The organism is Rhodopseudomonas sp. NSM, assembly GCF_052445935.1.
Lineage (GTDB): Bacteria > Pseudomonadota > Alphaproteobacteria > Rhizobiales > Xanthobacteraceae > Rhodopseudomonas.
On record NZ_JBQTCH010000012.1, the window covers coordinates 55,831 to 109,018 of the forward strand.

General features: G+C 65.6%; 38 protein-coding genes (1 of these 38 cut by a window edge). 18 read left to right on the forward strand and 20 right to left on the reverse strand.

The window, feature by feature from the left end:
- Positions 1–60 carry the 3' end of a hypothetical protein gene (locus ACTZWT_RS23570; RefSeq protein WP_444772114.1) on the forward strand. It extends 249 nt beyond the left edge of the window, so only the last 60 of its 309 coding nucleotides appear in the window; its start codon lies off the left edge, out of view; its stop codon occupies positions 58–60.
- An 8-nt stretch (positions 61–68) separates the two neighbouring features.
- Here ACTZWT_RS23570 and ACTZWT_RS23575 read toward each other — a convergent pair whose 3' ends face one another.
- Both ACTZWT_RS23575 and ACTZWT_RS23580 read right to left on the reverse strand, forming a co-directional pair.
- Entirely contained in the window at positions 69–1,256 is a 1,188-nt protein-coding gene (locus tag ACTZWT_RS23575; protein ID WP_444772115.1) for a polysaccharide biosynthesis/export family protein, read from the reverse strand.
- Positions 1,257–1,558: 302 nt separating this feature from the next.
- Positions 1,559–1,771, reverse strand: coding sequence for a hypothetical protein (locus tag ACTZWT_RS23580; protein WP_444772116.1), 213 nt, complete (start codon positions 1,769–1,771; stop codon positions 1,559–1,561).
- A gap of 166 nt (positions 1,772–1,937) precedes the next feature.
- On the opposite strand from ACTZWT_RS23580, the gene ACTZWT_RS23585 reads away from it, so the two are divergent.
- From ACTZWT_RS23585 to ACTZWT_RS23605, 5 genes are all read left to right on the forward strand, one after another.
- The gene (locus tag ACTZWT_RS23585) at positions 1,938–2,225 is read left to right on the forward strand and encodes a hypothetical protein (protein WP_444772117.1); all 288 of its coding nucleotides are present in this window, start codon (positions 1,938–1,940) and stop codon (positions 2,223–2,225) included.
- Positions 2,226–2,394: 169 nt separating this feature from the next.
- Positions 2,395–3,594: an O-antigen ligase family protein gene (locus ACTZWT_RS23590; protein WP_444772118.1), complete on the forward strand. Its 1,200-nt coding sequence runs from the start codon at positions 2,395–2,397 to the stop codon at positions 3,592–3,594.
- Positions 3,595–3,726: 132 nt separating this feature from the next.
- Positions 3,727–4,839 (forward strand): glycosyltransferase, encoded by a 1,113-nt coding sequence (locus tag ACTZWT_RS23595; protein ID WP_444772119.1) that lies wholly within the window; start codon positions 3,727–3,729, stop codon positions 4,837–4,839.
- 5 nt (positions 4,840–4,844) lie between these two features.
- Positions 4,845–5,762 (forward strand): glycosyltransferase family 2 protein, encoded by a 918-nt coding sequence (locus ACTZWT_RS23600; protein ID WP_444772120.1) that lies wholly within the window; start codon positions 4,845–4,847, stop codon positions 5,760–5,762.
- Between the two features lie 172 nt (positions 5,763–5,934).
- The gene (locus ACTZWT_RS23605) at positions 5,935–6,717 is read left to right on the forward strand and encodes a class I SAM-dependent methyltransferase (RefSeq protein ID WP_444772121.1); all 783 of its coding nucleotides are present in this window, start codon (positions 5,935–5,937) and stop codon (positions 6,715–6,717) included.
- Between the two features lie 67 nt (positions 6,718–6,784).
- On the opposite strand, the gene ACTZWT_RS23610 is transcribed toward ACTZWT_RS23605, so the two are convergent.
- The 3 genes from ACTZWT_RS23610 to ACTZWT_RS23620 form a co-directional block, all read right to left on the reverse strand.
- Complete coding sequence (locus ACTZWT_RS23610) at positions 6,785–7,729, reverse strand: hypothetical protein (RefSeq protein ID WP_444772122.1); 945 nt, start codon at positions 7,727–7,729, stop codon at positions 6,785–6,787.
- A gap of 231 nt (positions 7,730–7,960) precedes the next feature.
- Entirely contained in the window at positions 7,961–9,526 is a 1,566-nt protein-coding gene (locus ACTZWT_RS23615) for a substrate-binding domain-containing protein (protein WP_444772123.1), read from the reverse strand.
- A gap of 581 nt (positions 9,527–10,107) precedes the next feature.
- Complete coding sequence (locus tag ACTZWT_RS23620; RefSeq protein ID WP_444772124.1) at positions 10,108–11,037, reverse strand: peptidylprolyl isomerase; 930 nt, start codon at positions 11,035–11,037, stop codon at positions 10,108–10,110.
- A 228-nt stretch (positions 11,038–11,265) separates the two neighbouring features.
- On the opposite strand from ACTZWT_RS23620, the gene ACTZWT_RS23625 reads away from it, so the two are divergent.
- The 5 genes from ACTZWT_RS23625 (at position 11,266) to ACTZWT_RS23645 (ending at position 17,207) form a co-directional block, all read left to right on the forward strand.
- Positions 11,266–13,455 (forward strand): glycosyl hydrolase family 28-related protein, encoded by a 2,190-nt coding sequence (locus tag ACTZWT_RS23625; protein WP_444772125.1) that lies wholly within the window; start codon positions 11,266–11,268, stop codon positions 13,453–13,455.
- 254 nt (positions 13,456–13,709) lie between these two features.
- On the forward strand, positions 13,710–14,765 hold the full coding sequence (locus ACTZWT_RS23630) for a hypothetical protein (protein ID WP_444772126.1): 1,056 nt from the start codon (positions 13,710–13,712) through the stop codon (positions 14,763–14,765).
- Entirely contained in the window at positions 14,762–15,196 is a 435-nt protein-coding gene (locus tag ACTZWT_RS23635; protein WP_444772127.1) for an SxtJ family membrane protein, read from the forward strand. The genes ACTZWT_RS23630 and ACTZWT_RS23635 overlap by 4 nt, the downstream gene beginning before the upstream one ends.
- Positions 15,197–15,203: 7 nt before the next feature.
- Positions 15,204–15,356, forward strand: coding sequence for a DUF5989 family protein (locus ACTZWT_RS23640; RefSeq protein WP_444772128.1), 153 nt, complete (start codon positions 15,204–15,206; stop codon positions 15,354–15,356).
- Between the two features lie 9 nt (positions 15,357–15,365).
- The gene (locus ACTZWT_RS23645) at positions 15,366–17,207 is read left to right on the forward strand and encodes a carbamoyltransferase family protein (RefSeq protein ID WP_444772152.1); all 1,842 of its coding nucleotides are present in this window, start codon (positions 15,366–15,368) and stop codon (positions 17,205–17,207) included.
- 210 nt (positions 17,208–17,417) lie between these two features.
- On the opposite strand, the gene ACTZWT_RS23650 is transcribed toward ACTZWT_RS23645, so the two are convergent.
- Together ACTZWT_RS23650 and ACTZWT_RS23655 are read right to left on the reverse strand one after the other, a co-directional pair.
- Entirely contained in the window at positions 17,418–18,164 is a 747-nt protein-coding gene (locus ACTZWT_RS23650) for a class I SAM-dependent methyltransferase (protein ID WP_444772129.1), read from the reverse strand.
- Complete coding sequence (locus tag ACTZWT_RS23655; protein WP_444772130.1) at positions 18,140–19,759, reverse strand: hypothetical protein; 1,620 nt, start codon at positions 19,757–19,759, stop codon at positions 18,140–18,142. Before ACTZWT_RS23655 ends, ACTZWT_RS23650 begins: the two co-directional genes overlap by 25 nt.
- A 109-nt stretch (positions 19,760–19,868) precedes the next feature.
- Here ACTZWT_RS23655 and ACTZWT_RS23660 point away from each other — a divergent pair, with 109 nt between their 5' ends.
- From ACTZWT_RS23660 to ACTZWT_RS23675, 4 genes are all read left to right on the forward strand, one after another.
- Entirely contained in the window at positions 19,869–20,855 is a 987-nt protein-coding gene (locus ACTZWT_RS23660) for an NAD-dependent epimerase/dehydratase family protein (protein WP_444772131.1), read from the forward strand.
- 37 nt (positions 20,856–20,892) lie between these two features.
- Positions 20,893–22,155 carry a glycosyltransferase family 4 protein gene (locus ACTZWT_RS23665; RefSeq protein WP_444772132.1) on the forward strand — a complete coding sequence of 421 codons (1,263 nt, stop codon included), beginning with the start codon at positions 20,893–20,895 and terminating at the stop codon, positions 22,153–22,155.
- Between the two features lie 49 nt (positions 22,156–22,204).
- Positions 22,205–23,536, forward strand: coding sequence for an acyltransferase family protein (locus tag ACTZWT_RS23670; RefSeq protein ID WP_444772133.1), 1,332 nt, complete (start codon positions 22,205–22,207; stop codon positions 23,534–23,536).
- Between the two features lie 93 nt (positions 23,537–23,629).
- A complete protein-coding gene (locus ACTZWT_RS23675; RefSeq protein WP_444772134.1) occupies positions 23,630–24,406 on the forward strand; it encodes an FkbM family methyltransferase in 777 nt (258 codons plus the stop codon).
- 184 nt (positions 24,407–24,590) lie between these two features.
- Here the strand turns inward: ACTZWT_RS23675 and ACTZWT_RS23680 are convergent, their stop codons facing one another.
- From ACTZWT_RS23680 to ACTZWT_RS23730, 11 genes are all read right to left on the reverse strand, one after another.
- On the reverse strand, positions 24,591–37,856 hold the full coding sequence (locus ACTZWT_RS23680; RefSeq protein ID WP_444772135.1) for a filamentous haemagglutinin family protein: 13,266 nt from the start codon (positions 37,854–37,856) through the stop codon (positions 24,591–24,593).
- A gap of 249 nt (positions 37,857–38,105) precedes the next feature.
- Positions 38,106–38,903 carry a hypothetical protein gene (locus tag ACTZWT_RS23685; RefSeq protein ID WP_444772136.1) on the reverse strand — a complete coding sequence of 266 codons (798 nt, stop codon included), beginning with the start codon at positions 38,901–38,903 and terminating at the stop codon, positions 38,106–38,108.
- Positions 38,900–39,457, reverse strand: coding sequence for a type II secretion system protein GspM (gene gspM / locus ACTZWT_RS23690; RefSeq protein WP_444772137.1), 558 nt, complete (start codon positions 39,455–39,457; stop codon positions 38,900–38,902). Before gspM ends, ACTZWT_RS23685 begins: the two co-directional genes overlap by 4 nt.
- On the reverse strand, positions 39,454–40,533 hold the full coding sequence (locus ACTZWT_RS23695) for a PilN domain-containing protein (protein WP_444772138.1): 1,080 nt from the start codon (positions 40,531–40,533) through the stop codon (positions 39,454–39,456). Before ACTZWT_RS23695 ends, gspM begins: the two co-directional genes overlap by 4 nt.
- Positions 40,530–41,465, reverse strand: coding sequence for a general secretion pathway protein GspK (locus ACTZWT_RS23700; protein WP_444772139.1), 936 nt, complete (start codon positions 41,463–41,465; stop codon positions 40,530–40,532). Before ACTZWT_RS23700 ends, ACTZWT_RS23695 begins: the two co-directional genes overlap by 4 nt.
- A 1-nt stretch (position 41,466) precedes the next feature.
- A complete protein-coding gene (locus ACTZWT_RS23705; protein ID WP_444772140.1) occupies positions 41,467–42,171 on the reverse strand; it encodes a PulJ/GspJ family protein in 705 nt (234 codons plus the stop codon).
- Positions 42,171–42,521 carry a hypothetical protein gene (locus tag ACTZWT_RS23710; protein ID WP_444772141.1) on the reverse strand — a complete coding sequence of 117 codons (351 nt, stop codon included), beginning with the start codon at positions 42,519–42,521 and terminating at the stop codon, positions 42,171–42,173. The genes ACTZWT_RS23705 and ACTZWT_RS23710 overlap by 1 nt, the downstream gene beginning before the upstream one ends.
- A 25-nt stretch (positions 42,522–42,546) precedes the next feature.
- On the reverse strand, positions 42,547–43,023 hold the full coding sequence (locus ACTZWT_RS23715; RefSeq protein ID WP_444772153.1) for a pilus assembly FimT family protein: 477 nt from the start codon (positions 43,021–43,023) through the stop codon (positions 42,547–42,549).
- Entirely contained in the window at positions 43,001–43,471 is a 471-nt protein-coding gene (gspG, locus tag ACTZWT_RS23720; RefSeq protein ID WP_444772142.1) for a type II secretion system major pseudopilin GspG, read from the reverse strand. The genes ACTZWT_RS23715 and gspG overlap by 23 nt, the downstream gene beginning before the upstream one ends.
- 19 nt (positions 43,472–43,490) lie before the next feature.
- Complete coding sequence (locus ACTZWT_RS23725) at positions 43,491–44,702, reverse strand: type II secretion system F family protein (RefSeq protein WP_444772143.1); 1,212 nt, start codon at positions 44,700–44,702, stop codon at positions 43,491–43,493.
- Positions 44,703–44,706: 4 nt separating this feature from the next.
- A complete protein-coding gene (locus ACTZWT_RS23730) occupies positions 44,707–46,404 on the reverse strand; it encodes a GspE/PulE family protein (RefSeq protein WP_444772144.1) in 1,698 nt (565 codons plus the stop codon).
- 376 nt (positions 46,405–46,780) lie between these two features.
- Between ACTZWT_RS23730 and gspD the strand changes: the two genes are divergently transcribed.
- Both gspD and ACTZWT_RS23740 read left to right on the forward strand, forming a co-directional pair.
- Positions 46,781–49,111, forward strand: coding sequence for a type II secretion system secretin GspD (gene gspD / locus ACTZWT_RS23735; RefSeq protein ID WP_444772145.1), 2,331 nt, complete (start codon positions 46,781–46,783; stop codon positions 49,109–49,111).
- A gap of 52 nt (positions 49,112–49,163) precedes the next feature.
- Complete coding sequence (locus ACTZWT_RS23740; protein WP_444772146.1) at positions 49,164–49,661, forward strand: tetratricopeptide repeat protein; 498 nt, start codon at positions 49,164–49,166, stop codon at positions 49,659–49,661.
- A gap of 19 nt (positions 49,662–49,680) precedes the next feature.
- On the opposite strand, the gene ACTZWT_RS23745 is transcribed toward ACTZWT_RS23740, so the two are convergent.
- A complete protein-coding gene (locus tag ACTZWT_RS23745; protein ID WP_444772147.1) occupies positions 49,681–50,718 on the reverse strand; it encodes a prepilin peptidase in 1,038 nt (345 codons plus the stop codon).
- Between the two features lie 285 nt (positions 50,719–51,003).
- Between ACTZWT_RS23745 and ACTZWT_RS23750 the strand changes: the two genes are divergently transcribed.
- Positions 51,004–51,675, forward strand: a complete 672-nt coding sequence (locus tag ACTZWT_RS23750; protein WP_444772148.1) for a transglutaminase-like cysteine peptidase — start codon at positions 51,004–51,006, stop codon at positions 51,673–51,675.
- 111 nt (positions 51,676–51,786) lie between these two features.
- Here the strand turns inward: ACTZWT_RS23750 and ACTZWT_RS23755 are convergent.
- Positions 51,787–53,188, reverse strand: a 1,402-nt coding sequence (locus tag ACTZWT_RS23755; RefSeq protein ID WP_444772149.1) for a calcium-binding protein, incomplete at its 5' end; no start/stop codon positions are given.

Below are 53,188 nucleotides of genomic sequence, written 5' to 3' on the forward strand. Positions count from 1 at the left end.
ACCGTCCAAAGCCGGCCTTTGCGGATCGCGTCGCGACCGCCGGTCGGTCGCCGGACGTAACCGCCGCCTCAGCGCAGCCTGCTGTTATATCGCGCAACATAGATATCGTTGATCAGGTTGACGCCGTCGTCTGCCGTCCCCACGGCGGTATTGAGGAAGGTCAGCACCTTGGTGACGTCGACCTGCGGCGCGTTGGCGACATAGATCACGTCGAACGGGCGCATGTCGACCTTGGTGGCAAGGAAGAATCCGGCCGGATCCTGAAAACTGACGTTGAAGACGATCGGTATCAGGCCGGCGCCGAACCTCGATACGTCGACGCCCAGCCGTTCGGCGACGTCTCGCGGTTCGCGGCGATACAGGAAGATCGAACCGGGGTCCGCCTGAAGGTCGAACAATCCGCCGGCCTTGGCGACCGCCTGCGCCAGATTGATCCGCCACGCATCGAAGTTGAACTCGCCCTGCAGACCGGTCGCGCCGAAAGCGAGGAACTTCATCGGTTCGCGGTAGAGGTAGATCCTGTCGCCGGGCTGGACGTAGATGTTGTTGGACGGCATCGACACCAGATTGGCGAACGGCACGGTCGCGCGCTTGCCGTCCCGCTCGAGCATCACCCAGGTCTCCCAGCCATTGGCGCTGATGCCGCCGGCGCGGGTGATCGCGTCGGTGATACGATCCTGGGCGCCGGTCGCCGGCATCGGCAACCGCACCGGCGTTCGAACATCGCCGAACACGCTGACGAGTGAAGTGCGCTGCTGATTGACCGTCACCACCACCTGCGGCTCGATCGCCCGGTTCTTGATGCGCGCGACGATCGCGTTCTGAACCTCGACGTTGGTGCGGCCGGCGGCACGGATCAGTCCGGCATAGGGAACGCTGATATTGCCTTTATTGTCGATCGCCTGCTCCGGCAGACTGACGTAGTTGCCCGGCCGAACGCCGGCCTCGGTCGGAATGAACAGGCCGCCGGCGAAAGCCTCGAAAATTGTGACCGTAACGACGTCGCCGACGCCGAAACGGATATCGCTGGGCGGGCGCCGGTCGACGAACACCCCGCCGAGGACGTTCGGCTCATAGGACTTGAGAATCTCGACGGCCCGCGCATCGAGTTTGACCACCGCGAAGGGCAGCGTCGTGCTCTGCCCACTGCGGACCTCCAGACTCGCCGGACCCGACATCGGAATGAAGCCGCACCCACCGAGTGCCGCCGCACCCATCAGGTTCAGGCCGATCGCTGCAATAGACCGTATCCGCATGATGATTGTCAGTGCCAGCACTACCTTGCGAACCGGTCCAGCCGCCTGCAGACGAGGTCTCGCCTGCATCGACACGTCGCAACCCAACGAAACCTTCAAGCCATCGGACCCAACAGTGCATTCGCCAGTCGCACTGATCGACTCCCTGACTCAGAAGACGTCGCGATCTCGGAAACTCCGAAATGAAAGCGCGGGATTCCTGACTTCGCCGAAAAGACGGCCGGCGGCTGGAGCGGGAGGCTGTGAGACGATGCGACCGCGATACCTCGGACGACGGCACGAGCTCGGCCGAAGAGGATGGCTCAAGGCTCGATCAGCAGTCGACGCAGCCGGACGATGTCCTGCCGTGTCTCATCCACGATGCTGGTCAGCAGGGCATTCTCCTGCTCGAGTTCCTTCACGCGGCAGCGATCACTCGCCCCGGCCCTGCCGGTCTCGAATTCGACTACCAGCGCACTGGATCTGGTCGCCGAGAGAACGAAATTGTTGGACTTCACAGATCTGTTGGAACGCATTTGACCCCCCGGCCATCGAGCGCGACAACAGCCAGGCACTAACGCTTGCTACGGTCGTTCTCCGCCGCGGGACGCTAGTTCCGTTTCTTATCATTGCTGTGACTTCGTTATTATTAATTTAGGGAGTGACCGATATCGTTGCATCCGGTCTTGGAGGGATCGAAACGTGCCGCAGATCTGGGTGACCTACGAAGAACTCGCTGTCCTGATGGGCTGCGACCGCGCGGGCGCGCGCGAAGCGGCCGCGGCGATCCCTCTCGATCTCCGCAAAAGCCGCGACGGCCAGACCCGCGCCAAATTGTCGCCATGGCTGACCGAGGCTTATTTCGACGGCTTGCTACGACAGCGCCTGGAGCGCGAAATCGCGACCTGCGCGGGCGATCTGCGGACGATGCTAGAACGCATGGCCGTCCGCGCATCGGCGTCGCCACGCTACGCGGCAGCGGCGGGCTGACCTGACTACGCGCCAGACGGTATTGTCGCGATCGCGACAATTGCAGGTCGTTGATCGGCCGTCACGCAGATATCATCCGATTGCCGCATAACGTCGCGATACGCGCACGGGACCAAAGGCGCCGGCCGGCAGCCTGTCGTCGTGCAGGGTGCACGAACGATAGAAGGCCGTGGCTGCGACAGAACAGATTGGGTTTGCGGTCCCGCCGGCGACGTTTCAGCGTCGCAACATCGTGTTGGCGTTCTCGTTGTGGCTGTGGTGCGCGTGCTTGTTCTTCCCGCTCGCCTCGGTCGACGTGTGGGCTGGAGAGTCAGCGCAGATCCCGCTCTATCAGATGTATCAGGTCGGCGGCCTGCTGCAATTCATCCTGGTGTCGTTCGCCGTCGGTCCCCGGCACATTTCGCAGGCGCTGGCCTGCTACGATCCGCTTCAGGCTGCGATCCTGGCTGTCATCCTGCTGTCGATCGCCCTGCAGTTTCACGGCCGCGAGGTCGCGATCCTCGAGGGGCTGACCTACACGCTGCTGCTGCTGGTCGTGATCGCGTGCTTCTCCGGACTTTGGACGATGCCGGACAACGCATTGGCCGACTGCTTCGGCGGGATAGCCGTCACCGTGTTCGCCTTCGGCATCTATGCGGTCGCCGTCCATGGCTGGCCGGCGGATCGGCGCCTCGGCGGGATTCATCCGAACATGTTCGGCTCGGTGATGCTGGCGGGCTTCATGTTCTCGCAGTTCCGCCGCGGATACGTGATGGCGGTCGTCAGACTCTCATGCCTCGTCCTGGCAACGGCGGTGAGTTCCCGCTTCGCCATGATCGCCTGCGTGCTGTCGTTTCTGGTGTTCGAGGTGACGTCGCGGCCGCTCGGCAGGCGATTGGCGCTACTGGCGCTCGCCGGCGCCGTGGCGGTTGTTCTGCTTCCCGAACTGCTGTCGAGCGTCCTGGCGCTCAACGATCCCGAACGCAATCTGGATTCCGGCTTGACCGGAAGGGATGAGCAGTGGGCGCGGGCGGTGGTGGCGATCGTCGACGCGCCGTTCGGCCTCGGCTTCAAGCGGCCCGACACCGAGCATGCCGGCCACAACGGCTATCTCCGGACCCTGATCGAATTCGGGATCATCGGCGGAGGAGTGGTGATCACGGCGCTGCTGGCAACCGTCTCGACCGCGGTGTTCGCCCCGGCGAGATGTCGCGACGACGACAGCAGGCGCGTTGCCGCTGCGAGAGCCGGCGGCCTCGTCGCGCTGACCTTCGCGTCGTTCTTTCAGCCGCAATTGTTCAACCTCGGCGACATCCACGGCCTGTCCATGATGCTGTTACTGTTCGGCGTGAGGGGCCGGGGGCCGGCGGCCGCTGCGGCGACACGATAACATATCATCGCCAGATATCATTAAATCATCACACTGCCTGATTACATCCCTCTTGGCAAAGACGGGGGCGGTCGGATGCGGGTTCTAAGGGTATTGGGCAGCCTCGATCCAGCGACGGGCGGCCCGCCCAGCGTGTTCGCCGCCGCCGTGGTCTCGACCGCCGCGGCCGAAGCCGAGATCGAATGCCTGACGCTCCGTCCGCGGAAGCGTAACATTGTGGAATTTCCCGATTATCAGCGTCTGGTCGCGCGCGGGATCGAGGTGCATGCCGAGCCCCACCTGCTCGGCGCCTGCCTGTTTCTGCTGCGGCATTCCCGCCGCTTTGACGTCGTTCACGTCGACGGGTGCTGGGTCCCGATCAGCATTCTCGCGGTTCTGATCGCCAAGCTGACCGGCCGGCGCAGCGCCGTCACGCCGCACGAAACCCTGACCCTCGAGGAGCGCAGACGGACCCGGTCGCGGCTGCGCAAACAGGCAAAGCGCCTGATTGCCTGGTTCTATCTGCAATTGTCCGACGGTATCATCTATTCCTCTGCGCTGGAGGCGCGGGATTCCCCCGCTCATTCCGTCGCGGCAGTGATCCCCCACCCGGTGCACGACGATCTGACGTCGGCTTCGCCGCGCATCGTCCGCGATGGCTTCGCCGTTCCGGGACAGATCCGGTTCGGCTATCTCGGCCGGTTCCATCCGAAGAAGCACCTCGAACACATCATTTCCGCAGCCTCGCGGGTGAAGTGCAGTCGCCTTCTGCTCGCGGGCAGCGGCGACAAGGCCTACGAACGCCAGCTCCGCGCACTGGATGACGGACACGGCGGCGTTCATTGGCTCGGTTTCGTCACCAACGAGCGACGCGAACAGTTCTTCCGCGACGTCGATTTCGTCGTGCTCGCATCGGAATACGAGTGTTTCGGCATGGCCGCGGCGGAAGCGCTGGTTCGCGGCATCCCCGTGATCGTCAGCAAACGGGTCGGCGTGGCGGACGACATCGCAGAGACCGGAAGCGGGCTCGTCGTCACGACCGGCGTCGAAGCGCTGATCCATGCGTTCGAGAGGTGCAGCAGCCTGGGACCGGACCGCTACGTGGAATTGCAGTGCAACGCGCTGAAGGCCGCGGAGCGATATTCCTATTCGGCGCACGGCGCCGCGCAGGCGTCGTTGTATCGTCGCCTGCTGGAGACACCGGGGCCCGACAATGCGCCGAACTCCCGCGGGCAGCGCCGCACCGCGCCGGCCCTGCAGAGGTAGTCGACATGTCCCTTGCCGTGATCGTGCTGACCTTCAACGAAGAGCGCCACATCGCACGGGCGCTGGAATCGGTCGCCGGGATCGCATCCGAGATCTTCATCGTCGACAGCTTCTCGACCGACCGCACCGTCGAACTCGCGACGAGCCACGGCGCCACCGTGGTCGAGCACGCGTTCATCAACTACGCCAAACAATTCCAGTGGGCGCTCGATAATCTGCCGATCACCGCGCCGTGGATCATGCGGCTCGACGCGGACGAGATCATCGAACCCGACCTGGCGGAGCGGATCCGGACCGAACTTCCCGCGCTGCCCGGGGACGTCGCCGGTATCGTGCTCAAGCGCAAGACGATCTTCCAGGGAAAATGGATTCGGCACGGCGGCCGATATCCGATGCTGTTGCTACGGATCTGGCGGCGCGGTCAGGGCCGCATCGAGAGCCGCTGGATGGACGAGCACATGGTCGTCCGGGGCGGCCGGTCGGTTGTCCTCGACGGCGGATTCGCCGACGACAACCGCAACGACCTGACGTTCTTCATCAACAAGCACAACAAATACGCCACGCGGGAAGCGATCGACATCATCAATCAGTACCGCGACTTTCTTCCGCGCGACGGCGATCATGCGGCGCAGGAGAAAAGCTCGCTCCAGGCGGATTTCAAACGCTTCGTCAAAGAGAAAATCTACAACCGGACGCCGTATCTGATCAGCGCCTCCGGCTATTTTTTGTACCGCGTGGTGTTCCGGCTCGGCTTCCTCGACGGCAAGACGGGGCTGCTGTACCACGCCCTGCAGGGGTTCTGGTATCGACTGCTGGTCGGCGCCAAGGTCGAGGAACTGGAGGAAGCGCTCGCAGGCCTCGACGACCCGGCTGCCATCCGCGCCGAGATCCGCCGGCGGACTGGACTCTCGATCGACGATTAGCACGTAGCAGCGAGAGGCCTTCCGATGTCACAAAAGTTTTGCCAGGTCTGCCCTAGATAGAGCCTGTCCTAGATAGAGTCTGCCCTAGATAGAACCTGCCCTAGAACAGCGATTGAAGTACCTCGCCTCGACACCGGCGAAACCCTCGACACACCCGGAGCGCGACCCGCACATGAATCTGGCTGTCACATCGGCACATGCGGAGCGGGCGACTCCGCGACCGGCTCCGGTCATCGTCAATCTCGGTTGCGGCACCAAGACGTCCGACCGGTGTATCAATGTCGACTTTTCGATGTATGCGCTGCTGCGGCGAAATGCATGGCTGCTGCCTTTCGCGACGCCGCTGATCGGCCATGAACGCAGCGCGCGGATCAGGGCGATGCGCGGCCCCGTGATCCATCACAACCTCGCCAGCGGAATTCCGTTCGCGGACGGATATGCGGATGCGGTGTATCATTCCCATGTGATGGAGCACATTCCCCGGGAAGCGGTGGTCGGGTTCCAGAAGGAGATCCTGCGCGTGCTGAAGCCGGGCGGGATCCAGCGCATCTGCCTGCCCGATCTCGAGCATCTGGTGCGCGAATACGACCGGTCGCTGGCGGCAGACGACCTGACCTACGCCGCCGCGCAACGGCACGACGACGCCATCGCGCAGATGTTCGAGCAGTGCGTCCGCGACCGGCCCGCCGGAACAAGGCGCAAGACGGGGTTCGCACCCTGGCTGCAGAATCTGGTGCTCGGCGACGCCCGCGCCCGCGGCGAGATCCACCTGTGGATGTGGGACCGGGTGAATATTCGCGCGGTGCTGCGGCAGGCCGGCTTCACCGATATCAACGTCCGCCGCTGGAATTCCAGCGCGATCGACGGCTGGGCCGACACCGGGCTGGAGACGGACGGCGACGGCCGGGAGTACAAGCCGCATTCGCTCTACATCGAGTGCAGGCGACCGCTCTGACCACGGCGCCGCGGCCTCGCCGCCGTCCAAGGGCCGTCACGACGTCGCGCCCGCGCGTGCCGACGGCCTACCGCTTCCTGAGCACGAACCTGACCTTGTTGGCGAACAGATCCTCATCCGAATAGCCGGCGAGCTGCGCGCGCCGCTCGCCGGTGAGATGGTGCTCGCCGAGGCGGTGATACAGATCGACCTCCTCGAGAATGTCGAAGTGCCGCTCGAACAGCCTGCGGTAGTCGCTTCGGCGCAGTTCGTTGAGATAGGTGTCGGCGGGCCTGGACTGCCTGGTGAGGTGGCCCCAGGGCGGGGTGCGGCCGTCGAGCCCCTCGTGCACGCGATGCGGATACCAGTCGAGATCATGGCCGCCGGAGATCCCGGTGAAGATCATCGGCGCAATGATCGCCAGCGAGTCGCCGCGCATCCGTTTCGCCATCATCTCCAGCACCGGCGGAATGCGTTCGATCGGGATGTGTTCGAACACGTCTTCGGACAGGATCAGATCGAGCTCCCCGGAGATCGAGCTCCAGACCGCCGGCCGGGAGGCATCGCCGCTCAGCAGCCTCCGCGCGTCGAACGGCTGCCCCGTGCCGAATTCAGCCCGGAGGACTGACGACAGCTTGCGATACTCGGAAGGATCGAAGATCGCTCGCCTGACGAGTGACTTGGTCGTCCGGGTGACGCCGTTGGCCTTCAGCAGCCGCGCGATCCGCTGCAGATCGAGGTCGTACACGGGCTCATCGAGGTCGATCCCGACGGCATCCGTGCCGATCCAGTTGAGTGCGATCAGGCGGAACGGCCGCTGGCCGTAGCCGATCTCCAGCGCCCTCGCTTCGGCGAGACGCTTGCCGGCATATCGGGTCAGGACGTCCTGGTAACAAGCGAGGTCGGCAACGACGAAATCGAAATTGCTGACCGAGCGCAAACGGGCGACGTGCATGTTGAGTACGCCGGCCAGATAGAGCAGACGCCCGACCGTCCCGACCTTGTCGTCCTGAGAATTGGACTGCTGGCTCATCTTTGCCCAAACGGTTGATGCGACTGACGGCGGCGGCTGACAGCCTTCATCGGCTCGTCGCATTGTCCGATCGCCGCCATGGCCGGCAAGGATAGCATCCGCATTGCGACGTTCTCGTTTCAAGGCAGCGCCGCCCCTGAAGCGATCGAGGGGGGCCGCAAAGAAAAGTGCACCCGGTAAACCGGGTGCACAGATTTGTGGCGACGGTCGTACGCGACCGTCAGGCTTGGATCAGGTCGCGCCGACCTTGCCGACGCACTGATTGCCGGGATTGGTATCCCAGGTGTTCTGCGGGCGGAAGTCGCTGCCGAGCAGGTTGTAGATTTCCGTCAGCCAGACGTTCGGGACCTTGACGAGACCGTTGGAGTTGATGATCGCTTCCACGGCCGGGCTACCGTACAGGCTGAACAGCACGTCGGCGATCTGGACCGGCATGTTGGAGCCCGAGTTGTAGCACTGATACATCTCGAGCCAGGAGAAGCCGGCGATCGGATAGGCGGCCGGCAGGGTCGGGTTCGGCATCACGCCCTGGAGGCTCCAGGCCAGCGGATTGCCGATGGTGGTGCTGTCGAACTTCGGGGTCACCGAGCTCAGCGCGGACGCGGTCGCCACGAGAGTCGGCGCGACGAAGGACGGGGTGCCGGTCGAGTTGGTGCTGACATCCCATTCGTTCTGGAGGTTCGCAGTAATCGGTCCGGTCGGGACCGAGGGCTGCGTGAAGTCGGGCGACACGTAGCCGATCGCACCGTTGGTGGCGAGCACCTGGTTGACCTGCGCCTGGCTGCCGTTGACACCCGGATTGGCGAACACGGCGCCGGTCGGCGTCGGATTGGCGCTGCCGCAGACCGTCGAGAACTGGTCCGGCCAGTTGACGCGATTGGCGCCGCGCGGCAGAGCCGGGCAGACCGACTGATCGCCCCACGGGAACGCGTAGGAGACTGTCGGCGTGCCGGCAACGTTGTAGTCCGGACCGGTGACCGTCGCGCACTGCGCCACCATCGCCTGGGTGAACAGGAAGTTGGTGCCGCTGCCATCGTAGCGATGCACGACGGTGATCTGACCCGATCCCATCGCAACGCCGCCGTTCGACGCCGTCAGCAGCGGGTTGTTCCAGTTGGTGATCTTGCCGGCGAAGATGCCGCACATCGCCTGGCGCGTGAGGTTGATCGCGCTGGTCGAGCCCGACACGGCAGAGCCGTTCTGATTCAGTGCGTTGCCCGCACCATCCTTGCCGTTGAGCACGACGGTGACCGCGCCGCCGACGCCCGGCAGCTGGATCATGTTGCCGTACTTGCTCGCGGGACCGCCGGCGGCGTTCCAGGCAGCCTGATCGGCGAGGTTCCAGACGTCGTCGCTGCCCGAGAAGTGATAACCGGCAGCCTGCGGATACGGATAGTTCGGGATCTGGCCCGAGGTGTAGGGGATCGTGGTGCTGAGCGGGTTGGTCAGCGAGTTGTTGTTGTTGGCCTTCAGCGCGGCCTTGCCGTTGCCGGAGCCGGTCGGCGCGTAATACACGAAGATGTAGCCCTTGCCGGTCGCGGTGCCGTACGGAGCCGAGGGGCAGTTGGTGTTGATCGCGCGCGGTCCGGGACCGGTCACGTTGTCATAGCCGAGCGGATGATACTGGCAGTCGAACACTTCGCGATAGGCGATCGAGGGGAAGCTCGCGCCACCACCGATGATGTTGATGTAGAAGCCCGGATCCGGATACGGATCTGCGGGGCCAGCAGCGCTGGCGGGAACCGCACCGAGACCGACGATGGCCGAGGTGACGAGCAAATAGCCGAGACGACGCATAGAATAACCTCCAGGTTATCGTTCTTTCCCAATGGAAGATCGATGTCGCCCCCACCCAACATTCCTGATTGGGCCAGGGTAAACATATCGTAATCGACGTTTATGATAGTCACATCTTCATTTTGTGACTTATGTTACCATTCGCGCAGCAATGTGAATCGCACCGCTACACGGTTCGTCTCATCGCGCTGCGGATGAGAGAAAGGCCCGTCAAAAAGGCTTTGGAGCGAGGCTTCAGACCAGGCCTGCGGTAGCGGGAATTCTTGAAACGGAATGCTAAAAGCGAAGTCGCGCAATCGGAGTTCTCGCAATCCGTGCGCCCTCCTATGCTAATGCCCGCAAAACGAGTGCCTGCGATCTGTGCCGGCATTGATCGGGGGGTGACACCGCCGATCGAAGCCGGCAACAGAACGGAGCTCGCAGCAGCAGACGGAGTGAGCAGACGTCACCGAGCGGATTAGTAACCGTGCCTGACACAGCCGTCGTCGCGAAACGGTTTCAGCCGAAACGACGATCCGTCATGGTCCTCGGTTTCACCGGGGCACGCTCCTAATTCAGCGGCTTCCCGGTCGGCCTCGTCGCTAGTCCTTCGGATGAGCGCCGGCTTCCACTGGCTTCTTGTCGAGCCGCTCGATCCTGGCGTTCGAGCGCAATCGTTCGGTCAGCGCCATTTGGGCCTGCCGGGCCAGATTGCTTTCGATGCGTCCGCGCACCATCTGGAAGTCCGGCTTCGGAGGCACGTGTTCGCCATCGATCATCACGAGATGCCAGCCGGCCGCCGTCTTGATCGGAGGCGACACCTTGCCTTTTTCCAGCGCGTAAGCGACGTCCGCAATGTCCTTGCCCATCATCGCGCGGGTCACGAAGCCCCGGTTTCCGCCGTTCTTCCGGGTCGTCGGATCGTCCGACATGTCGCGCGCGACCGCGTCGAACGCTTCTCCCTTGACGATTCGCTGATAGGCGGCGGCAGCCTTCTTCGCGGCCGCATCGGCGGCATCCTTGTCGGCGGATTGAGGGACGAGGAATTCCAGCATGTGGAGCCGCAACTGAGGCTCCCGCACCATCGCCGCGATCAGGCCGTCATAGGCCTTGCGAACGGCTTCGTCGCTGACCGCCTGTGCGCCTGCGGTCATGAGCATCTGCTCCATGATGATGCGATTGCGGGCGATCGTGATGCGCTTGCCGATTTCGGCCTCCTCCGCCGCGGAGGGAGCCGGCGCGGCCTTGGAGAACACGACGGTGTCGATCAGGAAGTTGATCACGTCGTTGCGCCGACCTTCGGGCTGCATCGACAGGTTGCGCCCCATTGCGCGATCGGCCGCGCGCAGGTCGCTCTCCCGGATTTCAATGCCGTCGACACGGACGATGACAGGGTCGTCGGCCTGCGCCTGCTGGGACGCCACCGCCACGGTCTCCGTGCCCCCGGCTTCGCAGATCGAGGCACCGGCGAGCAGCGCCGCCGCCAAGGCCGTGCCGGAAGCGACGGAGCCGAGCGAGATGCGAATTCCCATATCGAACAATCCTCTTAACATCTGAAGCCGGCCGTTGATCCCGGCCACGGAACGATCGGGCTTCCCCGGTCACAAAACCCATGGGTCCGCCTGATAGGGCTGTGCCGTATCACAACCAACCCGCGGGATATGATGCGCAGTGTTAAATCCGATGATTGTTACACATCGATGATCCCCCGCGCACGGCCGGATGAAAGCGTCACGCGTTCCGGTGCAAGGCCGGCTGCGGTGTGGAGACGCCTGCTGCTGACGATCGCGCTGCTGGTCTGCAACGGGGCGGCCGCCGCCGCGCCGGCGATCTTCTGGTTCAACGATCCCGTCGGCCCCGACCAGACGGTGCTCGTCACCGGCGCGGGGCTCGCAGAGGTGACAGACGTTACGGTGGCCCGCATTCCTGACCGCGGCAGCGCGGCTGCGGCGCCGAAGTCGGTCGCCATTCTCCAGCAGAGCGCGCAATCCCTGAAATTCGTCGTGCCGCCCGAGTTCTCGCCGGGACTGTTCGAGTTCGAACTGTCGGCGCCTGAGGGCAAGGTTTCAGGCCGCGCCAATCTGCCGACCGTCTATTGGGTCCAGGGCGACCTCGGCACCGCCGCCTCTCCCGGCGGTCATCTGCAGATTTTCGGCCGCAACATCGTGCGGCGCCAGGATCACGCCCGGCTCGATCTGATCGCCGACGCCGGCGGCGCGGTGATCTCGATGCGCCCGGGCAATGGCGATCTGTGGCAGGCGAGATTCGCCATTCCGGCCGAGGCGCGGCCCGGTTCCTATCGACTGCGTCTATCGAACGGCGACGGCGGCGATCTTGAAACGGTCGACGTCGGTGCGATCGAGATTCGCGCGCGCAAGCCGGCACCCGAGCAGTCTTTCGACATTCGCGCCTTCGGCGGCAACGGCGACGGCCGGGCCGACAACACCGCCGCGGTCGCCAGGGCTCTGGCCGCGGCCGCGCAGGCCGGCGGCGGCACCGTGTACTTCCCGCGCGGCCGATATTTCGTCCGCGACACCATCGTGGTGCCGCCCGACGTCACGCTCAGGGGCGAGGCCACGCAGGCGGTCAACCTGGTGTGGCCCGATGTCGCCGACCCGCCTGACGCTCTGATCAGCGGAACGACGCGGTTCGCGGTCGAGGACCTGACCATTTATGCGTCCAACCACCGACACATCATCGTGGGCGGATTCGTCGACGGCAAACCTGCGAAGGACGCGACCGACATCACGATCCGGCGCGTCAGGATCCGCGCCTCGGCCTATCGCGGGCTGATCGACCCGGCCGCGACCCATCGGCGGATGCAGGAGATCGAACGGCTGTTTCCGAGCACCGGGCCGCACAGCCTCCGCCTCAGCGGGCGAAGGATTGCGGTGCTCGACAACGATATCCTCGGGTCCGGAAGTTCGCTGCTGCTGTTCGAAGCGAGCGACGCGGTGATCTCCGGTAATTTGCTCGCGAACGGCCGCTACGGCTGGTACTCGATCACGGGTTCGAACCGGGTGATCTTCCGCGACAATCTCGTCAGGGCATCCGATCTGCAAGGCGCCGGCGGCGGCATCAACACGCTGTTCAGCACGCTCAACGGCTCGGAGAACGTGTTCATCGGGCACAACCGCTTCGAAGGTCTCTATGGCCTCGATCGCGAGGCAGTCACGGCCGACGGGCCCGGCGGCCTGTATTTCGGGGCCGCATCGTCGATCGATCCACAACTGCTGAGACTGAACTACGAGGCCGCGCCGGTTCCGGCCAGACCGAACTGGGAAGGCGCCGCGGTGATGGTGGTCGCCGGACGAGGGGTCGGGCAGACCGCACGCGTCGCCACGCTCGAGCGATCGCCTGTCCCTTCGGAGCGACGGTTGCGGCTTGATCGACCGCTGCAGGTCCCGCTGGATCAGAGCTCGGTCGTCAATGTGACGCTGGCGCGCGAGAATTTCCTGATCGTCGGCAACCGCTTCGAGGACTGCGGCGTCGCCGCGCAGAGCTACGGAACCGGCCTCAACCACGTCATCGCCGGCAACGTTTCGACGCGGACCGGCGGCTTCTTCGCGATCGGGCTGGTGTATGCGCATTTCCAGCCGGGCTGGCAGATCCAGCTGCTCGACAACCGCATCGTCGAAGGCAACATCTACCGGGCCGGCACCAGCCGGACGGTGCTGTCCGAGGAATCGGCGATCGGCGTGCACGCCTATCGCATCGGACCCGGGGCGAGCGAGCCGCCGCTGGCGCGGGCGATCATCATGCGCGGCAACCGGCTCGAGCAGGACGCGCATCTCGAGATCAAATCGTCGCCGTCGCCGCATCCCGGAGTCCGCGACGTCGTCATCGAGGACAATATCGTCGGCCCCTCCCGCATCGGCATTCACATCGACAGCGGCGCCGCATCGATCCTTCAGCGCAACAACGCGATCGAACGGAAGATCGCAAGGTAGCAGCGCGGAGGTCGCGACCTCGGATCGGTGTCGGTATCGGTATCGGTCGCAATTGCGGCGGTCCGGTCGACCGCGACATCACATCTTATGATTACCACGACGCCGCATCGATCAGCGACATTCATGCGATATCACACCTCTGTAACATTCGAACGATATTGAACCGAACTGCGGCGCGGGACGATTGCTGCGGTCTCGGAGACATCTCGAGGCACGGTGTTTTTGCGGCTCCGGAATTTGGACGGCCCCTTCGGATGACGATAGCGCAGACCATACCGACCGCGACCTCACGCCGGGTGAAGATCATTGCCTTCATCACGATGCTGGTAGTTCTGCTCGTCTCCGCGGAAATCGCTGCATCGGCATTCTACTATCTGATCGTGAAGCCGCAACTCGACCTGACGAAGGCCGAGCCGGGGCATTACTACCGGGCGGCGACCAATCCACGCCTGGTCTACGAACTGATGCCCGGCTATCAGGGCAGCCAGGACGGCCGCGATCTCCACGTCAATTCGCTCGGGCTGCGCGGTCCGGAACTGGCATCCCGCAAGGATCGGCCGCGCCTGGCCATCTTCGGCGATTCAGTCACCTTCAGCATCTGGCATTCCGAAGCCGAGGCGCTGCCGCAACTCGTCGGTGTCGAATTGCAGAACGCCTGCGGGCGCGGCGCCGAGATGCTGAACTTCGGCGTCCCGGGATACGGCGCGCAGGAGATCCGCGAACAGTTCCTCGTGAAGTCCCCGGGCGTTTCGCTCGACGCCGCCGTCTATCTGCTCAACCTCAACGACTTTGCGAGGCGGGACACGCCGTATGAGGGCGCCGATGCGGGGCTCTACAGGATGTATCAGCCGCCGCTGCTGAAGCTGCCGTTCTTCATCAGGAAGGCGACCTACCGCTTCGAGAAGGGAACCCTGCTCGGCGGCATGAATCCGACGCTGCAATGGTACCGATGGCTGATCGGCGGAACGCGGCAGCAGACCCTCGACGACATCGGCGCCATGGCGGCGTTCGCGAAGAACCATGGTATCAGCTTCGCGGTGTTCATCCTGCCGTCCGGGCTGGCACTCGCCGGAGGCACAAACGCGCTCGCCGACGAGCAGCAGACGATCGCGAGCGCATTGCAGGCGCGCGGCATCGCGGTGGCGAATCAGGCGGATCGCTTCATCCAGTCGCCGAGCCTGTTCGACCAGACCGATCATCTGACCGGGCCCGGCAATCACGTCGCGGCCGCCCAGTTGGCGACGTTCGTGCGTAACACGTTTCCGGGCGTCGCCGCTGCGATGGGATGCCAAGGCGCAGGTGGGCAATGAGCACCAATCGCTTCCACGAGACCTTCGATCGCTCCGACGACGTCCGCGTCGGCTCGAACCGCGGCTTCGGCTACGTTTTCACCGGCGTGTTCCTGATCCTCGCGCTGCTCAGATATCGCCACGGACTCGACCTCTGGATGGCGATCTGGCTCGGCGCCGCCGCCGCGATGATGGGCGTCACGCTGATCGCGCCCGGCCTGCTCGGCCCCCTCAACAAGCTGTGGTTTCGATTCGGGTTGTTGCTGCACAAGATCGTCAGCCCGCTGGTGATGGGGGCGATCTTCTTCGGCGTCGTGACGCCGACGGGACTCGTCATGCGGATGCGCGGCAAGCGTCCGCTGAATCTCGCTTTCGAGCCGGAGGCCCCGACCTATTGGGTCGACCGCAATCCGCCCGGACCTAAGCCGGCAACTTTCCAAAACCAGTTCTGAGGCAGTCATGGCTACGCTGATCGGCGAATTGTGGACGTTCATGAAGGTTCGACGCAAGTTCTGGCTGGCGCCGATCATCGTGATGGCCGTCGTGTTCGGCGGTCTGCTGGTCTTGACCCAGGGCTCCGCGATCGCTCCCTTCATCTACACCCTCTTCTGAGGGCCGATGATGCGCGTCCTCGGCATCTCGGCCTTCTATCACGACTCAGCCGCGGCGCTGATCGTCGACGGGCATATCGTGGCCGCGGCGCAGGAGGAGCGCTTCACCCGCAAGAAGCACGATTCCGGCTTTCCGGCGAATGCGGTGTCGTACTGTCTCGACGCCGCGGGCCTCTCGATCACGGATGTCGACCATATCGCGTTCTACGAGAAGCCGTTCCTGAAGTTCGAACGGCTGCTGGAGACCTATGTGGCCTTCGCGCCGCGCGGGTTTGAGTCCTTCCGCATGGCGATGCCGCTGTGGCTGAAGGAAAAGCTGATGCAGAAGCGGCTGCTCGGCGAGGAGCTGCGCCGGCCCGGCGGGCTGCGGGCCGACGCGCTCGACGGCAAGCTGCTGTTCTCCGAACATCACCTCAGCCACGCCGCGAGCGCGTTCTATCCGTCCCCGTTTCGCGAGGCGCTGATCCTGACCATGGACGGCGTCGGCGAATGGCCGACCACTTCGGTCGCGATCGGCCGCGACCACAAGATCGAAGTGACCAAGGAAATCCACTTCCCGCATTCGATCGGGCTGCTGTATTCGGCCTTCACCTACTACACCGGCTTCAAGGTGAACTCCGGCGAATACAAGGTGATGGGGCTGGCACCTTATGGCGAGCCGAGATTCGTCGACAAGATCATGTCGACCGTCGTCGACGTGAAGCCGGACGGCTCGTTCCGGCTCAATCAGGACTATTTCAACTATTGCACCGGCCTGACGATGTCGAACGACCGCTTCGCGGCGCTGTTCGGCGCGCCGGTTCGATCGGCGGATCAGCCGCTGACGCAGTTTCACATGGATATCGCGGCCTCGGTGCAGGCGGTGACCGAGGAGATCGTGCTGCGGCTGTGCCGCTCGCTGCGCCGCGAATACGGCCTCTCGAAGCTCTGCCTCGCCGGCGGCGTCGCCCTGAATTGCGTCGCCAACGGCAAGATCTGGCGTGAAGGCATCTTCTCGGACATCTGGGTCCAGCCGGCGGCCGGCGACGCGGGCGGCGCGCTGGGTGCCGCGCTCGCCGCCTATCATGGCAATTTCGAACGGCCGCGAATCGTCAGCAACGGGCTCGACGCGATGGCCGGAAGCTATCTCGGCCCGTCGTTCAGCCAGGACGAGATCGAGACCAGGCTCGGCGCGGCCGGCGGCAAGTTCACCGTGCTGGACGACGACGCGCTGATCGACGCGACCGTCGAGGCGCTGATCGAGGAGAAGGCCGTCGGCTGGATGCAGGGCCGGATGGAGTTCGGGCCGCGCGCGCTCGGCGGCCGCTCGATCCTCGGCGATCCGCGTAGCCCGACGATGCAGAAAACCCTCAATCTCAAGGTCAAGTACCGCGAGTCGTTCCGCCCGTTCGCGCCCTCGGTGCTGCGCGAGGATATCCAGGACTGGTTCGAGTTCGACGGCGACAGCCCCTATATGCTGATGGTCGCCGGCGTCTCGGACAAGCGTCGCACGCCGATGACCGCCGAACAGCAGGCGCTGTTCGGGATCGACAAGCTGAACGTGCCGCGATCGGAGCTGCCGGCGGTGACCCATGTCGACTATTCGGCGCGGATCCAGACCGTGCACAAGGAAACCAACCCGCGCTACCACCGCCTGATCTCGCGCTTCAAGGAGCGAACCGGATGTCCGGTTCTCGTCAACACCAGCTTCAACGTTCGCGGCGAGCCGATCGTGTGTTCGCCGGAAGACGCGTTCCGCTGCTTCATGGGCAGCGAGATCGAGCTGCTGGTGGTCGGCAACTGCCTTCTGCGAAAGCCGGACCAGGATCCGAAGCTGAAGCTGAACTACGAGACCGCATTCGAGCTTGACTAGAGCGGTCCTGTCTCCGATGGAGTCGGGACTGGCGTTCCGGGACGCTCACCACAGGCACAGCCTCATGGTGAGGAGGCGCGTAGCGCCGTCTCGAACCATCCGCCGCCGCCCATCATGCGTCGCCCTCATCCTTCGAGACGCCCGGCTTCACCGGGCTGCTCAGGATCAGGATCGCTTCAATCGATCCAGCGCAGCACAGCATTCGCCGGGTCAAACCGGCAGGCGATCGAACGACCAGACCGCCAGCCGGCGGCCGGGGATCTGTGCGGAATCGTCGATCCAGTGATCCGGCTCCGGAAACCCGAACGGCGACAGCCGTAGATTGAGAACGCGATAGTCGCCGCACCTGATATCGGCGTTGAACAACGTCGAGGCGTCGGTCGTCGCGATCAGCCACCGCCGTGGCTTCGAAGCAATGTTTCGCAGCACCGCGGCGATCTCGGCAAAGCCGAGATGAAACAGCACTTCCCGACACAGCACGGTGTCGGCCTCAGGCAAATCACCGGTCATCGCGTCGCGGCAGAGAAACCGGCGCCGCTCCGAACCGTAGGCCTCGATGTTTCGCCTGACCACGCTCTCGACCACATCGACGCCGACGTAATCGATGCCGAGATCGATCGTGCTCATCCAGGTCAGATCGCCACAGCCGACGTCGAGCAGCGCCTCCGCGCCGATCTTCTGCAGCAGCGCCGGCAGCCCTTCCCGGATGCTCCGGGTGGCAGCCAGCGTCGAGCCGGTGCCTGACAGCGGCACGTCGCCGGTGCCGCCGGTCCACAGGCCGACCTCGTAGATCTCGCCGAAGCGGGCCGCCAGCGATCCGCTCCGATAATGGCCGACCGAGAATCCCTTCGCGCTGCGGATTCCGTCGACGATCCCGTGCAACGCCAGCCTGGTGAGGGCGTGGCGGACGATTTCCTTGGCGGTTCGCTCGATTAGGTGCGTGGCTTTGACCTGCATCTTCGTTCTCTTCGCGATGACGAAATCAGATGATAGGCCGGCTTCGCTGCAGCCGGACGACTGCGACGGCGAAGACGGAGGTAGATCAGTCCGGCTCCGAGCAGGTGGAACGCCACCTCGCCGATGACGAATGCGTAGATGCCGCACGGCCCGATCATCAGATAGCTGACGATGGCGCCGATCAGCGTGCTGATCGCAATGATCCTGGCGCTCGAGGCGTAGTCGCCGATCGCCGCCAGTCCCTGAATCATGATGAGAAGCGCCGAGATCGTCATGATCGAGGGCGCGTAGGCGGCGATCAGAAACGCCGCCTGGGTGAAGCCGTATTGCGGGACCATCAGGGCCAGCAGAGACATCGCGAATGTTCCCAGCGCCAGGATGAATGCGGTGGCGATGGACGTCGTTTGAGCCCGGAGGATGGTCGCGAAACCATGATTTTCGGCGCGCGTCATCGTTTCGACGAGTGCGGGGAAATCCACCCGGATGACGAACCCGACGAGCATCGTCATGGCGATGACGATCTGCTTGGCGTAAATCAGCAGCGCCGTGCTTTCGGCCCCGAGAAAGCTGGTGCTCAGCAGCAATTGGACGCGCAGGATGAGCTGTCCGGGAACGAGTTGCGACAGCAGCGCCAGGCCGTCCCGCGCCGCGCGCAGGATGCCGTCGCGGCTGGGGCGGCTCCACACCGGGCGCCGGCCGAGCCGCACGAGCACGCCCCATTGCGACACCACGGTCAACGCGTAGCCGATCGAGAATGCGCATCCGAGCATGGCGCCGGCGGTTCCCGGCGGCACGCTTGGAGCGAATGCGAGGCTGATCGCGGAGGCGGCGAATGTGATCGCGCCTGTCACACCACTCAATCCGCTGAGCTTCAGTCCGTCGAGCAATCCGACCGCGTTCACGGCCCAAATCAGCAAACCCGGCAGACTCGCGATCAGATAGGCCCGGGAGAACGGATCGGATGACGGCAACATCGCCACCACCAGCGCGGCGACAGCCACGACGATCGCGGCTCCGAGCCTCACCGCGACCGTATTCCAGAACGACGGCCAGATATCGGCGCCCGCGCGCTCGCCGGACGCCCCCGCAACCTGGCGCGCGAGCGTGGTGGTCGAGCCGACATCGATCACGAAGATGCCGAGCATCAGGAACGAGAAGTGGGTCCCGAACGCGGACAGCAAATCGAAGTCGCCGCGCGCGAACAGCCACGTCTGCACCGCGAAGATCGCGCCCTGGCCGATGCCGTAGCCGCCGATCAGCAGTCCGACATTGACGATGCGCCGACCCTTCGCCGGCGCGACGCCCAACGGCCAGGCACTGGCACTCACCGACGCACTCCTGCGAGGCCGTGGCCGCTTCGAAAGATACGGTGGCGCGGCGATGTCCCGGCCTGGCGTTCGATGGCGACCAACAACCTCACCCTCCGTCCAGCGACGCCGGCGTATGCGCGACGCCCGCAAGGCCCGCGATCGTTCGTTTGACGACATCACCGCGACAGGTGAATGATACGACGAAGACAGTTCCATGATAAGGATGGTGCGAGGCGCGATTTTCACAAAACCCGCTCTGCACAGCGCTTCGCGGCACGTGCCCAACGACTATCAAATAAGCTTGCGCTGAATTATGATAGTGAGTATATCACTAACATAGTGAGCGCGATGTTGATAAATGATAACGTCGCGCGGAAATCGCGAGGGGTGTTCGATGAAGCGTGCTCTTGTTTGCGGTGCCGGCGGTTTTATCGGCAACCACCTGGTCACCCAGCTCAAGCGGGAAGGCTTCTGGGTCCGCGGGGCGGACCTGAAATACCCCGAATACAACAAGACGGATGCCGACGACTTCGCGATCGTCGACCTTCGCGATGCTGCGAGCTGCCGCGCCATCATCGACGGACGGTTCGACGAGATCTATCAGCTCGCCGCGGACATGGGCGGCGCCGGATACATCTTCACCGGCGAGAACGACGCGCACGTCATGCACAATTCGGCGATGATCAACCTCAACATTCTTGAGGCCGCAAGCAAGCGCAACTGCAAGCGGATCTTCTATTCGTCCTCGGCCTGCATCTATCCGGACCACAATCAGCGCGATCCTCTTGCGCCGATCACGGCGGAATCCAGCGCCTATCCGGCCAACCCCGACAGCGAATACGGCTGGGAGAAGCTGTTCAGCGAGCGGCTGTATCTGGCCTTTCACCGCAACCTCGGAATGGAGGTCCGGATCGCGCGCTACCACAACATCTTCGGCCCGCTCGGCACCTGGAAAGGTGGCCGCGAGAAGGCGCCGGCCGCGATCTGCCGCAAGGTGGCGGAAGCCCGCGACGGCGACGAGATCGACATCTGGGGCGACGGCGAACAGACTCGCTCGTTCCTGTACATCGACGAGTGCATCAACGGCACTCTGCGATTGACGCGCTCGAACTGTCTCGGCCCGTTGAACATCGGCTCCGAAGAGATGGTGAGCATCAATCAGCTCGCCGAGATGGCGATGACTATCGCGGGCAAGAGCCTGCGCAAGCGCCATATCCCGGGACCGACCGGCGTGCGCGGGCGGAATTCCGACAACCAGATGATCCGGCGGGTGCTCGACTGGGAGCCTTCGGCGCCGCTGATGGCCGGGCTGGAGAAGACCTACGCGTGGATCGACAGCCAGGTCAACGCGACCGGCGAAGTCAGCAGCATCGCGGCCTGACGGCCACAAGGCCTATCGAAACGTCGATGGACGGGGCATGAGTATGCGTATCTATGTCTGTGACTATTCCGGCCATCCGTTTCAGGTCCAGCTCAGCCGGGAACTCGCGCGGCGCGGGGATCACGTCGTCCACGCGTACTTCTCGGATTTCCAGACGCCGAAGGGCAGCCTGCAGGTCGGCCCCGACGATGCCCGGACGCTGGAGATCACGCCGCTGACGCTGGGCAAACCGTTCTCGAAATACGGACTGATGAAGCGCCGTTCCCAGGAAATCCGCGTCGGCCATCTGATCGCAAAGCGCATCAGCGAATTCAAGCCCGACGTCGTGATCGGCTGCAACCTGCCGATCGATGCGCTCGACGCGGTCGTGACGCTGTGCGACCGCAAACAATATCCGTTCATCTTCTGGCAGCAGGACATCTACAGCAAGGCGATCGGCGACCTGCTGGGTGAGCGCCTCGGCATCGCCGGCCGGCTGATCGGGCGCTACTACCAATTGCTGGAGCGCAGGGCTGCCGCGCGCAGCTCCGCGATCGTCGTGATTGCCGACGATTTCCGGCAGACGTTGGAGGCCGAATTCGGCGTCCGCGGCGACCGCGTCCACACGATCGAGAACTGGGCTCCGCTCGGCGAGATATCGCCGCGCCCCAAGACCAACGAATGGGCGCGTCGGCACCGCCTCGACGACTGCGACGTGGTGCTCTACACCGGCACGATCGGGCTGAAGCACGACCCCGAGCTGATTCTCGAGGTGGCGAAATCGCTCGGCCGGCGGCCGCGAACGCGAATGGTCGTGACCTCGGAGGGCCGCCATGCCGACTGGCTCGCGCAGCAGGCGGCAAAGATCCCCGGCGAGCCGCTGCTGGTGTTGCCGTTCCAGGACTACGCGTCCTACGCCGACGTGCTCGGCAGTGCCGATGTGCTGATCGCGATCCTCGAAAGCGACGCCGGGACGTTCTCGGTTCCGTCCAAGGTTCTCAGCTATCTGTGCTCCGGGCGGCCGATCGTGCTGAGTGCGCCGCCGGCGAATCTCGCCTCGCGCACGATCCAGCGCGCCAATGCCGGCCATGCCGTTCCGGTCGGAGACGTCAACGGCTTCGTCGGTGCGATCAACGGCCTGCTGAACGACCCGGACCGCCGCGCCACGCTCGGCGCCAACGGCCGCGCCTATGCCGAGCGGACGTTCGATATCGGCAGGATCGCCGACCGGTTCGACGCGATCATCGGCTCGGTCCGGGCCGGCGCCGCGACCACAGAGACGCGCGGCCGGATCGACCTTCCGGTCCTCAGTCCTCGCTGACCGGGTCCGGACGATCGCACAGCAACATCCCCACCGAGCGGACAGCCTCATGAGCTTGCTATCGGATCTGCCGCAGCGCCTGAGACGGGTGACGTCCGGAGGCGCCTATGTCCCTCAGATCGACGGGCTTCGGTTCCTGTCGGTGATGCCGATCCTGTTCTTCCACTCCGGTCTGCGCGCCGGCCGGATGTCGCCGGATCCCGCAGCCGGCGAGGCGCTGATCACCGCCTGGTTCCCGTTCGCCGGATTCGCCGTGACGCTGTTCTTCTTCATCAGCGGCTACATCATCGCCTATCCGTTTCTCGCCGGGCGACCACCGAAGCTGTCGCATTTCTACAAGCGGCGCCTGCTGCGGCTGGAGCCGCCTTATTTCGTGGTGATGATCGGCTGCTTCGTCATCCTCAGCCTGTACACGCCAGCCAGCGCGCCGAACTTCACCTTCACCGAGGCTCCGTTGTGGCAGAGCCTCGCCGCCAGCCTGACCTATTCGCACGGCCTCATCTTCGGCCAGAGCCCGCGGCTCAATCCGCCGGCCTGGACGCTGGAGCGCGAGGTGCAGTTCTATATGATGGCTCCGTTCCTCATCATGGCCTATCTGTCGATCAAGAATCGCACGCTGCGGCTGTGGTTCGGCGGCTGCGCGCTGTTGGCGCTGATCGTCCTCGGTGAGACGCTGCGGCACCAGCTTCCGTTCGAACACCCGGCTCGGCACACCCTGTTCGGCGAGAGCTACGGCTTCATCCTCGGCGTGCTGGTGTGCGACTATTCGGTCGCGGTCAGGCCGTTCGAACAGATCCCGCGACGGCGCTACGACGTCATGCTCGTGGTCGGATACATCGGCATGATGCTCACCGGCACCGTCGAGCTCAGGAACATCCAACTCGGCTATTCCGAACCCACGCTCGCGATCGCGCTCGGCAGCCTGAACGCTTTCGCCCGGGCGAGCTGCATCTTCCTGGTGTTTCTCGGCGCCGCACGCGGCACCACCAGTCGCGTGCTGCTGGCATCGCCGTGGGTCGCGTTGATCGGCGGTGCCTGCTACTCGATCTATCTGCTGCATCTTCCGCTGATGCATGCGATGGCCAGCGTGCTGGAGCGCTACCTTCATCCCGACTCCCTGCTGGTCGCGACCGCGCTGTGCTGGGCAGTGCTGGTCCCGGCCTGCATCGGCATCGGCTTGATCTTCTATGCCCTGATCGAGCGGCCCTGCATGCGAGCCAACTGGCCGTCCGAACTCGCCAGCGCCGCTCGACGCCTGTGGGCCAGTGCACTGCGCCTTGGGCGCAAACCGGCGGCGGCCCCAGAGGCCGCTGTCTCCCAGCCGTCGCCACAACCCGCTACGATTGCCGTCACTGAACGATTTCGTGAGCATGTCGGCTAGATTCGCGATCCGCTTGCTCGGAACTTCAGCCGGTCATCGGATCGAGCCCTGTCGGGCGTCCGACCGGACTGGTTCTGAAGCGGAGACGGGCTCATGAACAGGTACGTGAAATATCTCGCTGCCGCTGCCCAGCCCGTGTTCTGGCCGGCTCTGCTGCGCCGGGTGATGCCGGCGCTCGAGCACGGCAGACTGTTCGACGATATTGCGGTCGGCACGCTGATCGACGTGGGCGCCAATCGCGGGCAGTTCTCGCTACTGGTGCGGCAGCGGTTTCCAAAGGCCGAGATCCACGCCTTCGAACCGCTGGAGCCCGAACGGCGGTTGCTGCAATCAGTCGTCGCTGCGCCGTTGACCTGTCATCCGGTGGCGCTCGGCGCCGCGCAGGGCGAGGCGACCTTTCACGTCACCTCCAAGCGCGACAGCTCATCGTTGTTCCGCCCGGGGGCGAGCCAGCAGGCCGCAAGCGGCGTGACGCTGACCGGTTCGATCAAGGTTCAGGTCGCGCGGCTGACCGACGTTCTCGACGTCGCGGCGCTGCCCCGACCGATCCTGATGAAGCTGGATGTGCAGGGCGGCGAGCTCGATGTCATCGCGGGCGCGGTCAGCGTGCTTCCGATGATCGATGCGATCTATACGGAAGTCTCCTTCGTCATGCTTTACGAGCAGCAGCCGCTCGCCAGCGAGATCACGACGTTCCTGGACAAGCACGGCTTCGCGCTGCGCGGCGTCTACAATCACTTCTTCGCGGCCGGCATCGGGCCGACCCAGGCCGACTTCCTCTATGTCCGCTCGGAATGGCCGCCGCGCGCATCGGCGACAGCCGGCGGCGGCGACCGAGCTTTTCCGGCTCTGCTGGAACCAGCAACGTAACTCTGTTTCCACATCTGAATCATCGCGTCCCGCGAGGCCATGAATTCTGCTCGAAGATCGGGCTCCCGGGAGACACGGGGGCGAGACACGGGCACGTCTCGAGGAGTCAGTTTATCCGGCAAGGGACATATCGCTTCAATCAAACAATGAACGCTCTAGCGCACGCCCGCCGCACGGGCGCCCGCTATCGCTGCTCCTCGTCCTTTTTGGAGTCCTTGTTCCGGTCGGAGCCCGGGGTTCCAGAGCCGGTCGGCGGCTCCGAGGCGGCCCCGTTCGGCGCAGACGTCTCGCTGCCTGACGATGGCGCCGGGCCGGCGCGGCCGTCGCCGCCGCCATAGCCGACCACTTCGACGATGAAGATCGAGGCCTGTCCGCTGTTGCCGCTGGCGGTGGGCTGTTCGGTTCGCGAGGCCGCCCCCGCTGCGTTGCCGGATGTCGCGAGCGAACCGCTGAGGCTCGGCAGCGAGAAGCTCGGCACGCCGGTCACCGGGCCTGCGGCGGAGATATTTCCGCTGTTCACGACGACCGGCGCGACGACATAGACCTCGCCCGACGAACGGACGCCGGCGGTACCGAAGTCGATCCTGCCGCGGGGCGCCAGCAGATACAGGCTCGCGCTTCTCGCGACCTTCGAGGATTTGAGGACGCCGATGCCGGCACCGCTGACGAAGCCGCTGAGGTCGACCGACTGATAGTCGTTGGCGTCGAACTCCACATGAAGCGGCGGTTGCGACAGCGTGGTCTTCGCACCGCGGCCGGCGTCGAGATCGCCGTTGGAGCTCCACATCAGGATGTCGCCGCCCTGGGTGGTGAAGACGCGGCTCGAATTCACCAGCACGCTGCCGTCGGTGAAGGTGTTGATGTCGCCTCCCCCGAGCGTGAGGATGCCGATATCGCTGAGCTTCAGCTTCGGATTCGGCTCGGGGGCGAGCGACCCGACGATGATGTCGCCCTGCGGGCCGAAGATCGAAATGTCGCCGCCGAGCTTGGTCTGGATGGTGGCGTGCAGCAGGTCGAGGTTGTTCTTGACCGAGCGATCGCCGTAGCCGTAGCTGGTCGGGAACATGGTCTCGACGATGCGGTAGCCGCGCGCGATCTGATCCGCATCGCCGCTCTTGGCGACAGCCTTCAATTCCGCGACATAGACCTCGCCGAGGAAGATCTGCTGCAGGGCCCGCGGCAGCGCCTTGAAGGTCGCCAGCGGGTCGCTCCCTGCCGCCGTGCCGATGCGGCCGAGGAACGCCAACATTTCGTCGTAGTAATTGTGCTCGACCAGCGACGCGGCGGCCGGATCGACATAGGTGTCGAACACGCCCTGATAGTTGATGCCGTTCTTGACGCCGAACTTGATGACGAGGTCGGCGCCTTCGGAGCCGAGCAGCGCGTTGCGTCGCTGCTTCGAACTGGGGCCGAGCAGCGCGGAATTGTAGATCCCGGTGCGTCCGCCGTATTGGTTCGGCCGTCGGTAGTAATTACCGACCGGGCTCGCGCTGGCATTGGCGACCGAAATGATGCCTTGCTGCGAGACCACCTTGCCTGACACATCGTAGGCCACCGGCAGGAACGGCCCGAGATCGCCGCCGGCCTCGACCACGAAGAAGCCTGGACCCGCGATCTGCAGTCCGCCGCCGATATTGAGGCCGGTGTAGGAAATATCATCTCCTGCGACGACGCTGCTGACATCGCTCGCGCGGATATTCTGCGCCAGCAGGTTCAGATCGGTGATGTCACCACCGGCATACACCTGCACCGGCCGGTTGATCTCGACGCGATTGATCGCGCCCGAACCCGGATCGGTATAGGCCGCGGCGACGATGTCCCCGGTCGCGGCGTAGATTCGGGCGATCGCCGCGTCGTCGGCATGCGCCAGCACGGCGCCGCTATAGGCCCCGCCATAGCTGCTGTCGCCGGCATGGGTGCCCACCCAGGCGGCCGGCCGGAACGGATCGAACGCCTTGTCCAGCAGCGCCGGGCCGGCGGAGATGTTCGGCGCCTGCGCCCCGGTGGCGACGCCGAAGGTCAGATCGATGCTGCCCTGCGCCAACAGCTGGAACTCGCCGTGCTCGGAGCCGCTCAGGACCATACCTGCAACAGGCCCGAACTGGGCGCTCGATAGATTCAATCCGGTCGTGATGATGTCGCCACCGGTTGCGATCGCCTCGAAGCTGGCAGGATACACCGCCGATCCACCGGTGCCCGCGACCGCCGTCGGAGAAACCCCGATGACCAGATCGCCGGCCGTCGCCATCAGGCCGACACTGCTGTCAGGACCATACGTATCCATGTAGATCGGCGTGAGGTTGTTATTGCTCGAATTGTCGTTGGCAAGACTTCCCTGCTGTCGATGCTGAGCCGCCGGATTGATCACGCCGGCCATTGCGATCGAACCGACCGCCGAGAGCTGAATCCGGCCGAGATCGACCGCCAGAAGCGGCGTGTTGTCCACCGTGAGTCTGCCGATGGTCAGCTTGTTGACAGTGGCCCCGATCGACCGTCCCGCCGTGATGACGGCATGCCCCGACCCTTCATAGAATGACCCGCCCAGGATATCGCGGCCGGCGCTGACCACCATGTTGCCGCTGTCGTAGACATGCGTCACCGGGGTCGAAGTCGCGGTGAGGCCGCCGCTGACCCGGCCTGTGGTCGGCAGCGAGATCGACACGTCAATGAGGTCCCGCCCGGCCCGCGCCGTCACGTTGCCGCCGGCACTGAGGAAACCCTGCTGGAAACTGCCGTACTGGATCCACCATGCGGTCTGGGAGGCGATGCTGGTTCCGTACGGCTGGAACACGCCCTGGCCGCGGACGTCGATTGACGAAGCCCCGGCTGTGGTCGCCGGCGTCAGTTCGGCGTCGGCCACCAGCCACGGCTTGTAGTATTGATAGGTGGTCTTCGAACCGGTGCCGCTATAGCCGACGATGTCCCATTGCGCGTCGACCACGACGTCGCCGCCCTTGTGCGGGAAGGCGGCCGCGGTCGGCGGGCCGTAGGCCACGGTCCCTGCCGACGTGGAGAAGCCGTTCAGCAGAACTTGCGGCTCGAAGAACAACTGATTGGGATCGCTGCTGGTGTTGCCGACCACCACAGCGCCGTTCACGGTCTTATACCCAGGATCGGACAGCCGCGGCGTATTCACGCCGGCGGCGTAGATCACGCCGGGCGCGGTGATATCGGCCAGCACGACGCTGTTGCCGGCAGCGACCGTGATGTCGCCGGTGCCGGTGCGCACCATGGTCGACAGATTGACCGTCGTTGTCGTCGTGCCCGCACCGGTATAGAGCGACTGCGTATACGAAACGTGCTTGTCGACGATCACGCTGCGGACCGCGTTGGATTGTGTGACGCCCGGCCTGTAGATCGACGAAGCCAGCGGCTGCACCGCGTCGGGATTGCTGCTGGCGAGATCGGCGCCGGCGACCAGCCGATAGCTCCAGGAGCCGGGATCGGTGACCGTGACGATCTCCGCGTTCGACGGCGTCGTGCCGACGCTGTTGGCGCTGCCGCAATTCTCTACGCAGACGCGGAGCTGATTCGGGAACAGGTCCGCGGCGGAGAGATCGACCGACGAGGGGCTGATGCCGTTCGCCTGCCCGCGATACGGCGCGACCGGAACCTGAGACGACGAATTCAGCCAGAACAGATAGGTCGGATCGATCAGTTCGTTCTTGGTCGGATCCGTCCCTCTCTTTTGCGCAGTCGCAAGATAGCTGGCAAGCGAATTGACATAGCTGCTGTCCTGATAATTCCGGAACTGGAAGAAGCCGTCCGAAATCGAGGCGTCGACCCTGACGTCGTTGATCGCCCGCAGCGTCAGTGCGCCCGCCTCGATCGACCTGGCACCGGTCCCGTAGTCCGCGACCAGCCGATAGTCGAAGGTGACGTAGCTCTGCTGCGCGACATTGGCATTGTCGTAGGTGTGAACGTATTTCGTGCCGTTGGTGCCGTTGGACTGCAGATTGTAGGCCGCGCCGGAAGCCAGATTCCAGTTCTGCTTGACGGTGATGTCGCCGGCATTCTTCGACGTGCTGGAGTTGACCAGTTCAACGCCCGGCCGGACATGCACGACGCCGGCGCCGAGATCCTGGGCCAGCGGCGACAGCCGGCTGATCAGATTGTCGAAGCCATAGTTCTGCCCGTTCAGGACCAGGTCGCCCTGGGTGAATTTGACCAGGGTTTCGGCGAAGAACGGGGCGTGATACGGCGTCGGGATGAACGTCCCGGTGGACGTCTGCGGGCTGGCCGAATTATAGGTGCCGAACACAAGCAAGCCAGTAATGTCCGGCCGAAATAAGTAAGTTCCGTCCGCCTGCTTGATGGTCTGTCCGGTGAAGTTCGAACCCGTCTGAATCGAAAAATTCGCTGCCCTGATTGGGCTATTGCCGGCGATCACGATCCGGTTCACGGTCGCTAGAGCACTCGCCGAAATGCCGGCCCGTTGAATTGAACTGAGCAAATTGGTCGAGCTGAACATGTAGCGACCTTGGCCGTCCGGGACCAACTGAACGCCGCTCAAGATCTGGACAATACCAACGCCACTGTACAAGACGACCGTCGCCGTCGCCGATTGGTATTGGCCTGCGTCTACCATCGCGATGGTTGCGCCCGTGACGTTGGTCCATCTCCCGTCCAGCACCGCATTACCACTCGAGTCATAGAGGCCAGCCGGATCGATGAGTCCATCCCAAACGCCGTTGCCGTCTCCCAGGCTCGAGCCGTCGATGCCGTATCTGCTGCCGACGGTGTCGAAGGCGATGAAGCCTTCGACGTTGACGGCGCGCGCGCCGTTGATGTGGATGTCGCTGCCGCTGATGGTCGGCAGTTCGTTGCCGGCGGCGTCGATGGCGACGATCTTGGCGTCGCTGTTGCCGTCGACCGGCGCCCGGAACAGCACGGTGCCGCCGCTCAGGCCGCCCTTGGTGCCGCCCGAGACGTCGATCCGCATCCCGGATTGCAGCCGGATCTTGCCCGCCGCCGCCCACGGAATGCCGATGGTGACGTCGCCGCCGCGCTCGTCGCTGTGCAGCGTCGAGGCGTTGATGAACGAGGTGCCGCCGAGAGTCACCTGGTTGGCGGCATAGAGGCCGACCTGGCCGCCGGCCTGGCCGGAGCCGTCGGCGGTGGCGCCGGCATAGCCGCTGGCGTCGATCGTGCCCTGAATGGTGATCTGGCCGAACTGCCGGGATGGGTCCGCGCTGTCCCACGTACTGTCGTCGGTCGTCAGCGTGACGGCGTTGGCCTTCAGCGTGGAGCCGGCCGACAGCGTCAGATTGCCGGTGCGGGTATGGATATCGATCGCGCCGGTGAGGCCGCCGGCCAGCAGCCGGGCAGCCAGACCATCCAGCATCACGTCATCGACATAGCCGGCCCCGAGCTGAAGCGACTTGGCGTCGACCTCGAAACGTCCGCCGAGGCCGGGGCCGCCCTGCCCTTTCAGCTCGCCGAGCAGCACCGCGCGGCCGGCCACCGCCGAGATCTGCACCTGGCCGCCATAGCCGACGCCGTCCACCGGCTGCGCCACGTCGATCACGCTGGTCGCGGCGGTGCGGACGCTGCCGGCGCCGCCGCTGTCGGCCTGCAGCAGCACCTTGCCGCCGGCCACATGCACATCGGTATCGACCAGCGTCTGCTTGTAGCCGCCGGCGGCGAGATAGGCGCCGTCGAGCAGCCTGACCGCTTCAGCCGTGCTGCCGTCCGGATTGACGGCGTCGATCCCGGTGGCTTCGAGCACAATGGTGCCGGCCTGGGCCTGGATGGTGGTGCCGACGGCAACGCGATGGCCGATGATCACGATGTTGCCGCCGAGCTCGCCGCTGTCGTCGGGGCGTGACGTCACGCCGCTGCGCGCGACCACGTCGGTGAAGGTGGCGACGCCGTTGGCGTTGAAGGTGAAGCCGTTGACGGCCCCGCCCGTGACCAGGACGGATGGCGTGTAAACCGACAGGTCGACCTGATCGGTGCCGGTGCCGAGCGTCAGCATCCCCGTGCCGGCGACCGTCATGCCGTCACTCGCAACGAAATTCACGTCCGAATAGCCGGCGATCCGTTGCGCGCCGTTGCCGAACACGACCTCGTCCGCCGCGAAGGTGAGGCTGGCGCCGTTCGCCACGGGCAATCCCGCGGGCGGCCCGGAATTGCCGACGTTCGACAGCGCGATCGATCCCGTCTCGAGCGAGATCAGGGCGTTGCCGCTGCCCGATGCCGCCAGGATGGCGCCGGTGTCCATCGTCAGGCTCACGACTCTCGGACCCGGAGCGAAGTCGCCGTAGACGGTGATGGCGCCGCCCAGCAGGGTCTTGAGGGCGAGCGTCTGGACGTCGAACTGGGCGCCGCTGGGCAGCGCCACGCTGACGGGCGCCAGCGCATCGGCGCCGAGGCCGATGGTGCGCGCCGCCAGAGTGAGACGCTCCGCATGCAGGTCACCCGGCGCAAACTCGATCGCCTTGCTCGACTTCGTCGCCTGGATCGTCACCGTGCCGGCCGAGATGCGGGCGCCCGCTTCGATGCTGACGCTGCCGGCATCGCCGGACGGCAGCACGACCTGGCCGACGCCGCCATCCAGCGCCTTCACCGCGCCCGAGACCGGCACGTTGGCGATCGCTCCGGCCCGAACGTCGGCGAACCGGATGGTCAGCTCCGGCATGGTGACGCCGGTCGGCCCCGAGACGCTGAGCTTGCCGTCGGTGGTCGCCGCGAACAGCGCGCCGAGCCCGGGCACATACGAGCCGGACAGGCCGGCCTGCGCCCTGGAATTGTGGAAGCTGTTCCAGTACCAGGTCGAGTTCAGCTTGGTGAGATCGGCGCCGGTGATGACGGTCCCGGTCGAGTCCAGCGTTCCTCCCAGCGCCGCGGCGATCTGCTCTGCGATCTGGTCGGCGCCGTCGGGTGTGGCGAAATAGTAGTTCCGCCCTGCGCCGCCTTCGAAGCTCCCGACGTTCTCGATGATGCTTCCGGACTTGACCGTGACGGTCCCTTCGCCGGGCAGCGGCCCGTAGACCGCGAGCGGCACGTTGACGAAGCCCGAGCCGACGGCGAGCGTGGTGCTGATCGTCTGCCACGCGCCCGCCCCGGCCACCAGCAGGATCTCCGGCGCCGCAAACGCCTCGCCCCGGGTGTCGACCAGAACATTGGTCGCGGTCGGCGTGATCAACGTCCCGGTGGCCGGATCGACGTCGCTGCGCATGCCGCCGATCAGGATGCTGCCGAAACCGAAATTATTGAGCTGGGAGACGTCGAGCGCGACATAGCCGGACGGAACGGAGGCGCCGTTGTTCTTGTCGAGATACTGATTGTGGCCGACCACGGCGAGCTTGTCGGCCGCGATATCGAGCTCGCCGCCGCGCCCGCCCGATGCCGGCCGGGTCAATGCCACGCCGGCGAGGAGAATCTGCTGCTGGGCCAGCACCGCCATGCGGCCGGCGTCGATCGGCAGCCGCGGCACCACCGTGCCGTCGCTTTTCGCTCGCTGGGTGAAATAGGCATTGGCGCCGTTGAAGGAATATTCGCTGTAGCGCTGCCAGACCGAATTGCCCTGCACCGCGAACAGCGCCTCGCCGGATGACTGCTTCAGCGACGAGGTCGACTGGGTGTACTGGCCGCTGACCAGCACCGTGCCATCCATCAAGGTGGTCCCCGACGCGACGTTGCGCCCGACATTGTCGCCGTAATAGGTGACGCGCATCGCGCCCGGCAGCGTCGCGTAGTGCGCCGGATAGAGCGTGTAGGTGCCGGCTGCAATTCCGCCGCCGCCGGCGATGGTGATCTGGGTCCCCGCCAGCGGGTAGACATCGCCGGACTGGAGATACACCACCTGCCCGCTCGGCAGCGTGAACTTGACTCCGTCCTGGCCTGGCGCGTCGAGACGGCTCGCCGCGGTGAAGTGGATATCGAACGCCGCGACCGAGTCGTTGCTGGTCGGCACCAGCGCGTAAACGACCGGTCCCGCGCCGGACCCGGTCTTGAGCCCGCCATTGATCGTCGTCAACGTATCGTGCGAGCCGCCGCTGCCCTGGATCCATTCGGTCGCCTGCAGATCGCCGCCGCCGCGGACGTCGATCACCGCGCCCTCGGCCACCGCGACGCTGGCGCCGCCGAGCGTCAGGCCCTTGGCCGGCGGAGCGGTCAGCGGGTTCAGGCTCGAATTGTAGTACCAGTTGGTGCCGTCCGAGGTGGCGCCATAGGGCACGATGGTGTCGGCAAGCGTCAGCGACGTCAGGCTGCCCGGCCGCAGCGTAACCCCCTGCGGGCTTCCATCGGCGTTGGTGCCGGTGCCGCCGGTGAGCACGATCCGGCCGAGCGGCGCGAACAGATTGCCGCCCTGATCGATATTCGCCGCGGTGACGGTGAGGCTGCCACCGGCAGACAGGGGAATCGTGGTGTCGCTGCCGGCCGGGGCCCTGAACGTCACGTCGCCGGCGCTGCTCTGGATCGTGAAATCGACCGCCGATACCGGATAGATGCGCTGACCGGACAGCAGGATATCGCCGTAGGCCGACAGCTTGCCGGAGAAGCTGGAAGGGCTCTTGACGAGATCGGTCGCGGAATCGACGAGGTTGGCCACTTTCGGCGTGCTGAGGCGAATATCCCCGGCGCTCAGCAGATTCACCTGACGGAAGCCGGCGAAGGCGGCGCCCTCGACATCGATCGTCTGCGCGGTGACCGTGAGCGTATTGGTGCCCTGGCTGGCGGCGCCGGCGCCGCCGGTCAGCAGCACATAGGGCGCAGAGAACGCGACATTGCTGCCGTTCGCAAAGCTCAGGATCAAGGACGCCGCGATCTCGAGGCGATTGGCGACCGACCAGTCCAGCGCCCCGGAGATGGTGAGCGGCTGCAGCCCGAGATCGCCGAGAGTGGGAGTGGCGGTGTTACCGCTGATATCGTTGAAGATCCGCGCCGCGCCGCCATTGGCGCCGCCGGAGTACAAATACACATTTTCGAAGGCCGCGAGCCGGTCGACCGCCGCCGACACCGTCAGCGCGGTCCCGACGCTCTGCGAGAGCTGGGCCCACGACAGGAGCCCGGTCGCAGTGGCGGGCGCCTCGGGCAGCCGCAACGCGTCGAAGCTCTGCGCCAGAGTGAGCGGTGCGCCGCCGAGAATGATGGTGCCGCCATTGGCCCGCGGATCTGCGGCGAAGACGCCGCCGGCGTCGCGATAGCGGCCGCCCAAAGCGGCAAACGAGCCGTTCCACAGGAACGCCCCGGAATTCACGCTGACCGAGCCGGCGTCGCCCCAGGCCCAATAGGGCGAGATGGTCCGGCCGCTGGCGACGGAGATGAAGCCGGCATAGCCGGAGACGTCGACCTGCAGCCCGTCGCCGGCGACCACATAGGACGATCCGCCGGTGGCGATACCGGGCACGGGATTGCTGTCTTTCACTGCCGTGAGCGGCCCGGACTCGATCGTCAGCGTGCCGCCCGAAATGATCGTTCCGCTCGTCATCGGACCGCCGGGCAGGCCGAACCGCGAGTCTGCGATGAAGGTGCCGGACAGGTCGATCCGCGCCTGCTGCTGGTGCCAGGCGTCGAGCCAGGTTCGCACCGCATTGATGGTCAGAGTGCCGCCATGATCGACGATGCTGCCGCGCAGCAGCACGTTCTGGGCGAGCGTATCGCGATCGTAGAGTGCTTGGCCGGATCTGAGCGCGCGGTTCGGGCTGCCGCTCAGGTTGAGCGCCGCCTGCGGATCGGTGACGATCGAGGCGCCTTCATCGAGCAGGATGTTGTCGGCGCGCAGCGTCAGGTCGACCGGCTTGCGCAGATCATCCGGCAAGTAAGCCAGCCGCGTATCCGGCGCCTGCGACGCCTCGCTGCCGAGCTTGGTGCCCGTCCCGAATTCCGCGTAGTTGACGGAATCTGCAAAATTGACCTGCCGCAAATTCAGGTTGGACGAGACGACGATGCTCGGCGTGGTACCGGCAACAGCACTGTCGTCGTCGTTCAGCCGGCCATCGGCAACGCTTTCGATTGTGTACGACCCGAATCCTCCATCGTTGAGCAGAGCGACAGGGATCGTTGTTTCTCCACCGACCTTGACCGTCGACGTTTCACCCGCCGCCAAAGCTCCGCCGATCCGCACCGTATCGGCCAGCCCCAGCCGCAGGCTGCCGTTGCTTTCGAATCCATAGGCACGCAGCGTTCCGTCGAGTTGCACGATCGCCTGCGTGCTGCCCGGTGACGGCGCATACGGATTCGGGTTGTTTTGATTCGTCGGCAGATCGTACGTCCCCTTGTAGAGGACAAGCGAGATGCTGCCGCCCTTGCCGGCGATGACGCCGTTCGCTGCCGTCTTCAGCTTGCCGCGGGGCGAGATGTAAGCCCCGCTCGACACGTCGAGCACACTGCCTTGCGCCAGCAGGATGCTGCCCGTGGTGTCGCGCCGGTTCAGGCTGTCCTTGGTGGTGCTGATCGAGATCGAGCCGCCGTCGATGAAGGCGGGGCCCGCGGCGTCGAGGCCGAGCTTGCCGGTGTCGTTGACGAAGCGCCCGCTGACGTCGAGCTGGCCTCCGACGAAGATATCCGCGCCAATTGTGACGCCGTTCGACGTCGGGGCGACGAGCGGAGCGGGGGCGGTCGTCACATAGCCCAGTACGCCGTCTGCCGTTCTCTGGGTTGGATCCGGGTTCGGAACGGCGAACACGCGTTCGTGGAACTCATGCCTCGCGGTACGAAGATCGATCGTTCCGCCCGGCGCCGTGATCGAGCCCGCAATGTCGATCGCGCCTCCGATCAAGGCTCCGAAATGCCCGCCCGCCGCAAGGTTGATCGCGCTGCCGGACGACAGCACGAGGTCATAGGCATTGATCGAAAGCGCGCTCAGCCCGTAGCTCGACAGGGTCTCGTCCGACAGCAGGGTCAGCGCGTTGTTGGTGTCGAAATGCGCCGATGGCGTCGACCCGATCTGGACGCTCGAGGGGGTGTTGAGGACCAGATAGCCCTGCGACGGCAATTCGTCGCCGCTGGCCTGCAGCGCCGTCGGCCGCGTCACCGCGCTGCCGCTGGTGTAGTCGGTGAGATCGGATGGCGCGCGGCCCAGATTGATCTGGCGCTGACCGGCGACCGATCCGAAATAGAACTCGTTGCCGAGATTGAGCTGCGGATTGATGGTGGTCACGGTGACGCCGCCGGCGTCGCGGCCCTCGGTGTAGCCGGGCTGATAGGACTGCGACCCGAGCGTCCAGCTTTCCGGAGCGCCCCAGCGCGCATGATCGACGGTGAACCGGCCGAAGATCCCGACATAGATCATGTCCGGATTGGCCTTGGCCATCGTGTAGATCCGGCCGTCGATGCCGATCAGGCGCGTGGTCGGGACCATGCCGGGCAGATATGTGATGTTGCCGCCGGCGACATTGACCACGGAGCCGCTGCCCAGCACGACCTGCCGGCCCGTCGCCGTCGTGCCGCCATTGGCGTCACCGAGTTCAGTCCCGATGTCGACGGTGCCGCCGGCGGTCATCAGTTGATAGATGCTGCGGCCCTTGGCGTTGACATAGCCGCTGGCGTCGGCGAGCGGGGTGCCGACCCAGGTGGTGCCGTCGCTGCGGGTGCCGGAGGCGCGGATGTCGATCCACAGCGTTTCGCCGTACAGAACGCCATCGCGCTGCAGCGGCATGTCGGCGAATTCGGCGCGCGGCTCGAACGAGACGAAATTGTACGACGCCGGCAAGACGACATCCTGAAGTCCGGCGACGTCGATGGTCGCGCCCGGCCCGTCCGGACCGTTTCCGGTCAGCACGACCTGTTGCGCACCGTTGAGGCTCGGCTTGACTTCAGCCTGCTGGGTGCCTGGGTTGCCGTTAAAGAGCTGACGGGTCTGCTTGACGCCTTGCCCTCCGAGTTTGACGGCTTTCAGCGACACCGAGGCGGACGGCGCGGAGACGAGTCCATTTGCGCCGATCGTGGTGTCGAGCTGCCCGACCATCTCGACGAAGGCCGGCATGAAGCTCTGGACCGTGCTGGAGGTGCTATCGGTCGCGGCGCCGCTCAGCGTCGGCAGCGTGTTGCCGTCGTCATAGGGCAGCACGCTGATGACGCCGTCCATCCTGACGCTGGTGGCGGCGTAGAGCAGCACCATGCTGTTGCGGTCGATACTGGTGTCGGCCGAGATCACCCCGCGGACCAGCGAACCTGCGGTGTCGCGGACCGGATTGCCGGCAGCGTCCAGCAGATTGCCGACCGACACCCGATCGCCGGCGAGCGTGGTGACGCCCTGCCGGGTCTCGATCAGACCGCCATGGGTGACTTCTCCGGTCACGATGTGATTGACGTCGTCCCGGAAATAGACGGTCGGGCTGGGATTTCCGTTGCTGTAGGTGATCCCGTAATTCTGCAGCTGCAGCCCGGTGCCGCGGAACGTCACGCCGCTCGGCAGCACGCGGCTTGGGAAATCCGCCGCGCTGTATGTTCCCGGCGTCAGCGTGATGGCGCGCGAGGCCGCCATCGCGACCTCGCCTTGCGGCGCCGTCAGGGTGCCGTAATTGGCGACGTTGGCGCCGAACAAATAGATGAAGCCCGGGGCCCCCTGCGGGACGATGTCGGTCGCGATCCTGGCGGTGATCGACGCCCCCGCTTCGACCGTTACGTTGCCGGGAATGAGCGTCGAATTGGCTCCCCCGTTCGGATCGAACAGCGAGAACGAGAACGGGTTGCCGATACCCGTATTGAGAAAATGAAAATCGCGATCACCCTGATCATCCCCCAGCTTGCCGACGTCGAGCGTCGACGCCACCAGCGACTGGACGTTGATCTGGGCGCCGGCGCCGAAAATGATGCCGTTGCGGTTGATCACATAGACCGCACCCGGCGCGTTGATCTGGCCGTTGATATAGGACGGATTGCTCCTGCCGTTGTTCGCGGCGGCGTTCTGCAGGAACAGGTTGGGCGAGGTCTCGGGATTGACCCGATTGAGCGCGATCCAGTCCGACGCCTGCTGGTTGAAGTTCAGCCTTGTGTCGTAGCTGATATTGAAGCTGTCCCAGTTGTAGATCGCCTGCTTGGCGGTCTGGGTGACATTGACGTTGGTCTTGCCGTCGCTGACGGTCTGGGTCAGTTGCGAACTGGCGCCGTTGAACGAGGCCGGCGCGTTGAGTTGCAGCGTCGTGCAGGATGCGCCGCAGGAATTGCCGGCGGTGACGCCGCCGGTCGGCATCAGGCCGCCGATGGCGACGCCGCTGGGAATGGCGCTGCCATTGGCGAGCGTCGGCTGGGCGGCGATGGCGGCGGCTTCCTGCTGCGCCTTGCGCATCGCGGCGAGTGCGGCGGCAGCGCGGTCGAGCGACAGCCGCGCTCGCGCCGCTGCACCGGCCGCCTGGGCGGCGGCGGCGGTCGCGGCCTCTTGCGCCGCCGCCGAGGGCGCGGCACTGGAGATCGAATTCATGCCTCTGGCATCGGCCTTCGCGCACGACACCATCAAGGCGAACAGGCTGGCACCGCACAGCAACAGAGTGCGATACGCCAAATGCGAAGTTCCCGGCAGAAGAGCCGACTGTGATTGATCGCGCTTCAAGGCATACTCCCGGCCGCATCACACAACATGCGTACGCGGCCAGCCGGCCTTTCGACCGAATGGCGCCCTGCGATCTGGGCGCCCAAAGCAAGTTTGCTGCCGCTGACCTTGCCCGGCGAGTTTACGACTTGTTAACTGACAATATCACGTCAGATTGATGACAACGATATCATATAACATTAATTACGTTAGTTCCCGGGGCTACGGCTTCGGCTGCCCGGGAGCCGGCTGGCCCGACATTCGGTTCATCCATTGCTGGACCATGCCCGTAAACGGGTTACCGGATCCGGAGATCGGCGCGCCACTGTTGTTTGCGGGCGGCGGAGTGGTCTGGGCAGATGCCGGCCGCGGCAGGACGGGCGGCGGGGCCGCCGGACCGGGAGGATTCGGCTTGAACGTGGCGACCGGCGCGCCGCTGCCGACCGGCAACGCCGGACCGGCCGGCGCCGTGTCCGGCGGCGGTAACGTCAGGACTGCATTCTCATCGCCTTTCTCGAGCACCACCTGCCGCGGAGCGACACTCCGAAGCACCCAGCCGTTGTGGTTTTCACCGGTCCTCAGCCGAACGACGCTCTTGTCGCCCCGATCGATGAACAGGCCGATTCCCGTCAGCGAATCTGCAGCGACCGTTCCCAGCAGCACGAGCTGCGGCTTGTCCTTCTCTGCTGGTTTTGGCGGCGGCGGGGGAGGCGGCGGCGCGGTTGCCTTGACTTCCGCCGCGGCCGGCGGCCGGCGTGTCGGGGCGAATAGCGGGCGGGCGACCGAGGCCGTCAGCTTGCGCAGCGGAATGCCCCAGAGCGGATTACCACTCGGTCGCTGTGCGGGCGTCGATGCTGCGGGCGCTGCGGCGCGGGCTGGGGGCGGCGGCGGCGTCAGTCCTGGCGGCGGCATCTCGGTCCGCGGATCGGCAACCGTCGGCGGCACCGCAGCCGTCGCCGCGCCGGCGAACACGAGAAACAGCGCCGTCGCGAACTGCGCGATTCCGAGCCGGGCCATCATTTGCCGCCCTGCCATTTGCCCGACACCGTGATCGTCCCCTTCAGTTTTCCGTTCTCCGAGACGCCCTGCGGAGCTTGCACCACCAGTTGCTCGACGAACAGAAATGGCATTCCCGACTCGAGGTCGTAGAGCAGTGGCTGCAACGAAGCCTGCTCGATCTCGAAACTGGCCGAGACCGTCAGAAACCCGGCCTTGGCCTGAGGCCCCTGCAGATCGACCTGAGACGACAGGATGTTACCGCGCATCCGGCGGACAGCGCCGGTGAGACGCTGCAGCAACGACGCGGCCGCAACCGATGCGCTCGGCCCCTCCAGGAACGAGGAGCCCCTCGGAACACTGACGTCGACAGCGACGGCCTGCGAGGGCGGCGGCGACCGGGATTCCAGTTTTTCGAGGATCGACGACGCTTCGATGACTGCGTTGCGCCGCTGCAGGATCTCGAGCATGTTGCCTGCCGTGGTGGCTGCGCACAGACCCAGCACAGCGACAAACAACACGAGCGCCATTTGCGGGTAGCGCGCCAGTCCGGTCAGGGTGCGTGTGATCGCGATCATTGGGCGGTCCCGAAATACGGCTTGATCCTGGCCTCGACATGGAACCGTTCGCCGGTTTCGTTGGCCGCCCGCGTCGTCGGCGCGAAGAACCCGGCTCTCGTGAAACTCGGCGAATGCTCGAGGAGCTGGATCAGCGACGGTGCGTCGCGGGTGATGCCGGCGACCTGGATGTTGTCGCCATCGATGCGCAGCTCGGTCGCATAGGTGTGGTCGGGCAGAGCGGCAGCCAAAGCCTCGACGACCATCACGGCCGCCGGCATGCTCTGCTTGCGCTGTTCGAGGAGTTCCACCGCCGAACCGCCGGATCGGCCGGAATCGCCGCGAATGAGGGCGCGCCGCTCGGCGATCCGACGATGGATCTGCTGTTCCTGCGAGCTGAACTGATCGATCAGAAGGCTGCCGGCCACCGACGACGCCATGGTCGCGACCGCCGAGATCGCGAAGACGCCGATCAGCACCGCTCGTATGCGACTGCCGCGGTCGGGGCCACCGGCTTTGGCGTCGTACACGGCGACGCGCTGTCCCTCCGGAGTCAGGGTCGTGATCTCGACGGCGGCGGCCCCCAGGTCCGAGAACGTCTGCGCGACGGCGGCGAAGGCTGCACGTGGAGCTGCCGCGATGGTGACGGCGATACGCTCCCCGGCGATCGCGCGCGGAGGCGTCCAGCGAAACGCGACGTCGTTCGCGCTCCACGGCGTCAGACGATCGATCTGCGACCGGATGATCCCGTCGAGGAATTCGGCGGCACGGCTCGGCAGTTCGAGCGGACGAAACAGGAATCGCGACGGACGCATCATCAGCTCTATCTCGCTGCCGCGCACCGCCTTGGCCCATTCGACCGATAGCGGCTCGCTCGGCATGGCGTCGGCGATCCGGATGCGACAGGTGTGAGGCGCATCGTGACTTTCGATTTTGCCCTTGGCTTGCGCGATCTGCATCGTGAAGCTGCCGTCGTCCTGCTCGACGGCTCGGATGCGCCGGACAGGCCTGACGACGCGCGACAGCGACGCCAGCCCGTCGACGACGGCATCGATCCAGACAAAGAACGCGGCCGAAGTCTTCTCGAGTATCGTCATCGCGCCACCGCCGGATGCGCCGGATGCCCTGTGCCCGGGTCGATATCGCGCCACGACATCACCCGATAGGCGTTCTGATCGCCGAACCCCGACACCAGCACGGCGGCTTCGGAGATCTTCTGCTGACGGCCCGCCGTCGTCACGCGCACTCGAACCCGGTAGGCGCTGCCGCTGTTCAGGGTCGCTCCCACCCGCCTCTCGCCGAGCATTCCCAACAGAAACTGCGGATCCACCGGCGTCGAATCGCGTCGGGTGAGAAACGCGTCGAGCAGCAGCGGCGTCACCCCGGGCAGAGCGGCGATCACTTCGGGCGGTGCGTCGAGAACGTTCACGTCTTCCATCTCGCTGTAGACGGTGACGAAAGGCAACGCTCGCTCCACGAGCGCCGGCGGAAGTCCAAGCACGAGCCAGAGTTCGTCGCTGCTGTTGAACGGGCTGCGCCGCGGCGGATAGCCGACGGCGCTATAGAGCGCGTCTTCCTCGTCGGGACCGGCCGATTTCCGCGGGCTGCGCCAGCCGACCACACGATCCGCGTATCGCTCGGCCAGGCTCGCCGGCGTTCCCAATGCCGCGAACAGGCCGGCGATCATCGCCTTCGGCGCCATGTTGAGGTTGATACGAGACGCTTCCGACAGAAATTCGACCTCGACTTCGGATCTGGCCAGACTGAAGCGGAAGCTGCCGTGAGTCGGACGCCGTGGTCCCGCGGGGGCCGAGAGCCGATAGGCCGCCATTTCCAATCCGGCCATCGCCAGCAACTCCGACTGCAGCGCGTCGTCGCTCAGGCTCAATGCCGTCGCCGACTGCGCGATGTACTGCGAGGCCGTGACGGCGAGAGCCGCAAGCGCCGCGAGCAGCCACAGCGCTGCGACGACGATGAACCCGTCATGCGCAGTGCGCGGAGCCTTGGTCGATCTTGCTGCGGTGGGCATGCTATCTTGCTCCCGCAGGGTTGCCGGATTGGCCTGAAGTCAGCTGACTGCGTTCGGGCGGTTCCGACAGCGGCGCCATCATCTCGGCGCGAAGCCGGGTTGCCGAAGCGAGCACCATTCCCTGATCGTTGCGATCGTCCCTGATGATGAAGCGCACACCGCTCGGCAGGCGTCCCTGATTTTGCCACTTCGCCTTCCATCCGCCGGTCTCGGCCTGATAGGCAAACGCCAGTCGGTACGGAGCGCGCAGCAGAACCACCGGATCGCCGAACGGAATCCGGTCGAGCGATAGGTTTCCAGTCGGCAGAAGAGTGAACGGCGCACGCATCCGCACCAGCATGATGCCGTTCGGATCGCTCCTCTCCGCGACGCGGACGAATTCCAGACCGGGGGCGGTGTTGGGGCCGAGCGCGGGGCGCACGAACACCACGGCCGCTTCGTCGCCCTCGAACAGCGGCGTGCGGTCGTTGCCATTGGCCGAGATGTATTCGGCGGCCGCAAGATCGGCCGACAGCCGGTCCAGCGCGATCGCGAGCTGTTCGTTGCGCTGGACGCGCAGCAGGCCGCGATTCCAGTCGGGCAGCCATTGCGCCGTCACGACCCCGAGCGCACCCAGGATCAGGCCCATCAGCGCGACCGCGACCAGCGCCTCGAACAGCGTGAAACCGGCCTCGCCCGGTTGCCCGCGATGGAACGGCCGGCCCATCAGTTCGCACCCCTGTTTCGCAGGCGCACCGTCTCGAGCGACAGCATCGCACCTGTGGGCGAACGCACCCGCACCTCGATGCGTTCGGGGATGAAACGCGACTCCGGGACAAAGACGCCGCCGACGAAGGGAGAGGTCGCGACTTGCCATCGATGGCCCGCAATCTCGCCGCCAAGGCCGTCGTCGATGTTCCGGCTCCGCGGAATGCCGTTGACGACCAGGCGCGCCGCATCGACCAGATTGACGCGCTGCTCGAGCTTGGACACGCCCCGCAGATTGGTGGCGACGACCGACCCGATCGCACCGAGAACAACCATCACCAGAGCGAGCGCCACGACCGCCTCGATCATGGTGAAGCCACGCTCGCCGTTTCGTTCAGAGGGCCTGCGCGACAATGTCGATCCCTCCGGTCAGCCAGTTGACCCGAATCTCGTATCCTCCGCTTGGGCGCATCAGCCGGATCGCCCCGCCGCACGACATGCCCGTGGCGAAGAAACTGATCGCCGACAGCGCCGGCCGGCCGTTGCATTGCCGCGGCAGCAGCGCCTCGAGATCAACGTCGTCCGGAACACGGACGACGCGCCTGCTCGAACCGGAGACGACGGTCCGCGCCGGTGCATCCACCTCGGCGCTGACCACCCCTCGGCTCAGCATCGCAGCGTGCCGATCGACCTTGAGCAAGGTGGCGATCTCGACGGCGTAGGACTGCAGCCGGGGCTGCGACGTCGACACCGGCACGCGCGGCAACGCGATGGCGACGAGCAGCGCGACGATGGCGAGGACGCAGACGACTTCGAGCAAGGTGAAGCCCGCCTCCCCGCCGCCGTCCTCAGTCCTGCGCCGAGGCGAGATCAGCAGCCGTCCCGGTGCCGCCCTCCTGCCCGTCCGAACCGAACGAACGGATCTCGTACGCGCCGTGCTCTGCGGGCTGTCGGTACACATAGGCGTTGCCCCACGGGTCGTTGGGGACCGTGGTCCCCTTGATGTATGGACCGTTCCACGCGACGACGCCGCTGACCCGTTGCACCAGCGCGTTCAGACCCTCGGCGCTGGTCGGATAGCGGCCGGCGTCGAGGTAGAACAGATCGAGCGCGCTGGAGAGGCTCTGGATCTGGATCTTCGCCGCCTTGGCGCGGGACTCGGTCAGATAGTTCAGCACCCGCGGGCCGACCAGCGCCATGATCATGCCGATGATGGTGATGACGACCAGCATCTCCACGAGGGTGAAGCCGGCTTCTCCCTCGCGCGAGCGCCGCCTGGCGGTCCGTCGGACCTGTTGCTGACTGATGATTGGCTTCACATCTACTCTCCTGTTTCTGTCAGCCCACGACCTGCGTCACCGACAGCAGCGCGGTCATGACTGATACGATCAGTCCGCCGACCACGATGCTGATCGTGACGATCGCGGCGGGGCCGATCACCCCGACGATGCGATCGAGCTGGCGCTGCAGTTTGACCTCGTAGAAGTCGGCGACGCGCGCCGCGAGCACGGGAAGCTGTCCGGTTTCCTCGCCGAGCCGGAGCATCCGCACGGCGACGCCCGGCAACACCGCGGCCTTCGCCAGCGCATCGGACAACTTGCCGCCATGCCTGACCCGATCGGCCATCGCACTCCAGGCCGGAAGATTTCCGGTCACCGCCATGATGTCGACCAGGATGCGCAGCGTCGCGGTCAAATTGACGCCGCTGCCCAACAGGATGCCGAGGTTGCGGCAGAACAATGCGGTGCGATGGAATTCGACCACCGACGACACCAGCGGAAGCCGCGCCAGTTGCGTCAGCACGGCGGCCCGCGCGCCCGGCCTGCGCCACAGCAGCCAGCCGCAAAGCACCGTTGCGACCACGCCGATGCCGACCTCCACGCCGTGATCGCGCAGCAGATCCGACAACGCCATGAAGGTTTCGATGATCGGGTCGGTCTTCGCATTGAAGTCGCGCAGCACCGCGGAGAACTGCGGCAGCACGAAGGTGACGAAAAAGCCGAGCACGCCGACCGCCGCCAGCAGCACGAATACCGGATATTGCAGCGCGTCGGTCACCTTCCGGCGCATCGCTTCCGCCCGGCTGCGCTCGGTGCCGAGCGTTTCCAGAATATGGTCGAGCGTGCCCGACATCTCGCCGACCTTGATCAGGGCGACGTACATCGGGGGAAACAGCGGCGCGTGACGATCGAGCGCCTCGGCGAAGCTCTCGCCGGACAGGATCGCCGTTCTGATCTTGAGCACCACGGGCCTGAGCCGGCCGATATCCATATCACTGGCGAGTAGTTCGAGGGCATCGTTGAGGCGCGCACCCGCCTTCATCAGCAAGGCGAGATCGCGCGTGAAAACGGTGACGTCTTCCGGACGCGGGGCGGACAGCGCGGCCAGCGAAAACGAGCCGCCGCCCTTGGTCAGATCGGGACTGGTATCGATCGCGACCAGCCCGAGATACTCGATCCGCTGCAGCACTTCGGCCGTGGTCGCGGCCGCGATAGAGCCGGAAACGAGCTCTCCCTTGGCGGTCAGCGCGCGATAGCGGAAATTGGTCATGGCGTTACCGGACCGTAGTGACGCGCAGGATTTCGGCCGCCGACGTGGTTCCGGCCCTGCACTTGGCGAGCCCGTCCTCGATCATCGTCGTCATGCCGTTACGGATCGCGACCTTGTCGATCGACGCCCAGTCGGCCTCGGAATCGATCAGCCGGCGCACCTCCTCGTTGATCTCCAGGATTTCGAACACGCCGCCGCGTCCGCGATAGCCGGTGCCGCCGCAGCGCTCGCACCCCTCCGGCTCGAAGATGGCTTCGCCCGACACCAGACCGACCGCCTGGTAGCGCGGGTCGGCGTCGAGATCGGCTTGCATCAGCGGGCGTGAAGATTTGCAGCGATCGCAGAGCTGACGCACCAGCCGCTGGCCGATCACACCGCGCAGCGTCGAGCGCAGCAGGAACGCCTCGACGCCGAGATCGAGCAGGCGCGGCACCGCAGCCGCCGCGGTTTCGGTGTGCAGCGTCGTCAGGACGAGATGGCCGGTGAGCGCCGCATGGACCGCGATATGCGCGGTCTCGGCGTCGCGGATTTCGCCGACCATGATCACGTCGGGGTCCTGGCGGACGAAGGCGCGCAGCGCCGTCGCGAAGGTCAGGCCGATCGAAGGCTTGGCTTGCGACTGGCAAATTCCCGCGATCTCGTATTCGACCGGATCCTCGATGGTCAGGATCTTGCGGGTCGGCTCGTTGAGAAGCGACAGCACGGTCGCCAGCGTGGTGGTCTTGCCGCTCCCGGTCGGCCCGGTCACGATGATCATGCCGTGCGGCAGCGTCAGCAGCCGCCGCAGCTTGCTCTCGTCGGCGGGCAGGAAGCCGAGCTTCTCGATCGAGAGCAGGCCGCGATCCTTGGGCAGCAGACGGATCACCGCCGACTCGCCGTGCTGCGTCGGCATGATCGCGACACGCATGTCGATTTCGGACCGCCCCGACCGGATCCGGGCGGCGCCGTCCTGCGGCAGCCTGCGCTCGGCGATGTTCAGGCCGGCCAGAATCTTGATACGCGAAATCACCGCCTGCGGCGGCGCACCGGGAAGGCTCGGCGCAGGGCGCAGCAATCCGTCGATGCGCATCCGCACCACCAGCGAATTGCGGGCCGGCTCGATATGAATGTCGCTGGCGCGCAACTCGACGGCGGCCTCGAACAGGTCGTTGACCGCCCGGACGACCGGCGCGCCGCTGGCCAGATCGCGCAGATTGTCGATGTCGTCCTCGTGCGCCGCGACCGACGCGACCCGCTCGTCGCCGGCGCCGGCGCCGGGATCCTCGCCGAGCCGCAGATCGAGCGCCGTACCGATATCCTCGAACGACGCCACCGAACTCGCGACCTCGTCGCCGAGGACCAGCACGGCGGCCTGCATCGTCGCGCTGTCACTCGGATCGGCCAGCGCGACTGCGGCGCCGCCGCCCGGCAGTTCGAACGGAAACACCGACATCTCGCGCAGGAAACGACGTGAAAAACGATGCGCCAGGGGCGCCGCCGCCAGCAGATCGGGCAAGGCCGTGCGCGGCAGGCCGTAGAACTTCGCGACTTCGTCGGCGAATTCGCTCGCCGACAATTCGGTGGTCTCCCACAGCTTGCGAAGCCCGTGATCGACGCCCGCCGCCGGTCCGCCGATATCGGCCGCCGCCGCGTCGGCCCCGGCCGGCAGCCCGGACGCGAGGCGGAGATGGGCAGCAAACTCGTGGGCGGACGGACTACGCATCGCGGATACCAGAGCCGTCCTTCCAACCGCGGTGACGGCGATCCCGCTCTTTACGCTCTCTTTGCTATATGAAATGTGACGCATAACATCCGTTCCACGACACCGTCGAGACCGGCACCCACACGGCCACGGGCGCATGATCATGCGCGGGCCGCCGGCTGGGCGCGATCCATCGAGGTCTCCCACAGCCGGCAGCCGGCGCGGCGCGGCCTCGTCAAATCGGACATGATGTTATTCGCAACATTCAATCTCATGACACCACACATTGCTGTCACACAGCCGAACTATGAGTTCTCACAGGGTCCCACCGCCGCGGCGAACAAGCGGCGCGGGCATGGTTTGAGTGAGGCACAGTGTGGGCCCGATGTTCGGCAGGATGGTTCTGTTGCTGCAGCTCGCGCTGGTCGGCGCGCTGCTGACGGCATGCAATACGACCGAGCGCCTCGACGCCAGCAACCAGGAGCCCGACGTTTTCGAGAAGGTGCGGTCGATCGACCTTCTGCCGCGCTATCCGACCCAGGTGCGGCAGGCCGAGGTCTCGACCGGTCGCAAGAGCCAGGCGGTGATCTATCAGGCCGAATCCCCGGGCGGCGCCAAGGGGTCATCGGCCACGTCATCCGCGGGCGGGCGGGCGGCGGGCGGCGAGGTCTACGAACTCAATTTCGAGAACACGCCGGTCGCCTCGGTCGCCAAGGTCGTGCTCGGTGACATTCTCGGCGTCGGCTACGTCATCGACGCGCGGGTCCAGGGCAATATCAGCCTGTCGTCCGGCCGGCCCGTGCCGAAGGCGGACATCCTGTTCGCGCTCGAGAATGCGCTGCGGATCGGCGGCATCGCCCTGGTGCGGGACGACCTGGCCTACCGGCTGATGCCGCAGGCCGATGCCGCCGGCGCCGGTCCGGTGGAATACGCCGACCGCACCCAGGCCGGCTACGGCATCTCGGTGGTGCCGCTGCAATACGTCTCGGCGCAGACGGTGCTGAAGCTGGTCGACAGTTTCGGCACCAAGCCGGGAATGGTCCGCGCCGATTCCGCCCGCAATCTGATCCTGATTCAGGGTACCGGCAGCGAGCGTCGCAACGCCGTCGACCTGGTGATCAGTTTCGACGCCGACTGGATGCGCGGGCAGTCGGTCGGCATCTTCCCGGTGCAGAACAGCAATCCCGAGCCGATCATCGCAGAGCTCGAGAAGATCATCGACTCGGGCGACGGCGGCATTGCCCAGGACGCCGTCAAATTCCAGACCATCAACCGCATGAACGCGGTGCTGGCGGTCACCCGCAAGCCGGGACTTCTGAAGCTGGTCGAAACCTGGATTCAGCGCCTCGACACGGCGGACACCGGACGTTCGGGAATCCATGTCTATCGTATCAAATACGGCGACGCCCGGCAGATCGCGCGCGTGCTCAACGAACTGTTCGGCGGCGGCGGTGGTAGCAGCGGCGGCTCCTCGACGATCGACAGCGCCGCCGGCCAGATCGCACCGGGCTCCGGCTTCGCGTCGAGTTCGAGCAGGGGCTCGGCACTCAGCCGCCTGTCGGCAACGCAGCCGAACTCGGCCAATGCATCGGGCGCAAGCGCCGCCGGCTCCGGCGCGCGATCAGCGATCGGCGCGTCCGGTACAGGAGCGACGTCGCAGCCGGCCAGCCTGCTCGACCGCAGCGGCGGCCTGTTCGACCGCGGCGGCGGCGGTGCCAGCGGCGGCGCACGCGCCGGTGCGCAGGGCATCATGGAAGGAGTCCGGATCACGCCCGACAGCGTCAACAACTCGCTTCTGATCTATGCGAGCCAGGAGCAGTACAGCATCATCGAGCGAACCATCCGGCAGATCGATCAGCCGCAACTCCAGGTCGCGATCGACGCCACGATCGCGGAGGTCACGCTTACCGATCAGTTGCAGTACGGCGTACAGGCCTATCTGACGAGCAAGAATCTCGGCCTGAAGCAGAACATCGGATCGGTCTCCAACTCGACCGCGAGTTCGCTCATCAACGCGGCCGGCGATGTGGTCCTCAACCGCGCGATCCCGGGATTCAACTTCCTCGCAGGCTCGTCGACCACCCCGACCGCGATGCTGAGCGCCTTGCATGCGATCACCGACGTCAAGGTACTGTCCAACCCGTCGCTGGTCGTGATCGACAACCAGGCAGCGACCCTGCAGGTCGGCGACGAAATCCCGATCCAGACCGGAAGCGCCACCGTGCTCAGCGGCAGCAACACGATCGCCAACACCACCGACTATCGCAGCACCGGCATCATGCTGAAGGTGATGCCGCGCATCAATGCCAACGGCAACGTCCGGCTCGACATCGAGCAGGAGATCAGCAATCCGGTCGCAAGCTCGACGACGTCATCGTCGTCCTCGACGTCGACGAATTCGCTGACGCCGACGGTGTCGACCCGCAAGGTGCAGAGTTCGGTCGCGGTGGCGAGCGGACAGACCGTACTGCTGGCCGGCCTGATCAGCGATACGCAGAACCGCAGCCGCAACGGCCTGCCGGGGCTCGACCAGATTCCGGGCCTCGGCGACGTGTTCTCGCAGACCGACGTCAGCGTCAAACGCACCGAGCTGATCATCTTCATCCGGCCGCAGATCATCCGCGACGGCGCCGATGCCCATTTCGTCGCCGAGGAACTGCGCACCAAGCTTCGCGGCACGATCGGATCCGTCGGCTCGCGGCAGTCGGCTCCACCGAACTATCGTTGACACGACCGCCCGACCGCAATCGAACCGCAGACAGGCACAGCGAGGGAAACGAATGCCAAGGCCGATATCGACCCTGCTCGCATCCGCGCTGCTGATCCTGGCCGCGACCGCTTCCGCGCAGGCGGGTTCGTCGACCCAGGCGGGCGCCGCGTTCGGGCGCGGCGACTTCGTCAAAGCCGCGCGGCTTCTGCCGCCGCTGGCGGAACGCGGCGATCGCCGGGCGCAGGCCATGCTCGGCTTCATGTATGCGACCGGCCAGGGCGTGCCGCAGGCCTATGACGCCGCAGCTTACTGGTATCGGCGCTCCGCCGAGCAGGGCGACACCACGGCGCAATATCTGCTCGGCCTGATGTACGACAAGGGGCACGGCGTTCCGCTCGACGAGGTCGCGGCCTACACCTGGCTCAACCTCGCCGCCGCCGGCGCGCCGAAGCGGCTGCGCGAGAACTATCAGCGGCTGCGCGACGCGGTGGCCTCGAAGATGAGCCGCCGGCAGATCGCCGAGGGTCAATGGCGTGCGCTGGACTGGGCGGCGACGCCGCGCCGCTGAGCCTGCGCGGCGCATTCGCTCACCAGCCCCGCAGCAGGGTCGCCTGCAGCAGCCAACCGATCCAGATCGACGGCGCCAGATAGAGCCCGAACGGCAGCCGGCTGTCCGCCCGCAGACGGTGGCGTATCCCGTAGTGGCGCAATGCGTGGATCGCCAGCGCGGACAGCGCCGCGATCTCGATCGCGATCGGTATCATCGTCCAGCCGAGCCAACAGCCCGCCACCGCCGCGAGCTTGACGTCTCCGAGCCCGATGCCCTGCCGCCCGCGCAGCCGATAGTAGCCCACGCGCAATGCCCAGAAGGTCATAGCCAGCAGGCCTGCCCTCAGCACCGCCTCCAGCAGTGCGATCTCCGGACGGCCCGGCGCCGACACCCACGCATGCAAGAAGCCCAGCGCCAGCGCCGTGGCGCTGAGCCAGTTCGGAATGATGAAGCTGCGCGCGTCGACCACCGCAATGCCGAGCATCGCGATCGCGAGGCTCGCGCCGAGCCATCCGGCGGCACCGGGCTCACAGGCCAGGCTGGCCGCGACGCCGAGCGCCCCGAGGGCGACCACCGGATCGAGCAGGGTCGAGGACAGCCGGCCCGGACGCGCCGGGATCACGGCAGTGCTGGGAGCGGCAGGCCGCCGCCAGCGCGTCAGCGCGAACCTGCCGATCGCATGACCGATCACCGCGCCCGCCGCGCTGCCGAGGAAATCGATCGGGTCGGGATCGCGGCCCGGCACCCAGGATTGCGCGATCTCCAGTGCGCCGGCAAAGACAACGAGCGCGAACACATGAGCCGCCCCCGCGCGGTTGAAAACAGTCAGAACCGCCGCGACCGCCAGATAGGCCAGGCCGTGCTCGGCCGCCTTCGCCAGGCCGATCGAAGGGCGCATCTCTCCGGGCACCAGCGACAGCGCGACGATCGCGAGGATCGCCAAATCGGTGGCGAGCGGCGCGAGCCGGGCCAGCGCGGCCGAAAGCCGACGCGCGGTCGCGGCGCCATCTGACGGCACGGGCCCCGGCAGGTCATCGGCTTCGGGCGGCTGCGGAGAGGGAAAGTGTCGGTTCAAATGCTCGGTCCGCCGGCCCGGTCGCGGGCCGTGGTGAGCACGGCGCAACGGGCAACAGCGCCATCTTCGCCCGACATCATGACGCTCACATGATCCGAACGGCAGGGATGTCCAGTCGGATGATACTCCGCCCTACTTCGCATTCCCGCCGGCCCGATCGCCTCCGCCAACCGTTATGATATCACCATCACTTTAGGGCGCGATAGGTACAATTTGAAGTAATGCTTTAGCGCGATCTCGAAATCTGCCTGCCACATTTCCTCGTGTTTGAAGCGGGGAAGTGCAATGTCGACAAACAACAACAAGCAACATCGGCAGACGATATCGATCTCTCGGCTGTGGCGGATGCTGGTCCTGCCGTTGATGGCGGTGGTGGTGGCGACGGTGCCGGCGAAAGCCTTTCTGGCGCGGCCGGTGATCTTCGCTTCGATCGGCAGCGTGACGACGGCGCCGAGCGGCTGGCTGCAGTTCTGTTCGGAGAACCCGGACGAATGCCGGACGACGCCGGATCCGCAGCAGAACGTCGAGCTGACGCCCGATCTGCTGCAGCAATTGTTCACCATCAACGCCTTCGCCAACGACCGGGTGAAATGGACCAGCGATCTCGAGCGTTACGGCAAGATCGAGCGCTGGGCGATGCCACTCGACCGCGGCGATTGCGAAGACATCGTGCTGCTGAAGCGGCGCATGCTGGCGCAGGCAGGATGGCCGACCGGCGCGCTGCTGATCACCACCGTCGAAGACCCCAAGGCCGGCAACGGCCGGCATGCGGTGCTGACGGTGCGGACCGACCGCGGCGAATTCATCCTCGACAATCAGTCGCCGGAGATCCTGTTCTGGTACGAGACCCAGTACCGGTTCCTGTCGCGACAGAGCGCCACCGATCCCAATCTCTGGGTGGCCTTTGCGGATGCGAAGGAGCTGCCCGGCCCGGTGCTGGCGCCGCGCGTGCGATAATCGCTCGGAAAAGCGGGGCGCCGAACCGGCCCGAAGCGCAATCAGGACGATCAAAAAAATGCGGGAGCGCGACGTTCGCGCTCCCGCCGTTCTGGTGTGGACGATGGCCGCTCAGACGAAGCGGAAGTCGTCGGCGGCGAGTGAGGTCATCTGGAGGTTCGCCAGGGTGACGCTGTGGTCGGCGTCGAGCGTCACCACGACGTCGTTGCCGACCTGGGTGGCGTGCGACATCACGTCGGCGAAGTCGGCGAAGATGTCGCTCGAGAACTGCAGCAGATCGGCCGACGACCCCATCGTGGCGAAGTCGGTGACGATGTCCTTGCCGAACCCGGCGGCGAACACGAACACGTCGGCTCCGGAGCCGCCAGTCAGGATGTCGTTGCCTGCACCGCCGGTGATGATGTCGGCACCCGAGCCGCCCTTCAGCGTGTCGTTGCCGGCGCCGCCGTTCACAATGTCGTCGCCGGAGCCGGCGTCGACAGTGTCGTCGCCTTCGCCGCCGGCGATGACGTCGTTGCCCGATCCGCCCTTCAGCGTATCGTTGCCGAGACCGCCGTCGATCGCGTCGTTGCCCGAGCCGCCGTCGATCGCGTCGTTGCCGTCGCCACCGCCCAGCGTATCGTTGCCGTTGCCGCCGGCGATGGTGTCGTTGCCGGCACCGCCGTCGAAGCTGTCGTCGCCGTTGCCGCCGGTGATCACGTCGTTGCCGGCGCCGAACAGGAAGCTCTCGATGCCGGTGAAGGTGTCGGTTCCGATTCCGGCGCCGGTTGCAGTCCCGGCCGCCAGATTGACCGTCACGGCGCCGGTGGCGTCCGACAGGTCGAGCACGTCGTAGCCCGCACCGCCGATGATGGTGTCGTTGCCGGCGCCACCGCGCAGGACGTCGTCACCATCGCCGCCGATCAGCACGTCGTCGCCGTCGTTGCCGATCAGCACATCGTTGCCGGCCCCACCGTCCAACGTATTGGCCCCGGCACTTCCGTACATGAAGTCGTCGAAGCCGGTGCCGATCGCATTCTCGATATTCCGGAACTGATCGGAACCCTCGAGATAGCCCGGATAGTAGGCCCGTCCGATATTGAGGTCGATCGCCAGTCGGAAGTCGACCTGGCTGTAGTCGATGGTGTCGATTCCGTCGCCGCCATCGTACCAGTCGAGGCCGTCGGTGGCGATGAACCGGTCGTTGCCGCCGCCGCCGAACACCAGATCCCTGCCGTCGGTGCCGGTGATGGTGTCGTCGTTGTCGGTACCGACCAGCACCGTCCAGCGCTCGTCGCCGAAGCCGATCTGCTCGACATTGCTCAGCGTATCGCCGCCGTCCGGCGTCCCGCTGCGTAGATCGGCGACGAGGATCGACCGATCGGCGTTCAGCGTGAAACCGTAGTCGGAGAACGTTCCCGTGAAGTGCACGGTGTCTGTTCCATCGCCACCGTCGATGACGTCGTCGCCGGCCTGGCCGTAGATCTCGTCATCGCCGGCGCCGCCGTCGATCGTGTCGTTGCCGTTATTGGCA

Excerpts from the sequence above, each read along its gene's own strand:
- ACTZWT_RS23710 (WP_444772141.1), bottom strand. The coding sequence starts at position 42,521 with ATGATCGAGGCGGTCGTGGCGCTCGCTCTGGTGATGGTTGTTCTCGGT.
- ACTZWT_RS23700 (WP_444772139.1), bottom strand. The coding sequence starts at position 41,465 with ATGCCCACCGCAGCAAGATCGACCAAGGCTCCGCGCACTGCGCATGAC.
- ACTZWT_RS23575 (WP_444772115.1), bottom strand. The coding sequence starts at position 1,256 with ATGCGGATACGGTCTATTGCAGCGATCGGCCTGAACCTGATGGGTGCG.
- ACTZWT_RS23740 (WP_444772146.1), top strand. The coding sequence starts at position 49,164 with ATGCCAAGGCCGATATCGACCCTGCTCGCATCCGCGCTGCTGATCCTG.
- ACTZWT_RS23610 (WP_444772122.1), bottom strand. The coding sequence starts at position 7,729 with ATGAGCCAGCAGTCCAATTCTCAGGACGACAAGGTCGGGACGGTCGGG.
- ACTZWT_RS23645 (WP_444772152.1), top strand. The coding sequence starts at position 15,366 with ATGCGCGTCCTCGGCATCTCGGCCTTCTATCACGACTCAGCCGCGGCG.
- ACTZWT_RS23580 (WP_444772116.1), bottom strand. The coding sequence starts at position 1,771 with ATGCGTTCCAACAGATCTGTGAAGTCCAACAATTTCGTTCTCTCGGCG.
- gspD (WP_444772145.1), top strand. The coding sequence starts at position 46,781 with ATGGTTCTGTTGCTGCAGCTCGCGCTGGTCGGCGCGCTGCTGACGGCA.
- ACTZWT_RS23605 (WP_444772121.1), top strand. The coding sequence starts at position 5,935 with ATGAATCTGGCTGTCACATCGGCACATGCGGAGCGGGCGACTCCGCGA.
- ACTZWT_RS23730 (WP_444772144.1), bottom strand. The coding sequence starts at position 46,404 with ATGCGTAGTCCGTCCGCCCACGAGTTTGCTGCCCATCTCCGCCTCGCG.
- ACTZWT_RS23600 (WP_444772120.1), top strand. The coding sequence starts at position 4,845 with ATGTCCCTTGCCGTGATCGTGCTGACCTTCAACGAAGAGCGCCACATC.
- ACTZWT_RS23665 (WP_444772132.1), top strand. The coding sequence starts at position 20,893 with ATGAGTATGCGTATCTATGTCTGTGACTATTCCGGCCATCCGTTTCAG.
- ACTZWT_RS23695 (WP_444772138.1), bottom strand. The coding sequence starts at position 40,533 with ATGACGATACTCGAGAAGACTTCGGCCGCGTTCTTTGTCTGGATCGAT.
- ACTZWT_RS23615 (WP_444772123.1), bottom strand. The coding sequence starts at position 9,526 with ATGCGTCGTCTCGGCTATTTGCTCGTCACCTCGGCCATCGTCGGTCTC.
- ACTZWT_RS23635 (WP_444772127.1), top strand. The coding sequence starts at position 14,762 with ATGAGCACCAATCGCTTCCACGAGACCTTCGATCGCTCCGACGACGTC.
- ACTZWT_RS23630 (WP_444772126.1), top strand. The coding sequence starts at position 13,710 with ATGACGATAGCGCAGACCATACCGACCGCGACCTCACGCCGGGTGAAG.
- ACTZWT_RS23750 (WP_444772148.1), top strand. The coding sequence starts at position 51,004 with ATGTCGACAAACAACAACAAGCAACATCGGCAGACGATATCGATCTCT.
- ACTZWT_RS23725 (WP_444772143.1), bottom strand. The coding sequence starts at position 44,702 with ATGACCAATTTCCGCTATCGCGCGCTGACCGCCAAGGGAGAGCTCGTT.
- ACTZWT_RS23620 (WP_444772124.1), bottom strand. The coding sequence starts at position 11,037 with ATGGGAATTCGCATCTCGCTCGGCTCCGTCGCTTCCGGCACGGCCTTG.
- gspM (WP_444772137.1), bottom strand. The coding sequence starts at position 39,457 with ATGATCGCGATCACACGCACCCTGACCGGACTGGCGCGCTACCCGCAA.
- ACTZWT_RS23670 (WP_444772133.1), top strand. The coding sequence starts at position 22,205 with ATGAGCTTGCTATCGGATCTGCCGCAGCGCCTGAGACGGGTGACGTCC.
- ACTZWT_RS23675 (WP_444772134.1), top strand. The coding sequence starts at position 23,630 with ATGAACAGGTACGTGAAATATCTCGCTGCCGCTGCCCAGCCCGTGTTC.
- ACTZWT_RS23640 (WP_444772128.1), top strand. The coding sequence starts at position 15,204 with ATGGCTACGCTGATCGGCGAATTGTGGACGTTCATGAAGGTTCGACGC.
- ACTZWT_RS23705 (WP_444772140.1), bottom strand. The coding sequence starts at position 42,171 with ATGGGCCGGCCGTTCCATCGCGGGCAACCGGGCGAGGCCGGTTTCACG.
- ACTZWT_RS23685 (WP_444772136.1), bottom strand. The coding sequence starts at position 38,903 with ATGATGGCCCGGCTCGGAATCGCGCAGTTCGCGACGGCGCTGTTTCTC.
- ACTZWT_RS23650 (WP_444772129.1), bottom strand. The coding sequence starts at position 18,164 with ATGCAGGTCAAAGCCACGCACCTAATCGAGCGAACCGCCAAGGAAATC.
- ACTZWT_RS23660 (WP_444772131.1), top strand. The coding sequence starts at position 19,869 with ATGAAGCGTGCTCTTGTTTGCGGTGCCGGCGGTTTTATCGGCAACCAC.